This is a genomic window from Kribbella antibiotica (assembly GCF_004349055.1).
Lineage (GTDB): Bacteria > Actinomycetota > Actinomycetes > Propionibacteriales > Kribbellaceae > Kribbella > Kribbella antibiotica.
In genome coordinates this window covers 1-57,671 of the sequence record NZ_SMKX01000012.1, presented here as the reverse complement: position 1 = coordinate 57,671, position 57,671 = coordinate 1, and the positions used below count along the sequence as shown (strand labels likewise).

General features: G+C 66.0%; 40 protein-coding genes (1 of these 40 running past the window's edge). 26 read left to right on the top strand and 14 right to left on the bottom strand.

Going from position 1 to position 57,671, the window contains the following annotated elements:
- The 8 genes from E1263_RS06530 to E1263_RS06500 all read left to right on the top strand — a co-directional run.
- A protein-coding gene (locus E1263_RS06530) for an MFS transporter (RefSeq protein ID WP_337590271.1) crosses the window boundary here: on the top strand, window positions 1–924 show its 3' portion. It extends 495 nt beyond the left edge of the window; only the last 924 of its 1,419 coding nucleotides appear in the window; its start codon lies beyond the left edge, outside the window; the stop codon is at window positions 922–924.
- Between the two features lie 523 nt (window positions 925–1,447).
- On the top strand, window positions 1,448–2,416 hold the full coding sequence (locus E1263_RS06525; RefSeq protein ID WP_202868746.1) for a class I SAM-dependent methyltransferase: 969 nt from the start codon (window positions 1,448–1,450) through the stop codon (window positions 2,414–2,416).
- A gap of 356 nt (window positions 2,417–2,772) precedes the next feature.
- Window positions 2,773–2,904 carry a hypothetical protein gene (locus E1263_RS44030; protein WP_272949647.1) on the top strand — a complete coding sequence of 44 codons (132 nt, stop codon included), beginning with the start codon at window positions 2,773–2,775 and terminating at the stop codon, window positions 2,902–2,904.
- Window positions 2,905–3,304: 400 nt separating this feature from the next.
- Entirely contained in the window at window positions 3,305–5,386 is a 2,082-nt protein-coding gene (locus E1263_RS06520) for a chorismate-binding protein (protein WP_132166256.1), read from the top strand.
- Window positions 5,387–5,995: 609 nt separating this feature from the next.
- On the top strand, window positions 5,996–7,177 hold the full coding sequence (locus E1263_RS06515) for a GNAT family N-acetyltransferase (protein WP_202868745.1): 1,182 nt from the start codon (window positions 5,996–5,998) through the stop codon (window positions 7,175–7,177).
- Window positions 7,178–7,230: 53 nt separating this feature from the next.
- A complete protein-coding gene (locus E1263_RS06510) occupies window positions 7,231–8,619 on the top strand; it encodes an acyltransferase domain-containing protein (protein WP_132166255.1) in 1,389 nt (462 codons plus the stop codon).
- A complete protein-coding gene (locus E1263_RS06505) occupies window positions 8,616–15,233 on the top strand; it encodes an SDR family oxidoreductase (protein ID WP_132166254.1) in 6,618 nt (2,205 codons plus the stop codon). Before E1263_RS06510 ends, E1263_RS06505 begins: the two co-directional genes overlap by 4 nt.
- A gap of 25 nt (window positions 15,234–15,258) precedes the next feature.
- On the top strand, window positions 15,259–16,053 hold the full coding sequence (locus tag E1263_RS06500; protein ID WP_202868744.1) for an SDR family NAD(P)-dependent oxidoreductase: 795 nt from the start codon (window positions 15,259–15,261) through the stop codon (window positions 16,051–16,053).
- Between the two features lie 79 nt (window positions 16,054–16,132).
- On the opposite strand, the gene E1263_RS06495 is transcribed toward E1263_RS06500, so the two are convergent.
- Entirely contained in the window at window positions 16,133–17,335 is a 1,203-nt protein-coding gene (locus E1263_RS06495; protein ID WP_132166253.1) for a PucR family transcriptional regulator, read from the bottom strand.
- A gap of 170 nt (window positions 17,336–17,505) precedes the next feature.
- Between E1263_RS06495 and E1263_RS06490 the strand changes: the two genes are divergently transcribed.
- The 9 genes from E1263_RS06490 to E1263_RS43125 all read left to right on the top strand — a co-directional run bounded on the left by E1263_RS06490 (window position 17,506) and on the right by E1263_RS43125 (window position 31,645).
- Window positions 17,506–18,780, top strand: a complete 1,275-nt coding sequence (locus E1263_RS06490; protein ID WP_132166252.1) for a spinster family MFS transporter — start codon at window positions 17,506–17,508, stop codon at window positions 18,778–18,780.
- The gene (locus E1263_RS06485) at window positions 18,777–20,261 is read left to right on the top strand and encodes a flavin-containing monooxygenase (protein ID WP_132166251.1); all 1,485 of its coding nucleotides are present in this window, start codon (window positions 18,777–18,779) and stop codon (window positions 20,259–20,261) included. Before E1263_RS06490 ends, E1263_RS06485 begins: the two co-directional genes overlap by 4 nt.
- Window positions 20,258–21,430, top strand: coding sequence for a zinc-binding dehydrogenase (locus E1263_RS06480; protein WP_132166250.1), 1,173 nt, complete (start codon window positions 20,258–20,260; stop codon window positions 21,428–21,430). Before E1263_RS06485 ends, E1263_RS06480 begins: the two co-directional genes overlap by 4 nt.
- An 82-nt stretch (window positions 21,431–21,512) precedes the next feature.
- Complete coding sequence (locus E1263_RS06475) at window positions 21,513–22,976, top strand: APC family permease (protein WP_165956508.1); 1,464 nt, start codon at window positions 21,513–21,515, stop codon at window positions 22,974–22,976.
- 71 nt (window positions 22,977–23,047) lie between these two features.
- A complete protein-coding gene (locus tag E1263_RS06470) occupies window positions 23,048–24,088 on the top strand; it encodes an SIS domain-containing protein (protein ID WP_132166248.1) in 1,041 nt (346 codons plus the stop codon).
- Window positions 24,089–24,173: 85 nt separating this feature from the next.
- Window positions 24,174–25,559, top strand: a complete 1,386-nt coding sequence (locus tag E1263_RS06465; RefSeq protein WP_132166247.1) for an ACP S-malonyltransferase — start codon at window positions 24,174–24,176, stop codon at window positions 25,557–25,559.
- Window positions 25,556–31,171: an SDR family oxidoreductase gene (locus tag E1263_RS06460; protein WP_132166246.1), complete on the top strand. Its 5,616-nt coding sequence runs from the start codon at window positions 25,556–25,558 to the stop codon at window positions 31,169–31,171. Before E1263_RS06465 ends, E1263_RS06460 begins: the two co-directional genes overlap by 4 nt.
- Window positions 31,172–31,181: 10 nt before the next feature.
- Window positions 31,182–31,481: a hypothetical protein gene (locus E1263_RS43130; protein ID WP_202868743.1), complete on the top strand. Its 300-nt coding sequence runs from the start codon at window positions 31,182–31,184 to the stop codon at window positions 31,479–31,481.
- A complete protein-coding gene (locus E1263_RS43125) occupies window positions 31,481–31,645 on the top strand; it encodes a hypothetical protein (RefSeq protein ID WP_202868742.1) in 165 nt (54 codons plus the stop codon). Before E1263_RS43130 ends, E1263_RS43125 begins: the two co-directional genes overlap by 1 nt.
- A 46-nt stretch (window positions 31,646–31,691) precedes the next feature.
- Here the strand turns inward: E1263_RS43125 and E1263_RS06450 are convergent, their stop codons facing one another.
- The 4 genes from E1263_RS06450 to E1263_RS06435 form a co-directional block, all read right to left on the bottom strand.
- On the bottom strand, window positions 31,692–32,231 hold the full coding sequence (locus E1263_RS06450) for an ester cyclase (protein WP_132166245.1): 540 nt from the start codon (window positions 32,229–32,231) through the stop codon (window positions 31,692–31,694).
- 216 nt (window positions 32,232–32,447) lie between these two features.
- Entirely contained in the window at window positions 32,448–33,455 is a 1,008-nt protein-coding gene (gene dmpG / locus E1263_RS06445) for a 4-hydroxy-2-oxovalerate aldolase (protein WP_132166244.1), read from the bottom strand.
- On the bottom strand, window positions 33,452–34,399 hold the full coding sequence (locus E1263_RS06440) for an acetaldehyde dehydrogenase (acetylating) (RefSeq protein ID WP_132166243.1): 948 nt from the start codon (window positions 34,397–34,399) through the stop codon (window positions 33,452–33,454). The genes dmpG and E1263_RS06440 overlap by 4 nt, the downstream gene beginning before the upstream one ends.
- Window positions 34,396–35,196, bottom strand: coding sequence for a 2-keto-4-pentenoate hydratase (locus E1263_RS06435; protein WP_132166242.1), 801 nt, complete (start codon window positions 35,194–35,196; stop codon window positions 34,396–34,398). The genes E1263_RS06440 and E1263_RS06435 overlap by 4 nt, the downstream gene beginning before the upstream one ends.
- An 80-nt stretch (window positions 35,197–35,276) precedes the next feature.
- Between E1263_RS06435 and E1263_RS06430 the strand changes: the two genes are divergently transcribed.
- A complete protein-coding gene (locus E1263_RS06430; protein ID WP_132166241.1) occupies window positions 35,277–36,020 on the top strand; it encodes an IclR family transcriptional regulator in 744 nt (247 codons plus the stop codon).
- A gap of 6 nt (window positions 36,021–36,026) precedes the next feature.
- Here E1263_RS06430 and E1263_RS06425 read toward each other — a convergent pair whose 3' ends face one another.
- Together E1263_RS06425 and E1263_RS06420 are read right to left on the bottom strand one after the other, a co-directional pair.
- Window positions 36,027–36,938, bottom strand: coding sequence for a catechol 2,3-dioxygenase (locus E1263_RS06425; RefSeq protein ID WP_132166240.1), 912 nt, complete (start codon window positions 36,936–36,938; stop codon window positions 36,027–36,029).
- A gap of 14 nt (window positions 36,939–36,952) precedes the next feature.
- The gene (locus tag E1263_RS06420; RefSeq protein ID WP_202868741.1) at window positions 36,953–37,300 is read right to left on the bottom strand and encodes a 2Fe-2S iron-sulfur cluster-binding protein; all 348 of its coding nucleotides are present in this window, start codon (window positions 37,298–37,300) and stop codon (window positions 36,953–36,955) included.
- Between the two features lie 126 nt (window positions 37,301–37,426).
- On the opposite strand from E1263_RS06420, the gene E1263_RS06415 reads away from it, so the two are divergent.
- Window positions 37,427–38,257 (top strand): alpha/beta fold hydrolase, encoded by an 831-nt coding sequence (locus tag E1263_RS06415; RefSeq protein WP_132166239.1) that lies wholly within the window; start codon window positions 37,427–37,429, stop codon window positions 38,255–38,257.
- Between the two features lie 20 nt (window positions 38,258–38,277).
- Here E1263_RS06415 and E1263_RS06410 read toward each other — a convergent pair whose 3' ends face one another.
- Window positions 38,278–38,985, bottom strand: coding sequence for a FadR/GntR family transcriptional regulator (locus E1263_RS06410; RefSeq protein ID WP_132166238.1), 708 nt, complete (start codon window positions 38,983–38,985; stop codon window positions 38,278–38,280).
- A gap of 270 nt (window positions 38,986–39,255) precedes the next feature.
- Between E1263_RS06410 and E1263_RS06405 the strand changes: the two genes are divergently transcribed.
- From E1263_RS06405 to E1263_RS06395, 3 genes are all read left to right on the top strand, one after another.
- Complete coding sequence (locus E1263_RS06405) at window positions 39,256–39,705, top strand: MarR family winged helix-turn-helix transcriptional regulator (RefSeq protein ID WP_132166237.1); 450 nt, start codon at window positions 39,256–39,258, stop codon at window positions 39,703–39,705.
- The gene (locus E1263_RS06400; RefSeq protein WP_202868740.1) at window positions 39,702–40,703 is read left to right on the top strand and encodes a zinc-binding alcohol dehydrogenase family protein; all 1,002 of its coding nucleotides are present in this window, start codon (window positions 39,702–39,704) and stop codon (window positions 40,701–40,703) included. The genes E1263_RS06405 and E1263_RS06400 overlap by 4 nt, the downstream gene beginning before the upstream one ends.
- 146 nt (window positions 40,704–40,849) lie before the next feature.
- Entirely contained in the window at window positions 40,850–41,821 is a 972-nt protein-coding gene (locus tag E1263_RS06395) for an oxygenase MpaB family protein (protein WP_132166236.1), read from the top strand.
- Window positions 41,822–41,901: 80 nt separating this feature from the next.
- Here the strand turns inward: E1263_RS06395 and E1263_RS06390 are convergent, their stop codons facing one another.
- The 6 genes from E1263_RS06390 to E1263_RS06365 all read right to left on the bottom strand — a co-directional run bounded on the left by E1263_RS06390 (window position 41,902) and on the right by E1263_RS06365 (window position 54,453).
- Window positions 41,902–49,071, bottom strand: coding sequence for a type I polyketide synthase (locus tag E1263_RS06390; protein WP_132166235.1), 7,170 nt, complete (start codon window positions 49,069–49,071; stop codon window positions 41,902–41,904).
- A gap of 507 nt (window positions 49,072–49,578) precedes the next feature.
- Window positions 49,579–50,259 (bottom strand): HAD family hydrolase, encoded by a 681-nt coding sequence (locus E1263_RS06385; protein ID WP_132166234.1) that lies wholly within the window; start codon window positions 50,257–50,259, stop codon window positions 49,579–49,581.
- A complete protein-coding gene (locus E1263_RS06380; protein ID WP_132166233.1) occupies window positions 50,256–51,275 on the bottom strand; it encodes a polyprenyl synthetase family protein in 1,020 nt (339 codons plus the stop codon). Before E1263_RS06380 ends, E1263_RS06385 begins: the two co-directional genes overlap by 4 nt.
- A 14-nt stretch (window positions 51,276–51,289) precedes the next feature.
- Complete coding sequence (locus E1263_RS06375; protein WP_132166232.1) at window positions 51,290–52,993, bottom strand: GMC oxidoreductase; 1,704 nt, start codon at window positions 52,991–52,993, stop codon at window positions 51,290–51,292.
- 1 nt (window position 52,994) lies between these two features.
- The gene (locus tag E1263_RS06370) at window positions 52,995–53,381 is read right to left on the bottom strand and encodes an aldehyde dehydrogenase family protein (protein ID WP_132166231.1); all 387 of its coding nucleotides are present in this window, start codon (window positions 53,379–53,381) and stop codon (window positions 52,995–52,997) included.
- 85 nt (window positions 53,382–53,466) lie between these two features.
- Window positions 53,467–54,453 (bottom strand): 4-hydroxy-3-methylbut-2-enyl diphosphate reductase, encoded by a 987-nt coding sequence (locus tag E1263_RS06365; protein ID WP_132166230.1) that lies wholly within the window; start codon window positions 54,451–54,453, stop codon window positions 53,467–53,469.
- Between the two features lie 277 nt (window positions 54,454–54,730).
- Between E1263_RS06365 and dxs the strand changes: the two genes are divergently transcribed.
- The 4 genes from dxs to E1263_RS42585 all read left to right on the top strand — a co-directional run bounded on the left by dxs (window position 54,731) and on the right by E1263_RS42585 (window position 57,553).
- Window positions 54,731–56,623 carry a 1-deoxy-D-xylulose-5-phosphate synthase gene (dxs, locus tag E1263_RS06360; protein ID WP_132166229.1) on the top strand — a complete coding sequence of 631 codons (1,893 nt, stop codon included), beginning with the start codon at window positions 54,731–54,733 and terminating at the stop codon, window positions 56,621–56,623.
- A 66-nt stretch (window positions 56,624–56,689) separates the two neighbouring features.
- The gene (locus tag E1263_RS43530) at window positions 56,690–56,839 is read left to right on the top strand and encodes a hypothetical protein (protein WP_238161098.1); all 150 of its coding nucleotides are present in this window, start codon (window positions 56,690–56,692) and stop codon (window positions 56,837–56,839) included.
- A 184-nt stretch (window positions 56,840–57,023) separates the two neighbouring features.
- Window positions 57,024–57,218, top strand: coding sequence for a hypothetical protein (locus E1263_RS42590; protein WP_165956507.1), 195 nt, complete (start codon window positions 57,024–57,026; stop codon window positions 57,216–57,218).
- Window positions 57,219–57,283: 65 nt separating this feature from the next.
- Window positions 57,284–57,553 (top strand): hypothetical protein, encoded by a 270-nt coding sequence (locus tag E1263_RS42585; protein ID WP_165956506.1) that lies wholly within the window; start codon window positions 57,284–57,286, stop codon window positions 57,551–57,553.
- Window positions 57,554–57,671: the final 118 nt, after the last annotated feature.

Here is a 57,671-nt window from a genome sequence, read left to right as displayed (position 1 = left end):
CACCTCCTTGGATGGCGATGGGCCTTCTACCTGAACGTGCCGCTGGGGATCGCCGTCGGCCTGGCGGTGTTCTTCATCGGCGCCGAGCGCTCGTCGAGCCGGCGTCGCGCGGCCACCCAGTTGAGCGTGGCCAGCTCAGTCACCATTACCGCAGGGTTGCTGGCCTTGGTCTACACGATCGTCATCGTGCGCAGTGAGAGCTGGGTGTCACCGGTTGTACTTTCGAGCGCGAGTGTGGCGATCCTCCTGTTCGCCGCTTTCGTCTCCATCGAACGGAAGTCCGCGGCGCCACTGTTGCCACGACGGATGGCTGCGGATCGGTACTTGCTGGTCGCGGCGATCAGCAACTTCCTCGTGGGTGCGGTCCAACTGTCGGTTCTGTTCCTGCTCAGCTTGCAAGCGCAGGTCACGATGCATCTCGACGCCCTGCGTGCCGGACTGAGTTTTCTGCCCATGGGGGTGATCGCGATCGCCGCCGCAATTGCGGCGTCCAGGTTGGTTCATCGGATCGGCGCCCGCCCTGTCTACCTGACAGGTACCGCGCTCGGATTGGTCGGCCTGCTGATGTTCGCTTTCCAGCAAGAGAGCCCTTCGTACGTTTGGGCGTTGCTGGTTCCGTCGCTTCTGGTCGGGATCTCGTTGCCGACAGGGAACGTGGTGGCGAGCATCATGGGAACCAAACATGCGGAGCACACCGACGCCGGGGTGGTGTCCGGGATCCTCGCCGCGTGCTTGCAGATCGGTTCGGCACTGGGGTTGGCCGTGACCGCGACTATCGCTGCCGGTGGCTTACGCCGCGGCTACCTCGCGATCGCGACGTTTGCTGTACTGAGTCTGATCAATGCGGCCGTCGGGTTCAGGTTCCCTGGTGACGGCCTCGAACATAGGCGTCATGACTTGAGGTCCGGAAAAACAGGAATGTGACACTGGTGCCCCCTGACGCGCTCATGAGCATTTAATGCTTGGGAGCCGGGGCCTTTCGGCGGGTTCGCGCATGCTCTGCATATGGCTTGCATCACACCACTACGGTCTGTCCCCGAACCACCGACAATCTGTACCCCAAAGCCTCGATGCCATATTCTCGGGAGCATGGATCGACGAGCGCTCGGCCAGTTCCTCAGGGACGCTCGTGAGAAACGGCACCCGGATGACTTCGGATTCGATGCCACCGGCCGGCGCACGCCCGGCCTGCGGCGCCCGGAGGTCGCCGAGCTCGCCGGGATGCTGGCTCGCCGCTCGATACAGTGGCTGCTCTGTCCGACGCTCGGCAAACCCACCTTGTCCGCAATCTGCCGCTGGTCCCCGAGACAGACCAGCAGATGGTCCTGCTGCCAGCATCGAACGGCTCCAGTGCCGCCACGCCGCCCGCCGATCCATGCTCCCGAGTGGGACCTCGAGGCTTTGGGGGGTACAGGTTGTCGGTGGTTCGGGGGTGAATCGTGGTGGTGTGATCGACGCCACGACGCAGAGCATGCGCGAACCCACCGAAGGTCACCGCTGCTCAGGTAAAGGGGCGGACCGTCCTCTTTGGAATGGAGGCTCAAATGAGCACGGACGACACGAGTCGGGCGAAGCAGTGTCGAACAGGTCGCCGGACATTCATCTTGCGGCGAGGGTTGTAGGTATGCCCTATTTGTTCGATAACACGGCGGACCAGACGGTGGAGCGCTTTGCGGTGCTGGAGTCGCGCTATGACCTTTTTTCTCAGGGTCAACTGGGCCTGACCGGGCTTGGTCCGGGGTGGCGGTGCCTGGAGGTCGGTGGCGGTGGCGGTTCGTTGGCCTGTTGGATGGGTGAGCGCGTGGCCCCGGGCGGAGAGGTCACGGTTACGGACCTCGAGCCGCGATGGGCTGCGACCCGGCCGCGGCCGGCGACTGTGCGATTGCTCCGGCACGACATCGTTCGGGATCCCGCGCCGGGCGACGGCTTCGATCTTGTCCACGCCCGACTGGTGCTGCTGCACTTGCCCGAGCGATTGCACGTGCTCGACCGGTTGGTGAAGATGTTGAAGCCGGGTGGATGGCTGGTGCTGGAGGAGTTCGACAGTTCGTGGACTCCTGTTCTCGCCGCGAGTGACGAGGTGGCGTCCGCCCTTTTCGAGCGGGTGCACGCAACTGTGCTGAGGCTGTTGGAACAGGCTGGGGCCGAGCCGGTCTGGGGGCGCCAGGTTCTGGGGGCGATGATGCGGGCGGGGCTCGAGGAGGTGGCTGCGACGACGTACGCCGAGGCCTGGCAGGGAGGCGGTGAGGGGATTCAGTTCCATCGCGCCAATGTCGAGCAGGTGGCCGGACAACTAGCGGAAGCCGGGATCGGGCCACGGGAACTGGAGCAATTCTGGGCCCTGCTGGAGGATCCAGCGTTCGTCGTCAACTCGTACCCGCTGATCAGCGCAAGGGGCCGTCGTCCCCGGCAGTAATCTGTTCGATCCCTACGTGGTATGCGAGAACAGCAGTCGCGGACCTGAGCCGAATCGTTCTCCTCGGGTACCGCTGGATCCGGATCGCCATGGCTTCCTTCTCCGTCGGGATGATGGCCCTCCGCCACCCCACCCCGGCGCGCCATCAGTCTTCGCAGCCCGACGAATGGCCGAGGCGGAGAACGGGTGTGCACAAGTACCAGCGTGATGGCCAAATTGATACCTGGCGGAGCAAATGCCGTGGTCCTTCTGTGGTGCTCCGTAGTATTGGATGGATAATATTCTGCGGCGTAGGTCGCGGCGCCGCCTGTGTTATAGCTTATGTGGCATGCATTTGAAATGCGTCTACTGAGCGTATGGAGGTCAGTGAAGAAGATCGCGCGATTATCGAGGTCATTGAACGACTCGGTGAAGTGGATTCGAACGTATCTGCCCAGACCGTGAACTCCGGACGCTACGGCACTGCTGGAAATCCAGCGGTGACGTAAGGGTAGACGTTCTGTTTGGGTCTTTCGAGCCGCTACCCGGTCGACTGCGCAGTCGACCTTTGCCGAGCCGATCGGGTGGTCAGATACTCCGTGGCCGGCGATCTCCGAGGTGTTGACCGGGAGTGCGGCGCGGGCCGTGCGAGCAGGTGCGCGGCCGATCGAGGTGCGCACCAGTGATGGCACGCATGAGAGGGCTGTCGCCGTAGCTGTTGCGGCTACCCAGGCTGTGCTCTGACAACGCTCGCGACCCGCTGACCGCGGCATTCACGGCCCTGGCGCCGGTCCTGGGCGCAGATCTTGTACGAGTCCACGATGTCCGCTCCAACGTTGCTGCCGTGCGTCTCGGTGACACCGTCCTTCGCTGAAACATGGAACAAGCACCCAACCGAGACGGAGAGCCGTGCGTACGTTACTGGTCGACCACTACGACTCCTACACTTACAATCTCGCCGAGCTCATCTACACCGTCTACGGGGAACGCCCGGTGGTCGTGAGGAACGACGACCGCAGGGCGCTCGAAGGCGATCTGTCGTTCTTCGATGCTGTCGTTCTGTCGCCTGGCCCGGGTTCACCTCATGTCGCCGCGGACGTCGGCCTCAGCCCCCACGTGCTGCGGCAGGGTCTCCCGGTCCTAGGCGTCTGCCTCGGGCACCAGCTCATAGCCGTCGCGGCTGGCGCCGCGGTGCGCCGTTCGCCGGCGCCGCGGCACGGGTATATCGACGAGGTGGTCCACTACGGCGACGAGTTCTTCCGCGACATCCCGGAACGGTTTCGTGCAGTCCGGTACCACTCGCTGCACGTAACCGAGGTCCCAGACCGTGTCGCGGTGCTGGCTCACGGCGCGGACGGCACCGTGATGGCGCTCAAGGACACGATCGAGCCGTGGTGGGGCGTCCAGTTCCACCCTGAGTCGATCTGCAGCGAGTACGGCGCGCAGCTCTTGGAGAACTTCGGGGCGATCGCGCGACGCGGCGACCGGCGGCGGCGCGAACACGTATCGATCGAGGCGGCGTCGACAACCCCGGCAGCGGCGTGCCAGCCGGCGATCGTCTTGAGAGCGGTCACGGAGAGAGCCGAACTCGTCGTCGACGCAGAGGAAGCATTCGCCGAGCTCTTCCTGGAGAGCGACCATGCCTTCCTCCTCGACTCCGGCGGAGAGCCGGGCGAACTCAACCGGTTCAGCTATCTCGGCGCCGGCGCCCCTATCCCGAACGGCTCTGGGCGACCAAGCTTCGACGTCCTCGCTGAGTCACTCGCAGATCGGACGGTGCACCCGGTCGACCTACCTTTCGACTTCTGCGGCGGATACGTGGGCTTCACGGAATACGAGGACAACGACGTCGCGCCTCGGAAACGCCCGACGAGCACTTGGATGTCGGTGGACCGATTCGTGGCAATCGACCGGCTCGACAAACGTGTCTGGGCAGTCGCGCTGGTGCCGCAGGACGCCGACGACACCTCAGCGGTGCGCTGGGCACGCGACGTCCTTCGCGACCTCAGGGCCGTCGCGGCGAGATCGCAGCGCACCGCGCCGGTCGAACGGTGGGACGCACCCGCGGAGGACTTCCTCGGTATCTCGCGGTCGGACTACCTCGGCGCCATCGGGACCTGCATGGACCTACTCGAGGCGGGCGAGACCTACGAGGTCTGTCTGACGACGACGCTCAACGCCAGATTCGCCGGTCCATCCCAGGAGTACTACCGCAGGCTCCGGGCGCTCAACCCGGTGCCTTATGGCGCCTACATCAGGATCCCGGGAGTCGAGGTGTTCTCAGCCTCACCAGAGCAGTTCCTGCGGATCCGGACGGACGGGGTCGTCTCGGCCCGCCCAATGAAGGGCACAGTTCGACGACTCGACAATGACCCTGCGGATGCGGAGCAGGTGCAGCGCATGCGCACCGACGACAAGATCCTCGCAGAGAACCTCATGATCGCTGACCTCCTACGCAATGACCTCGCTGTCGTGTGCACGCCCGGCACGATCGATGTGCCGCGCCTGATGGAAATCGAGTCGTATGCCACGGTCCACCAGATGATCACCGAGGTCACCGGCAGGATCGATCCCCCCGCTGGGGCGACGGACGTCGTGCGAGCGTGTTTCCCGCCTGGATCCATGACTGGTGCACCGAAGGTCCGTACCATGTCGATCATCGAGGACTTGGAGAACGGCCCGCGTCGGGCCTACTCAGGTTGCCTCGGCTACTTCAGCCTGACCGGGGCCGCGACCCTGAGCGTCGTCATCCGTACCGCAGTCCTCGAGAGTGGCACGCTGTCGATCGGCGCGGGCGGCGCCATCGTCCTCGGTTCCGAGCCGGCGGCCGAGTACGACGAGATGATCCTCAAGAGCAAGACAGCTCTCGACGCTCTCTTACCCGAGTGGGTCGCGGGCAGAACACACGCAGCAGGTTCTCGCTCCACAGGGGAGAACCCGTCCGAGACCCCGCTCTCCTCTATCGGCGGCGAGCAGGTCGCACGTCCGTGATGCACTCCGGTGACTCCGCTCAGCGGCGACCTGCAGTTAAAGCGTCCGCTGCTGCACCTCGCTGACCTGGAGCGGCGTTGACGGCTGCGAGTTCGGCCGGCACCCCTCACAGTTCCGCTTGGGGCAGGTCGAGTGCGCGCTCGCCATGCAGGGAGAGGCGGTGGAACAGGGATCGAGCGTCCTGACCGGCGCGCCGTGCTGGAGCTGTGCCGCATGACCGATCAGGACAATGCCGGATCGGGGGGGGGCGTCCGGGCGGTGATAGACCGGACCGGTTCCGCTCTGGACATTGACGGTATCTATACCTGGGATCTGAAATCGGTTGGTTCCCGATCATGGTGATCGCGATTAACGTCTGTTGTACGGCAGTCCTCGTCTACGCATACCGGGTGCGAGTCGCGTGTCGCCGGCCCTTCTGCTCCGACTCGCGGCCCTGACGCTATTCCCCTGAAATCCGCTGGTGCTGGAGTGCTGTGCGCTTGTCGATCAGGGATCGGTGATGGCTCTACACCGTGATAGCCACCGTCGTCGTGCAGTCGCCAACCCGTGGCGCAAGCTAGAACCGGCAGGCGACAGACCTTCGATCCTCCGAACTAGGTGATGATCTGTATGACCGCCGTCACCCACCAGTCTGCTGTTCTCGCTACCCCGGTTCGTGGCCGGGCGGACCTCACTGCTTTCATCCGGTTCCCGTACACGGTCTATCGCGATCATCCGTTCTGGGTCGCTCCGCTGGAGCGCGAACAACGCGCCTTCCTGGACCCGCGCCGCAATCCGTTCTTCGACGTGGGCACGGTCCAGCTCTTCCTCGCGCGACGGGGGAGCGCGATTGTGGGCCGGATCGCCGCTGTCATCGACTCTCGATACACCGAGCGGCATGACCCTGCATGCGGGCAGTTCGGCCTCTTCGAATGCCTCGACGACAGCGAGGCCGCGGCTGCTCTCTTCGACGCGGTCGCCGGCTGGCTGGATGTACGGGGCCTGACGAAGATGCTCGGCCCGCTCAGTTTCTCCACCAATGACGAATGTGGATTGCTTGTCGACGGCTTCGACGGTCCGCCCAGCATTCTCATGCCGTACAACCCCGCGTACTACCCGAAACTCCTTGTCGAGTGCGGGTTCGGCAAGGCCAAGGACCTACTGTCCTGGCGGATTCCGATGCCCGCCGACGGCGAGCCAGTTGCCCGGATCCGCCAGTCGGCCGATCGCAGCCTCGCTGCCCCTGACGTCTGCGTCCGCGCGCTCGACCCGGCCCGCTACGACGCCGACATGGCCGCGGTCAAGGATATTTACAACGACGCATGGGCAGAGAACTACGCGGCGGTCCCGATGACCGATCGCGAGTTCACGCACGTCATCGGGGGCCTGAAGCCACTGATCAAGCCCGAGCTTCTCCAGTTCGTCGAGATCGATGGCGAACCCATCGCCTTCACTCTTTGGCTCCCCGACGCCAACCAGGCGCTCGGTGTCATCCACGGCAGGCTCACTCGCTTCGGCTTGCCCATCGGGTTGATCAAGCTCAGTAGAGCGTCTCGCCGGATCAACCGGACCCGCGCTATCACGAGCGGCATCAAGAAGGCACACCGCAGCCGTGGCCTCGCTGCAGCCTTGTTCGCTGAAACCCAACGGGCCGCGTTTCAGCTCGGCTACACCGAGACCGAAATGTCGTGGGTACTCGAGGACAACGAACCCGCCAATCGCACCGTCGAGGCCTGTGGAGGCGTCCTCTTCCGCACCCATCGCCTGTACGAACGAGCCATGACACCAGACCCCGGATCCGACCCGAGCTGATACATCCGGTCAACAACCAGGGTTGTAGCCGCACCAGTGGGGAGACGTCAAACATGTCGGTCATCAAGGAAGTTCAGGTAGGTCTCGTTCCAGGCCAGGGCTCTTATCAGCCGGATAAGCTGAGATCGCTTTGGCTGTCGGGGGATCCGATCGTCACCAAGGTTTTTGCGGAGATAGACGAAGTAGCCGCCACCTCTTGTGGCCACAAACTGACCTCGGTGATCTTCGCCGATAGTCCCCCTGCCCTCAAGGACATGGTGGCCGACCATGCTGACTTGCTCCAGCTGGCAATTTTTGGTCAATCGATCGCGGTGTTCCGGCTTTTGGAGCAGTCGGGCGTACGGTTGACGGTGTTGGTTGGTCACAGCTTCGGTGAGATCGCAGCGCTTGTCTGTGCCGGCGCTTTCAGCCTGGAGACTGGCGCAGGAATCGTCTGTCATCGTAGCGCCGCGCTTCGCAATGCCGGTGTTCCCGCCGGGCTGATGCTGGCGCTGGCGTGCAACCGCGAACGAGCTCAGGAGTTGCTCACGTTCCTCAAGCGGCCGATGATCACCCTGGCCGCGGACAACGGCCCTGAGCAGGTTGTGGTGTCGGGCCCGCGGGCGGATGTGGATTTGGTTGGCGACCTGGCACAAGCAGTGCGTATCGGAAGTGCCCCAGTTCGTTCTCCCTACCCTTTTCACAACCCGATGCTGGCGGCCGCCTCCCTGGACTTCACGGCCAGGATCGCCGGCTGTGCGTCGTCACCGCTCCAGCGACCCGTGTTCTCCGCGATCCTCGGCCGGTACTACCGCGACGAGGATGACCTGGCGAGGCTGCTGGGCCAGCACCTGGTCACTCCTGTTCGTTTCAGGCAAGCCGTAGAGCAGCTGCACGACGCCGGTGCGCGAGTCTTTGTCGAGATCGGCGGAGCGAAGGCGCTGACGACGCTGGTTCGGTCGAGTTATCCCGAGGTGATGTCGCTGTCACCACTGGCAGAGGCGGCGACTGACGCCAGTTTCGCCGCGACCATTCGCTACCTCCTAGGTGACACAGCCGATCCGCTGACAGCGGGTCCAGCCGGAACGAACCCCTTCACCGAGCCAAGCCTGCCCCCGGCCGCTGTCTCCATCGTGGGCGAGCACGCCCAGGCCGAGCCGCCAGAAGGCATCGGCAAACCTGCGCCCGCCGCAGTCGCCGGAGGACTTTCCCAAGACGATGTCCTTGCTTCCTTGCGAACCTTGTATGCAGAAGCGCTGGACTACCCAGAAGATGTGCTCACTGCCGATGCGCGGCTGGAGGCCGATCTCGGTGTCGACTCGATCAAGCAAGTGGAGTTGATGGCCAAGGTAGGCGAGCAGTTCAGGATCGACGTGGCGTCCGACCGCGTCGATTTGATGGCCCTTGACACCATCGGCAAGGTTGCCGAGTTCGTGCACGGCGGCGCAGGAAGCGCCCCGTGAACTCGCCGAATGGAAAGCTTTCGGGAAAGATCGCGGTTGTTACCGGGGGAGCGGGCAGCGTCGGCAGTGCGATAGTCCGGACGCTCGCAGGCCAGGGAGCGACGGTGTTCGTCAATTGTTTCCACTCTTACCATGCTGCGAAGGACATGGTGGCGAGCATGCGCGGCGACGGGATGGACGTGCATGTACTGCGCGGTTCAGTGGCTGTGCAGGAGCAGGTGCAGAGAATGTTCGATCGGGTGGCCGACGACCATGGGCGCTTGGACATCCTGGTGAACAACGCCGCAGCCGGCGCCTTCGGGGCATTGGAGGACGTCACTGCCGACGCGCTGCAGCGGTCGTTGGACGTTAACCTCAAAGGCGCGTTGTGGTGTGTCCAGGCAGCTCGTCCGCTGCTGGTGGCTTCAGGCGGTGGAGCTGTCGTGAACGTGTCCGCGATCGGGACGACCCGGGTGGCGGAAGGGTACTTGATGGTCGCCGTCGCGAAGGCGGGTCTGGAGGTCGCCACCAAGTACCTGGCCGTAGAACTCGGCAAGGACAACATCCGGGTAAATACTGCGTCGGCTGGTGTGATCGACAACGCGACCATCGACCTCTTTCCCGATCCCAGGAAACTACGCGATGCTGCGCTCGCGAACACTCCACTGGGAGGACTCGGGAAGCCACAGGATCTGGCAAACGTGGTCGCCCTGCTCGTCTCGCCGGAGTCGGCGTGGATCACTGGTCAGACACTACTGGCCGATGGTGGCGCCTCCCTGCCTGACGGGACCTATCGGCGTGCTGCGTCAAGTCGCCAGGCAGAGGCCGAAGAAGCGGTCACGGTGCTGGGCGAGGACGACCAGCAAGAGCACGGAGATCCCATCGCGATCGTCTCCATGGGACTTGCCGTACCAGGGGCCAGCACGCCCGACGAATTCTGGACGCTGCTCAACGAGGGCCGTGAACTCTTCGTACTGCCACCCGCCGATCGCTGGCACGCGGACGATGTGACCTCGGCGGACCCGGCCGCCGTCGACAAGACCTATCAGAGCAAGGCCGGGTTCATCACTGATTTCACCCCGGACTCGCGACTCGAGCAGGAGCCCTTGGCCGGCGATACGGGTGCTGATCCACTCACTTTGTGGTTACGGCACTGCCTTTACCAGGCGTTGGAGAAGACGGTGACGGCCACCGGCGATCGGACGGTGCTTTGCCTGGGCTATGCGGCCAATACCAGCCAGTTCCTCACGGACTCCTCGGCAACGGACGCACTGTTGCAGGCGCTCGACTTCGGTGAGCTCGGAGAGTTCGACGAGGCCGAGGCCGAACGTATCCGGAAGGTGGTAACGAGCGAGTTCGGGCACGATGGAGACGGCCGATCGCGTAGCTACTTGCCTCGCGCGCTGGTGGAAGAGGCGATGCGGGGCATTCTGCCCGCGGACACCAAGGTGCGGTTGGTGGATACCGCTTGCGCATCCGCGCTGTACGCACTGGATCTCGGCATCCGCGACCTTCGTTCAGGCCGCGCCGACATCGCGGTGTGTGGTGGGATGGAAGGATATACCGCCCCATCGGCCGTGCTGTTCAGCAAGCTCGGTGGGTTGTCGGCCACCGGTGCCGTGCGGTCTCTGGACAGCGCCGCGGACGGGGTGCTGTTCTCCGAAGCCGCCGGCGTGGTGGTACTCAAGCGACTGTCGAAAGCCTTGGCGGACGGCGATCAGATACACGGCGTGATCGCGGGCGTCGGCCTTTCCACAGATGGGCGAGGCAAAGCGATCTACGCACCTGCGGAAGAGGGACAACTACTCGCCCTTCGTCGCGCGTTCCAGGAGTCGGATGTGCGGCCTGATGATGTCGAACTCGTCGTAGCGCACGCTACTGGAACCAGAGCCGGAGACAAGACTGAGATCGCCGCCCTCAGGAAGGCCTACTCCACCGGCAAACGAGTCTGGGTGACCTCGAACAAATCCCTGATTGGACATCCTGGCTGGGCAGCCGGAGTCACCTCGATGATCCATCTCCTGCTGGCAATGGGCCACGGCACCATTCCGCCGCAATACCGTCTGCGCGAGGAGAATGCGGAATTCGACGCACAGGAGAAGTCGGATCTCGCGGTGCCGACCGAGCCGGTTTCGTGGCGACGACGTGCCGGCAAGGGCAGGGTGGGCGCTGTGTCGAGCATGGGATTCGGTGGGACGAACGCGCACATCGTGGTACAGGAGTATCTGCCACATGTCCGGTATGCCCCGAAACCGGCACGTGCTCCGGAAAGGCTCGCGATCGTGGGCTGGGCGGAATCCAGTGGCGTGCCCGAGGTGTCGGGTTGGCGCATTCCCGGCGCCGCCGCGAAGAGGATGGACCGGGCGCAACTCCTGATGTTGGACTGCGTGCTCAGGCTCGACGACCAGATACTGCGACTGTGCCAGGAGCAGCACGAGAAGGCGGGCGTCGTTGTCGGACACCACGGCCTCCTGCGCAACAACATTCTGAGCTCGGTTCGGTGCTATCAGGACAGAATATTGCGGTCCCTGCGAGAACACGATATCGACGCTGACAAGTTCTCGAAGCGGCTGACTGAATGGATCGACCCCCTGCACCCAGCACCCAACGAAGACACAATGCCGAGCGAGATGGCAAACGTTATCGCGTCGAGAGTCACCAACTACTTCAACCTCCGTGGGCTGAGCGTCGCGGTCGACGACGGCGCGAACTCTCTGGCGGAAGCGCTCGATGTTGCCGCGAGCTACCTCGTCTCTGCCGACTTGGACATCGCTCTCGTCGGCGCTGTCAATGGCAACCTGCTGCCTTCTTGGGTGAAGCGAGTGCAGGCAGCCCAGATAGACGACCAGACCGAGAGCGCGGTCGTGTTCGCGATCACCAGAGAGTCCTCTGCCCGCGAACAGGGGATTCCGGTGCTGGCTGTGCTCGAGCCGGGGGAACCGCTGCCGGCCGATGGGCCATGGGCACTGAACGCGCTCGCCTCTCCCCGGCCGGTCCAGGATCGCTGGGTCAACATACTGGAACCACAGCCCGCCGTGCAGGTCAGGCCGTTGCAGCAGTTGATCCCGCCGAACACGCTTGTACTCACCAATGACGTGGAACTTCTGGCCGGTCGGGGCCTGCCCACGGGCACAACCGTTCTGGATGCCGGCCGGGCTCGTCCGGGCCTTGAGACCGACCTCTCGACCGTCATTGGGCGAGCGGATATTCATCATGTGCGCATCATCGTGGACCAACTGGGTAACGACATCGACACTGTGCTGGCCGCACACGATGCGCTCTTCCTCGTCGCTCGTGCCTGCGCGACGAGGAGAGTCGCCGATCTCATTGTCGTGCTGCTCGGTGGTATGTCCCCGGACGGCGTTCCGGGGGCCCTGACCGGCCTGTTCACTGGCGCTCTCAAGTCACTGGAACTGGACCTGCCTTCAGTGCGGATGCTGGTCGTGGCACATGACGCGTCCGGCCTCGCCACTGCCTGGCCGGATGTCGAGGCTGAGTCGACGACCCATCACGGGCTCCCCGCCGTGTATTTCGCCGGCGGTACGCGGTTCGTCGAAGTGCTGCGCCCTACACCGCCAGAGCTTGCCGCCGTCCCGCTGCATCGCGATTCGGTCGTTCTCGCGGCGGGTGGCGGCTACGGCATCGGGGCAGAGATGCTCAAAGGGCTTGCCCGCACAGCGGGGCCTCGGATCTACATCTTGGGGTCGACCGAACTGCCAGATCCGGGCGGCCCTGCTCCGCTGGACCGCCACCAATACATCCTCAGACGTACGGCAGATCCCGATCGCGTGTCGCCGGGTGTCGCGGCAAGTGAGTTCGAGCAGTTTGGCCGGGTTGCCGCGATCCGCGCGACCCTGTCTGAACTGGGTCGTCATAGTGGATCGGAACGAGTTGCCTACCTGCGCTGCGACCTGCGTGACCGAGATCAGGTCCGGCAGGTTGTCTCGCAAGTACTGGGCGAGGCGGACGGAGTCGATCTGCTTCTCCACACCGCAGGAACCATGCGGTTTGTCGCACTGCAGAAGGACAGCCTCGACGGCTTCCGGGAGATTCGAGACGCGAAAGTCCGTGGCTACTTCAACCTGAAGAACGCTTTCGGAGACAACCAGCCTCATCGGTGGATCAACGTCGGATCGATCGGTGGGTTCACCGGACTGTCCGGAGGTTCGGCTTACAGCGCGGCCAATGACTTCCTCCGGACGGCCGCCGCGCATGCTGCTGGCCACGGAGGGCATGAGTCGACCATCGGCTTCGGAATATGGGGTGAAGCCGGCTTCGCGGCCGGGCCAATCATCCAAGAATTTGCTCAACGGGAAGGGTGGACACCTATCTCCACACGAGACGGTGTCGCGAAGTTCCTCACCGAGGTCTCGCAGCCGGAGCCAACGAATACGGTGATGACGAATCCGGATCCGCAACTTCCGGTAGGGAAGTCGCGGCAACTGAATGGCACCCTCAGGCGTCCGGCGACGTTCCTCATCGACGAAGCAGTAGTCAGCCGCGCCAGCCTGACCGCCTATCGCGACTTCGACCTCGACCGGGACAGCTACCTGAACAACCACCTGGTCTCCGGTCACCCCACGCTGCCCGCGACGCTGACGCTCGAGCTCGCCGCTGAGGCCGCCTGTCTGCTGGTACCTCAACTGCGTCCGGTCGGCTTCCGAGACGTCGTACTTCATCGCTTCATTCGGGTCTTCCGAGACAAAGGCTTGCAGCGAAAGAAGATCAAGGCCACCTTGCTGTCGCCGGAGGGCAGCGAGTCGAGTGTGCGGGTTTCGATCTGCCAAGACATCACAGCCCCCGATGGCCGGGTACTGATCGCCGATCAGGAACTCGCTGACCTGACAGTGCTGATGCGGGCGGAGCCGCTGGCGTCCATCAACCTTCGATTGCAGTCGGCGAATGATCAGATCCCGCTGCCCGGCCCGAGTCGATTCCAGGACTCCGCAGTTCAGCTGTCCGGAATCTTTGCCTCGATCGAGGCCGAAGGGTACGAGGCCGGCCAGACGCGGTCGCGGCTTCGCCTGGATGGCGTGGGCATCGCGCGGCTGCTGCCCGATCTCGTTCTGCCGTCGATCATGCTTGATGCTCTGCTCCAGACGGCGAGCCTGATGATGGTGGCAGACGGTCGGCAGCCGATCAGCGTGCCCAGCCGGATAGCCCGGCTCGATCTGTTCACAGACCGCAACGACGTGGCACTCGGACGGGACGGTGCAGGGGTGACAATGGTGGCCGATGCGCCGCTCCTCGATGTCAGCGCCGATCGGTTGCGCGGCAAGACCGCTATGGCGGTCACCGATGGCGGCGAGGTTCTGGTTCGTTTGGAGGCCTATGAGGCACAGGTAATCCAGTATGCCGATGTGGAGACCACACCTGGTACCTCAACTGGCGGAATGCGATCCGGGCAGGGCGGGTACTTGCGGGATCGTAGTCCACGCTCAACTGTGGAACTCTTCGACGAGTCCGTGTCCTCGGCGAAGCGGCTCTCGCGCTTGGAATCGCTGGGGGTGCCGGTGCCGTACTTCGTCGTACACGACGGAATCGCCGCTGACACTACCCGCATCGCCGGCCGGGACCTGGTGGCATTCTCCAGCTACAACTACCTGAGTCTGTCCGGTCATCGAGTCGTCGCGGACGCGGCCAAGTCTGCGGTCGACACCTATGGAACTTCGGTGTCTGCGAGCAGGCCGCTGGCAGACCGGCCACCACTGGTGCAATTCGAACGCGAACTAGCCGAGTTTCTGGGCGCAGAAGCGGCGGTAACGATCGCTGGTGGCTTCCTTTGCAACGTCGCGGTGATCGACACTGTCGTGGGCGAGCAAGACCTGATCGTTCATGACTCCCTCGCGCACATCAGCATCATGCAAGGCGCGAAGCTCTCCGGCGCGACCGTACGATCCTTCCCACACAACGACATGACTGCCCTGGACGGGCAGTTGACACGATTCCGCGAGCGGTACCGCCGGGTCCTCATCGTCGTGGAGGGCGTCTACAGCGTTGACGGCGATCTGGTAGATCTGCCCGCACTGATAGCAGTGAAGCGCAAACATGACGCGATGGTCATGATCGATGAAGCTCACAGCATGGGGGTCGTCGGACAGACCGGCCGTGGGGTAGCGGAACATTTCGGCATCGAGCGGTCCGAGGTGGAAATCTGGAGCGGTACCTTGTCCAAGGCATTCGCCAGTTTCGGTGGCTACGTCGCCGGCACTTCCGAAATGGCGCAGTTCCTGAAATGGAACGCGTTAGGTTTCCAGTTCAGCGCCTCGCTACCGGCAGGTGTTGCCGCCGCTGCGCTGGCCTCGCTCAGGATCCTGAAAGACGAGCCAGAGCGCGTGCACCGCCTTCAACGCAACGCCAAACTCTTCCTCGACTTGGCCAAATACGCGGGCCTGAACACCGGGCTGAGCAATAACTCGGCGGTGATTCCGTGCATTGTCGGTGACGAGGAGAAGACGATACTGCTGGCCGATCGTCTACAGAAACGGGGAATCGACGCCAACCCCATGGTCGCTCCAGCCACCACTCCCGGCCAGGAGCGCGTTCGGTTCTTCGTTTGCTCGACCCACACGGAGAAGCAGATCCGAACAGCGGTCGACGTGATCGCTGACGAGCTGGGAAAACTGTCCGGTTGATACTGGGGGAGTTGGGAGTTTCGCGGTGCCATATTCGTTCCAAGGCAAGAAAACTCTGCTGACCGGCGCGACTGGCGGGCTGGGAGGGGTGATCGCCAGACTGCTGCACCGGCGCGGCGCCGAGCTGATCCTTACCGGTCGCAACGCTGATGTGCTCAGGCCGCTGGCTGACGAGTTGTCTGCTCGCGCTGTCGTCGTGGACCTGGCCGATCCGGTGGAGGTGGACCGATTGATAGCGGAGTCCGGAGAGATCGACCTGCTGATCGGGAATGCGGCTCTGCCCGGTTCCGGCCTGCTGCCGGAGTACACGCTCGAGCAGGTCGATCGCCATCTCATGGTCAACCTGCGCGCGCCGATCATCCTCGCCAGGGCATTCAGCCAGGGAATGGTCACCCGGGGCAGCGGGCACATCGTTCTGATCGGTTCGCTGAGTGGTAAGTCGTCGTCGCCGGCGTCCGCACTGTACAGCGCGACGAAGTTCGGGCTGCGCGGTTTCGCCGGCGGGCTCCGGCAGGACCTGCATGGCACCGGGGTGGGCGTGTCCATCGTTCAGCCTGGGTTTGTCAGCGGTGTCGGCATGTTCGCAGACTCTGGAGCCCAGCTACCCCGCGGTATGCGCACCATCTCGCCGGACGCTGTGGCCGAGGCGGTGGCCAGCGCCATAGAGCACAACAGCGGTGAGGTCGACGTAGCGCCGCTCGAGGTGAAAGCGGTCGCCCTGCTCGGCAGCGTATTCCCTGAGCTTTCCGCACGCATCCTGCGCAGAATGGGTGGCGGGACTCTGGCCGCACTCGTCGAGGCACAGCGCGAGAAGCGATGAGTCTGCCTCCGTACCGGAGCCGCAGGGCCTCGCCTTGCGGCTGGTCGTCGGCACAACAACCTGAGAACGGCAAGCCTGGTCAGGTGTTGTGTCGTCTGTTGAGTAGCCACCAGGTTGTGACGAGGTCTTCGGTGCAACGGAGATCCAGTCCGGTCAGCTGATGGAAGCGGCTCACCCGGTAGCGGACGGTGTTCTCGTGGACGGCGAGTAGTTCGGCTGTGGCTGCCACCTGTTGATTGCATTCGAGGTAGACCCGGGTCGTTTCCTCGATTTCGCGGGTGGAGCGGCCGGCGCTGTCGAGCGCCTGCAGGTGCTTGGTTGCCAGGCTTGTGGCGGTGCGCTCGGCGGCGAGGATCAGCGGTCGTGGTCCGAGGTCGGACAGTCGTACGACGCCGGACAGGCCGAACCGCTGCGCGGTCTTGAGGGCGAGGACTGCCTCGTCGAATCCGTGCTGGAGTTCGTCCAGTGGGAGAGCGGGGCCGAGGGCAACCAAATGTCCGGTCAGGGATTCAGGGGCGCTGGGTGCGATGACGCCGAGGTTTTTCCCTAGCTCGGCGAACAGGAGCCGGTCGGCAGGGAGACGCAGGGTTGCGGCGATTGCGCGGCGAATCGCGTCGGCGTCGCCGGTCGAGGCAGCGCGGGCGGCGACCGGAGTGTGCAGAGCCTGGGGATCGAGCCCGAACAGCTGGGCGTCGCAGTGGATCTGGTCGGCCGGCAAGGCGCCGCTGAGGACACCCCCGGCGAATGCTGAACGGCGCTCGGCGTCGAAGCGCGCCCGTTCGAGTTCGAGGTCGTGCCGGATCCGGGCGAAGATCGAGGAGGCCTCGTTGGAGAACTCCCAGGTGCTGTCGTGGATCGCGAGGACCAGGTCGGAGGGCAGTGCGACCTCAGCGGCGACCTCGTCCAGCAGGTTCAGCATCTCTCGGGATCCCAACTGGTAGCCGATCGCCAGGATGTCGAGCGGGAGGCCTTGCGCGGCCCTTTCGAGCGCGAAATCGGTGAGCATCTCGCGCAGCGCGTCATCCGGCACCCGCAGTGAGGAGAGCTCGGAGATCAGGGTGTCCATGAAGCGCTGGGCAGTGATGCGGATCTCGTCGTCGGACAGGACGCCGTAGTCCGGAAGCTGATCGCGGACGAGTCCGAGGAACCGGTTCGCGAAGAAATCCCCGGACGCGCGCAGCCGCACCACGGCCTGATGCACGATCTCGCGGGTCGGCTCCGACAGCGCGGCCAGGTCCGGCATGCGGCGCCGTACCGGCCAGGAGTGGCCTTCGGTCTGCATCGCTTCCGCCTTCAGCTCGGCAAAGTTTGTAGAGGGCAACAAACTAGTCGCTCAAAGTCTAGTGCGAGCTCCGTAGCGTCGTGCTGGTCGCCTGCCCATACTCGAACGAAGGCTTGTTCACAAGGCTAATCCGGGCATTGTTCACTAGCGAGGAAGAGGAAAGAGTTCTCATGTCGCGATCTTCGGCCCGCTATGTGCTCGGCCTGCTCTTCATCGGGAACCTGCTCAACTTCTACGACCGGGCGCTGCCGGCGGTGCTGCTGGAGCCGATCAAGAAGGATTTCGGCCTCGACGACACCCAGGTCGGCATCCTGGCGTCGGCGTTCGTGCTCGTGGCAGCGATCGCGGGCATCCCGCTGGGGCGCCTGGCCGACCGGATCCCGCGCCGGCTCGTGGCCGGCTGGGGCTTGGTCGCGTGGAGTGCGTTCACGGCAGCAGGCGGATTGCTGACCAGCTTCTGGGGCTTCTTCGCCACCCGGATCGGCGTGGGCGTGGGCGAGTCCAGTTACGCACCGGCCACCGGATCGCTGCTCGCGGATCTTTACCCGAGCGAGCGCCGGTCCCGGGCCATGTCGTTGTTCATGCTCGGCTTCCCGCTCGGCACGCTGCTCGCCTTCCTGTCGGCCGGCGCCCTCGCTGTCGCGTTCGACAGTTGGCGCGTGCCGTTCCTGATCGCAGCGGTGCCGGGCTTCGTGGTGGCCAATCTCATCCTGGGCATCCGCGAACCTGCACGCGGCGCCGCGGATTTGAGCCCAGCTACGGCAGCGGGGGAGAAGGGTTCGGTTCGCTCGCTGGCGAAGGTCCGCTCGATGTACGGTCTGGTGCTTGCGTTCGCCGGCTACAACTTCGCGGCCTACGCCATCGGCACGTTCCTGACCCCCGTCTTGCAGCGGTACTACGGTCTTGGCCTGGTCAATGCGGGTCTCATCGGTGGCGTCGTCATCGGCGTCACCGGCTTGATCGGTCTGCTGGTCGGTGGGCGAGTGTTGGACCTGGCTGCGAAGAAGTCGCCGGCAGCGCGTGTCCTGGCAGCTGCCGTCGCACTGGCCGGTGCCGCCGTACTGTCTTTTGTCGGGCTCGCTGCCGGCCGGGACGCGGTCTGGCAACTGGTCCTTTTCCTGAGCCTGGGTTACCTGTTCGGCATCGTCTACCTGGCGGCGGCCGTGCCCGTAGTCTCCGATGTCATCAAGCCGGCGCAGCGTTCCGGCGCACTCGGCATGATGTTTGCCGTCGGCTACTTGTTTGGCGGTGCGGGCGGGCCGATCATCGTCGGCCTGCTGTCCGACTCCCTCGCGGCAGGTTCGACCGCCGCCGACGGGCTGCAGACAGCCATGATGTTCGCCGTTCCGCTGGCCTTCGGGGTCGCTGCGATCGGCATGCTCCTGGCGGCCCGCTTCGTCGTGGCCGACCGTGCATCGATGCTCGCTGCGAGTACCACCGCATGACGGCCATCCAGCACGCGCGGGTGTTGATCGTGGGCAGCGGGTTCTCGGGGATCGGACTGGGGCGTACTTTGCTGGCTTCGCAGTTCACGGACTTCGTCATCCTCGAACGCGAGTCCGCGGTCGGTGGGGTGTGGCAGTCGAACACCTATCCGGGCTGCACCTGCGATGTCCCGTCGCACCTTTACTCGTTCTCGTTCGCGCCGAACCCGCACTGGACGTCGACGTACTCTCCGCAGGCCGAGATCCGTGCCTACCTGGAGGGTTGCGTCAATGACTTCGGTCTGCATCCGCACCTGCGGACCGGCGTCGAGGTTCAGGACGCCCGGTGGGACGAGGACAGCCAACTCTGGCGGATTACTACTGATCAGGGGCCCTGGACTGCACAGGTTCTGGTCAGTGCAGTCGGGCCGCTGACCGAACCCAAACTTCCGGATGTTCCCGGAATCGATCGGTTCCAGGGCAAGGTCATGCATTCAGCGCGCTGGGATCACTGTCACGACTTGACCGGACAACGGGTCGCGTCCATCGGCACTGGTGCTTCCGCGATCCAGTACGTTCCGCAGATCGCGGACCAGGTGAAAGAGCTCTTCGTCTTCCAGCGCAGTGCGCCGTGGATCACGCCGCACGACAAACGGCTGACGACCGCCGCCGAGAGGGAGAAGTTCTGGGCCCGGCCCCTGCTCCAGAAGGTGGCGCGCTTCAAGGTGTACGTCTCCAAAGAGCTACTGGTGCTGGGTTTCGCCAAACAGCCGAAGCTGATGGAGATTCTCCAGACGGTGGTTCGCAAGCATCTGGACAAGCAGGTAGTCGATCCGGCCTTACGTCGTACGCTCACACCGGACTTTGTCCTTGGCTGCAAGCGCATCGTCCCGTCCAACGAGTGGTACCCGACGCTGCAGAAGCCGAACGTCGAGCTGGTGCCGCATGCCTTGCAGGAGATCCGCGAGCACAGTGTGGTCGGTGCGGACGGTGTCGAGCGGCCAGTCGACGTGATCATCTTCGGCACCGGCTTCCATGTGACCGACATCCCTTTCGCCGACAAGGTCCGTGGGCTCGGGGGTCAGTTGCTGACTGACCACTGGGCAGGCTCACCGCGTGCCTACCTCGGCGTCTCCGTGCCCAGGTTCCCGAACTTCTTCCTGCTTCTCGGCCCGAACTCGGGCCTTGGGCACAGCTCGATGGTCTACATGATCGAAGCGCAGGTCCGGCACGTGCGGGACGCCATCCGCGCTCTCGACCTCGCGGGCGCGACCTCCATCGAGGTCGACCAGCAGGTCCACGATGCCTACAACGCCGAGCTCGATCGCAAGCTGGCGAAGACGGTCTGGGCGGTCGGCGGCTGCCGAACCTTCTATCAGGACGCGAACGGCCGCAACGCGACGATCTACCCGGACTGGACCTTCCGCTTCCGCCGTCAAGCGGTTCGCTGGAAGCCTGGCGCCTACCGTCTCACCACCGCCGCAGAATCTGCCCGCCGATGAGGGCGGCGAGTCTGACGCGCGGCGTCATCGAAGTAGTCGACTGGCCGGCGCTCCGTCCCGGCGCCGGCCAGTTGCTCGTCGAGGTCAAGCGCTGTGGCATCTGCGGTTCTGATGTGCACGCTCGCCGGCACGCGGATCAGATGGCTGATGTGCTCGAGGTGTGTGGGTACTCCGGCTATGCGCGTTCTGAGCAGAGCGTCGTACCAGGGCACGAGATCTATGGCGAGGTCGTGGACCACGGGCCGTGGACCACGGGCCGGTTCCGGACCGGAACACCGGTCGTGGCGATCCCGCTGGTACGGCGCGGTCGTCAGGTCGACGGGATCGGGTTGTCCGCGAACGCGCCGGGCGGATTCGCCGAGTACGTCGTGGTCCAGGAGTCGCTGACTCTCGCCGTACCGAATGGTCTTGCTCCTGATCTTGCTGTGTTGACCGAGCCGCTGGCGGTTGCCTGGCATGCGGTCAACCGGAGCGAAGTGACGCGCAAGGATGTCGCGGTTGTCCTCGGCTGTGGCCCGGTGGGGCTTGCGGTGATTGCCGCGCTCAAAGCTCGTGGTATCGGGACCATCGTCGCGAGCGACTACTCGGCCGCCCGGCGAGCGCTGGCCAGAGGCTGTGGCGCTGACGTCGTGGTCGATCCGGCCTCTGAATCCCCGTGGGATGCGATGACCGGCCATGGTTTCAAGACCACGTTGCCCGATCAGTACAACGCGGGCATCGACGCGCTCGAAAGCCTGGCCCGGCTGCCGGTCCCGTGGTCGGCAACCTGGCGATTGCTGGACAAGCTGGGGTTGACGCGGCCGAAACGTCCGGTGGTCTTCGAGTGCGTCGGCCTTCCCGGAATGCTCGACGGAATTCTGGCCGGCGTACCGCTGCATTCGCGGATTGTCGTGGTCGGCGTGTGCATGGATGCCGACACCATCTGGCCGTCGCTCGCGGTGAACAAGGAACTGGACCTCCGCTTCGTCGTCGGTTACACGCCCCTCGAGTTCCGGGACTCTCTGCATTTGCTTGCCGAGGGCAAGGTGGATCTCTCCGGAATCGTCACCGGCCACGTCGGACTCGCAGGCATCGCCGACGCGTTCGCCGTACTGGAGAAGGCCGAGACACACGCCAAGATCCTCATCGATCCTTCCAATCAACACCTGGAAGGGCTCGATGAGAGCTGACCTTGCTCACTCGCTGCCTGCAGCCTGCAGCTACTCCAGAAATGTTCGTTGGTGGGGGGATCCATGTCCAGCGGAGGACAATATGGCGATTCCTGCTCATGGCGTGCAGGCTTCGGTCCGCATCACGGGTGATGCGGATCTGAAGCACGACGCAATTGGGCTGCCCGGAGCGCTGGTGCAGTCCATCGCACAGATCTCGCCGATGTCGGGCATCTTCTACACGATCGCGTTCACGACCACGTACGCGGGCGCGGCGGCGCCGCTGACGTATCTTGCGGCGTGCCTGGTCTGCCTGACCGTTGCCGTTCCGCTGCACGACTTGGCCCGGCATCTGCCGTCGGCCGGTGGGGTCTATACCTACATCTCGGCTGGAATCGGTCCCCAGACAGGGTTCCTGACCGGCTGGGTGTACGCGCTGATGATGACCGTCGCTCCCGCCGCGCTGGCGTCCTTCGCCGGCGCGATCATCCACGATGAGCTCGCCGGCAAGTACGGCATAGGTATCCCGTGGTGGACATACTCTGCGGTGATCCTGGCGGTCTGCTTCGCGTGTGCCTACCGGGGGATCTCGATCTCGAGCAGGTTTCTGGTGGTGATGACGTGTTTCGAGGTGCTCGTCGGACTGGGCCTGGCGGTCACCGGACTGGTCAATCCCGGGCCAGGTGGCCTGAACATCGATGGCTTCAACCCGGCCGGCGTCACGAACGGTTCGGGGTTCCTGCTGGCCGTCGTCTTGTCGATGTTCGCCTTCACCGGCTTCGAGAGCGCGGCTGTCGTCGGGGACGAGTCCAGAGATCCGTGCCGGATCATCCCGCGGGCGATCTTCGGCTCCCTGGCCTTGATCGGCGCGTTCTACGTGGTGACAGCCTGGGGGCTCCAGATCGGTTGGGGAACCGATCACCTGGAGGAACTAGCCATCTCCCCGATCGCGCCGGCGTTCGTCCTGGCCGACCGGCTCTGGAACGGCGCCTCGATCGTGGTCCTGATCGCCCTGGCCAACTCCGGCCTGGCCGTCTGCATCGCCTGTACGACGAGCGCGACGCGCACCGTCTTCGGCATCGCCCGCACGGGCGCGCTGCCGGCCTGGCTCGCCAGGGTTCACCCCGGTCACCGGACCCCGGTAGCGGCAGTGCTCCTGCAGTCAGGAGTCGCTCTCGGTACCTGCTTGGCGGTGGGGATTCCGCTCGGCCCGTACAACTTGTTCCACCTGCTCGGCGCCGCCGGCACCTTCGTTTACATCCCGATCCTCATCCTGATGAATATCGCGGCCTTCCGGTTCTTCCGCCGCCGATTCCCGGCTGAGTTCAGTGCGTGCGCGCACGTGGTCGCACCGGTGATCTCGACGGCCGCTCTGCTGCTCATCGCGGGGTGCAGCCTGTATCCGCTGCCCGACTTCCCGATCCGGATCGCGCCGGTGCTGGCGATGGCCTTTGCCGGAGCCGGCGTGATCGTCCTCTTCGTCCGCAACCTTCAGCCCGGCAAGACCGGCTGGATGGCGAAGGCCGGACAGCTTCCGGATGTCGAGTGGACGAAAGGGAAGCCGTGAACTCCCAACCGCGCCAGCAGGCGGCCGTGGTCCTGTCCTTGTCGTCGACCTTGTGAAATGAGTGCCCTCCCATGCCTGCTCAGTTAACGCCGTTCGAACAGGACGTGCTCGCCCAACCAGCCGCACTGTCCGATCTACTCAGCACCGGATTCGTCGCTGGTATCGATGATCTGGTCAGCCACCGGTGGGGCCGGGTAATCCTCACCGGCATGGGCAGCAGCCATTTCGCCGGGATCCCGACCTGGCACGCTCTCACCCGAAGCGGCATACCGTGCTGGCTGGTCGATGCGGGGACGCTCCTTGAGACTCCGGACCTCGTCACCCCGAACACCCTCGTCATCGCTACCTCGCAATCCGGGGCCAGCGGCGAGGTGGTCGAGGTGATGAGCCGGCTACGGGACGAGTGGGCGGATCTGATCCGCATCCTTGGCATTACTGCGGACGAGAACAGCCCGCTCGCGGAGATCGCCGACCTCACTGTGCCGTTGCACAGCGGTCCGGAGACGACGGCCAGCACGAAAAGCTACCTCAATACGCTCGCCGTGCATCACCGACTGGTGGGTGGCTTCCAGAAGACTCCCGGCGAGCTGCTGGACGGCGAACTGGCAACGGCGACGAAGTGGGTTGCAGACGCGGTGGGGCAGCGGCTGGCGGCGGATATCGGGTCACGCATGCTCGGGACCTGGGCTCCGCGTCTGATCACAGTCGGGAGACGTGACGCAGCCGCCACCGCGCTCTATGCCGCACTGATCATGAAAGAGGCAGCGAAGGTCCCCGCCGAGGGGTTCGTCGGTGGGCAGTTCCGCCACGGACCGATCGAGCTTGCGGGTTGGGGGATGACGGCGATGCTCTACGGCGCGGATTCCTACGCGGACTACGTCAGCTTGAGACGGCTGGCCGACGACCTGATCGCGGTCGGCACCTCGGTGATCCTGGCCGGAGACCTGGAGGTGGAGGGAGGACGAAACCTGCCGACCTCACGGGCGAACGACCTGGCATCGCTGATGAGCGGTGCAGTCGTCGCGCAGCATCTCGCGATCGAGGTCGCGCACGCCAACGGTGTCGTGCCGGGCGCGTTCGTCGTCGGCAACAAGGTGACCACGACGCTGTGATCATCCACCCAGGTATCTGTGCCAGTGGTCCGGTCCCCGCCCATCTACCGGAGCAACACTCCCCGCCCAGCTATCGGAGTAAGAGATGAATCGTTCTGACGGTCGGCCAGTTTTTGTCTTTCCTGGTCAAGGTGGCTATTCCCCGGGGGTCTTCGCCCTCAGCAAGGACAGTTGCGCGTCGATCCTTCCGACGTTGGCGCGGGTCGACGCGGCGGCCGGAGCATCGACGGTCACCGAGCTGCTCACTTCCCGGGCTGCCCCGGCGCTGGCGGACCTGATGGTCGATGATCCGGCGGCTCTGCACCTGGCGATCTTCGCAGCGGGAGTCGCGGCGGCCGAATTGTGGGTGGACGAGTTCGGTGTTCACCCGGGGCTCCTGATGGGACACAGCTTCGGTGAGTTCGCTGCGTTGACCGTGGCCGGGGCCTTGACCCTGGAGACCGGAGTCGCCTTGGTCACCGCTCGCGATGCCGCGTTGTTGGCAGGGTGGCGGGATCGCGGCGAACTGGGTGGCATGGTCGCCCTGATGGCCGGCCCGGATCGGGTCGGCAAGCTCGCAGCGGCCGTCGATCGAGACTTGGCTGTTGCCGTCGTGAACGGCGTTGAGCAGGTTGTTGTCTCCGGGCGTGCCGCCGCGCTCGATCGCCTCACTGGGGTCGCGGCGGTGCTGGACATCAGCACGACGAGATTGCAGGTCCCGTACCCGTTCCACAACCGGGTGCTTGCCGACGCCGCCGAACGGTTCGCAGTCAGTGTGGCAGCGGCAGAGATACGCACACCGCGGCACCTTGTCTACTCGCCGTTGCTGGGTGGCTATGTGGAGACCGCGGACGATGCCCGCGAGGTCCTGACCAGACATCTGGTGCACCGGATCGACTTTGTCGCAGCACTTCTCGCGGTGCGAGGAGACGGACACACCGCCTTCGTCGAATGTGGTGCGCGGTCGGTGTGCACGGGCCTGATCGAGGCAACGCTGGTCGGCGTGAACGCCGTGGCCCCGCTGCGTCGCCGAGTTGGAGCCGACGACCTCAGGAACGAGCTCCAACGCCTCGATGGTCGGCCTTCCACCGCGGAGCCGTCGTCGGCGGGGACGACAGCGGGGTTCGAGGAACCGGTGGCCGCGGCCGACGCTGCGCCGATGCCGATGCCGATGCCGACTACGCCTACACCGGCTGTCCAGACAATCGAGAGCGATGGGGCTGCGCTGTCGGTGGACGAGCTGGTGCCGGCCTTGCGCGCTTTGTACGCCGATGCTGTCGGCTATCCGGTCGACGTGTTCGAGCCGGGGATCGAGCTGGAAGCCGAGCTCGGGATCGACTCGTTGCGGCAGACCGCGATCCTGGAGAAGGTCCGGGAGATCTACGGTCTGCCCGAGATCGAGAAGCTGCGGATTACCGACTACGTGACCATCGAGGCCGTCGCCCAACTGGTCGTCGAACTCGTCGACGGCCAGTTGGTGACCGCCGGATGAGCGGCATGAGAAGCGATTTCGCGGGCAAGATCTGCCTGGTCACCGGTGGTTCCAAGGGACAGGGCCGGGCCATCTCCCGCGAGCTGGCCGGACGCGGCGCCCACGTGATTGTGAACTGGTTCCACGATCGGGAGTCGGCCGACGAGACGGTCGCACTCATCCGCGCTGCTGGAGGCTCGGCCGAGCACCTCCGCGCCAGCGTCGCCAAGGCGGAATCGGTGACCGAGATGTTCGCCGAGATCGGCCGGCGGCACGGGCGGCTCGACATTCTGGTCAACAACGCGGCGCGGGGGGTGTTCGAGCCGGCCGAAGTGCTGACCGAACACGATTGGCAGCGGGCGCTGGATACCAACCTGCACGGGCCGCGGCGCTGCGCCCGGGCCGCGTTGCCGTTGATGCGTGAGCGCGGTGGCTCGATCGTGAACCTCGGTTCGATCGGGACCAGCGTTGCCATCGACAACTACAGCTGCGTCGCGGTGTGTAAAGGGGCCCTGGAGGCACTCACCCGCTATCTGGCCGTCGAGTTCGCGCCGTACGGCATCCGAGTGAACATGGCGTCCGCGAGCATGCTGGTCAGCCAGACCCTGGAGTTGTTCCCACGCAGCGAGGAGGTACTGGCGGCCGTCATCGCGGGTACACCGCTCGGACGGCTCGGGAGGGTCGAGGAGCACGCCCGGCTGGTCGCGTTCCTGGCGTCGGACGAAGCATCGTGGATGACTGGAGAAAATGTCGTCAACGACGGCGGCCTCCGGCTCGGATCCGCGCTGGCCCGGGCGGGAGGCACGTGGGGCGACTCCGGCGGGGCGCCCGCAGGCCCGCAGAGCTCGAACGGACTCTCCGCAACGAACGGCCTCGTGGCCGCCGGTCCCGACGTCGCCAACGGGTCGGTCGAGGTTGCCGTCTCGCCAGTCCGGACCGCTCCGCGGCCAGGCGCGGCGGACGATGACTGCGTCGCTGTGGTCGGGATGGGTCTCGACGTGCCAGGGGCGGAGTCTCCCGACGAGTTCTGGAAGCTGCTCCGGACCGGTGAGCCTGCCTTCTCGAGCCCTGCCGGCCGATATCCGGCCGAGACCTTTTTCGCCACCGAACCGGGAGATCGCGACCGGACCTACACTGCCGTGTCCGGGTTCGTCCCAGCCGGTGAACAGGACCGGGCGGTGCCGACCGCTAGCCTCTCGGCGTCATGGCTACGCCGGGCGATCCGCCAGGCACTTCCTCCGTCGTACGACGAGGAGGTACGGGCGGCATGCTTCATCGGCGCTTGCAGCGACGGGGATCAGCATTTCGAGCAGGCCATGGCGATCGAGGGATTCGCCCGTCGGCTGGCCGGCAAATGGGAACCGGACGCTCCCGACCTGATGGACCGGCTCCGCGCCGTACTGCACGACCACTACTCTCTCGCCACGGGACATCCCGTGGATCATCTACCCAACGGTGTGGTCGGGACCGCCATCGCGGGGCTGCTGCCGCCCGAGACGCCGTACACCGTTGTTGACACCGCTTGTTCGTCCTCTTTGTACGCCATCGATCTCGGCGCCGCCGCGGTCCTCGACGGACGCGCCGACCTGGCGCTGTGCGGCGGGTACTTCATGGTCGGACCACGGTTCAACGTGCTGTTCGGCAAGCTCAACGGCCTGAGCCGGACCGGTAAGGTCAGCGCGTTCGGGCCGGCCGCCGACGGGACACTGTTCTCGGACGGTGCCGCGATCGTGGCGCTGCGCCGGCTTTCTGATGCCCAGCGGGCAGGCGATCCGGTGCTCGGGGTGCTGGCAGGGTTCGGTGCCGCTGCCGACGGCCGGGGCAAAGCCATCGCCGCTCCTAACCTCCGTGGCCAGCAGCTCGCGCTGAACCGGTCCAGCCAGGCCGCGGGGATCGACCAGCGCGAGGTCGTCTGGGTCGTCGGCCACGGCACCGGCACGGTCGCCGGTGATGCGGTGGAACTGGCTGCATTGGACCAAGCCGCGCCCGACCGTCCAGTGCTGTGTACGTCGAACAAGACGCTGGTCGGTCACACCGGCTGGGCCGCCGGCGCCACCTCGGTTATCCATGGGCTGCTCGGACTGCGCCACAACCTGATCCCTGGGCAACGGCAGACTCCCCGCACGACCACCGGCCGGGTTACGGTGCCGTCGGAGGACACCGCGCTGGTCCGGCCAGCCGGCCGCCCTCGCACGGTCGGGGTCTCCGGATTCGGCTTCGGCGGGACGAACGGTCATCAACTGATCCAGGATCCGCCTGCCGCAGGCACCGCCGCCCCACGATCCCGACCGGCTCCACACAACGAACGCATCGTTCTCGTCGCTTGGACAGCCCATCTCCCAGGTGGAGAGCCGACGTCGACGATCGCCGACCGACTGGCCAGAAGGGTGGACCCGGCTCCGACTGCCGCATTCCCGACGCCCTATCCAGCACCGCCGTTCACAGTCACCCGGATGCCCCCGGCAGTGGCTGCAGCGGTTGACCGAACGCAGCTGATGGCGCTGGAAGTTGCGGACAAGTTCATCGCCGAGCACGGGCAGTTGTGGGCAGAGCGCGAAGAGCGCACAGGGGTGATCGGGGCGCACTACGGGCCGACGCAATCATGGTTCGAGACGACTTTGCGCTGCTACGCCGACGACCTGGCAACGGTCAATCCGGGTTCATTGGACGCGACCGCCTTCACCGCAGCCGTGGCGGCCGTTACGGCAGACGTCCGGGCGACCGTCGTACCGACCGGTCCTGACAGCCAGCCCGGACTGATGGGCAACGTGACCGCATCCCGAATCGCTAACCGGCTCAATCTGAACGGGCCTGTGGTCCTGGCGGACGGCGGCCCGGCTTCGGCGCTGCACGCGGTCGCGATCGCAGAGCAGTACCTGCTCGACGGAGCACTCGATCTCGCATTGGTGCTTGCATCCAACGGCAACAGCAGTGACGAACTCCGGACCCTGCTGGACTCGAAGGTCCCCCTCGGCGAAGGCGCCTTCCTACTGGCTCTCGCCCGGGAGACCGACGCCCTCGCCGCCGGTTGGCCGGTTCTCGCGGCGCTGTCGGCGGGGCAGACCGAGCCTGGATCGAGGGCCGAAGGACACGATCGCGACTACCTGGGGGCCAGCGGCGCAATCGACCTCCTGACCGCTGTCCTGTCCGGCCGGACGCGGGTGAGCGGCGAATTCCCCGCACCGGTAATCACAGTCACGACCCCGGACGCGCAGCGATCCAACCAGCGGTACGTGGCGGCTCTGGTCGAGGAGGTGGAGCCGGCGCAGCTGCGGACACTGCCCGAGCCTGGACCGGATTGGCTCATTTTGGTGGGTCCCGGCTGCGAGGATCAGATTCCGGCCGATGTGGCGAACAGCGGCGCGGTGATCCGGACCCTCGACGTGTCGGTGCCGATCGAGGAGCAGTTTCCATCCGCCGGGAGCGGGTCCGGCGAATTCCAGCATCTGCGTATGCTCGGGTCGACGCAGGGAACGCCATGGCCGCACTACCCGCTCGACGACCTGTTGCACGGCCACGAGGCGCTGTTCCTCGCGGTCAAATCCAACCTCGACCGGATCAGTGCCGGTGGATCCATCGGAGTCCATCTCAGCGACGAACTCCGCAGCGGCGTGCCGCACCCAGCCACAGGTCTGTTCACCGGAATCGTCAAGAGCCTGGCCTGGGACCTGAAGGACACAGCACTTGCGGTCGTGATCGCCGAGCCGGACGGCGCCTGGAGCCGGCTGCACCGCGAGATCGACTGCTATGCGGGCGATCCGACAACTGTGCACCAAGCAGGCAATCGGCTGCGGACCAAACTGGTGCCTGCGGCAACCGATCACAAGCTCGTCCCGCTGCGACCCGGTGCGGTTGTTGTCGCCACTGGTGGTGCTCGCGGAATCACGGCCGCCTGTCTGGCCGAGCTGGCCGAGCTGGCCGAGCGGCAGTCGGTTCGCCTGTGGTTGCTGGGATCTTCACAACTCCAGGAAGTGTCTCCGGAGCTGCTCGCGGCCGACGACGCCGACCTTCCCCGGCTGCGCAGCGAGTTTCTGCGCCGGGAGCGTGGCACCGCGAGCATCCCGGAGCTCAGCGGCCGGTTCGACCGGCTCGTCAACGCCCGGGAGTCGCAACTGACCCTGCAGCGGCTTCGCGCAAGCTGTGGTGACGACGCAGTGCACTACCTGTCTTGCGACCTGACCGACGCAGACGACGTGCGCCGGGCCGCGGACCAGATCCGTGCAGTCGACCCCGAGATCGACCTTGTCCTGCACGGCGCCGGGCTGCACGGTGGCGGCGACATCTCCCGACTGACCCTGGCTGCGCTGCGGCGTATCCGTGACGTCAAGGTCCGTGGCTACCATCACCTCAAAGCAGCCTTCCCGGACGCACAGGCCTGGTGCAACTTCGGGTCGGTGGCCGGGCTGGTCGGTCTGCCAGGCGAGACCGACTACGCCCCGGGCAACGACTACCTGCACGGAGCGGCACTCCTCAGCTCGCTGCATCACGGCGCTGTCGAACAGACGATGGTCTGGCCGATCTGGTCGGAGGTCGGAATGGGCGGCTCGGACCTGATGCAGAGCAACAACGAGCGCGCCGGGATCATGGCCCCACTCAACCCGGCCGAGGGAGTCGAGCACTTCGCCGCGGAACTGGCCGTTGGTCTCCGGACCGAGCCGGTCGTGGCATTCCTGCACCCACAGGAAACCCGTACGTTCAGCGACCAGTTCCCCGATTTCGTCCATCCCCGGGCGGCCCGTGCACCGTGGATTCTGGCGACTCCTCACCACCTCGCCAGTACCGAGGCCCGTTGGGTCCTAGACCTCACCAAGCAGGCGGCCGGCTACTTGGCCGACCACCTGATCAATGGCAAACCCACGATGCACGGCACCGGACTCGCCACGATCGCCGCGGAAGCAGCCACGGTGCTCGTGCCCGGACGTACGGTCAAGGCCCTCACCGACCTGCGCTTCAAGGCCTTCGTCGCTCCGAAACCCAAATCCGGCAGCCCCTATAAGGTGCGCGCCACAGTTCTCGGTGCGGCGGACGGCGTCGTACGGGTCAAGGTGGCAATCACGAGCGACGCGGTCGATCGAAACGGCCGGATCCTGCGTGCCGACCGGGAACACTTCGACTGTGTCGTTGAACTCGGAGAGCTTGCGCCGCTCCCGGTGGCAGTCCCGCGCCCAGTAGGAAAGGCATGCGACGATCCCTACTACCGGACCGACAGCGTCGTCCAACTGACCGGCGTCTACCGAGCCACCACCGGCTGTATCGAGGGCCCCTCAGGATCCAGCGCACGGTGGCAGCCGGCGGCGGCTGACAGTCCGTCGGCCCGGTCGATGCTGGAGAACCCGCCGGTGCCGTCCGTCCTCCTCGACGCCCTCGCCCGAACCAGGATGCTGCAAAAGGACAAGGACGGTGTCAACCTGATCGTTGTTCCTCGTGGCATCGAGCGTGTCGAGTTCTTCGTCAACGGAGGCGACGCAGTCGTCTCCCGCGCTCACCCGGACGGCATCCTGCTGAACCACCACCGCGAAGCGAACCTCGACGAAGCCACCACCAGCGACGGTAAGGTCCTGATCCGAATCACCGGCTGCGACGTCTACAGCATCGGCGAAACCCCAACGCCACCGAGCGCGACCGTCTACTAGCACCTAGGCAGTGCGCCAGCCGCATATAGGGCAGGCCCGTTCAATGGTCTGCGGTGCCTCCCAGCCGGAAGCGACGGGGAAGCTGGCGGCTGGCGCAGGTGAGGTGGGGCGCGGCGGCGCCAAGGCATTGGACCAGCCTCGCAGTACGAGCCGACTCCTCGCCGCGAGCTTCACCGATTTCGTCGGCATCCACTCGGTACTCGGCACGTTCGTCGCAGGGCTGTGCCTGCCGCGTGGCGAGCCGATCGAACAGATCCGGCAACGGCTGGAACCGGTGGTCGGATTGCACTGGCCAACGCACGTGGCCTGATGGAGCTGGTGCTGCTGAATATCGGCTTGTCTGCCGGGCTCATCACCGCCGAGCTGTACACCATCCTCGCGCTCATGACTGTCGTCGCGACCCCGCTACAGCGAATGTTCGAACGCAACGCCTGGAAGAACGGAATCGTCTTCGGCCCCAATGGGTCCCAGTAGTACTGACGGAAATTTCCAACGGACATTCCCCTGACATGTGCGCCTGCTAGAGGTCTGGCGGGGCGGTGTTCTGCAGGCGCGGGTCGGGGGCGTTACCACTCATCTTCAGCAGGCCGAGGAAGGCACGGACGAGCTTCAGCAGGTCTCGTGGGTTCTTCTTGTTCAGGCCGCTGAGGAGTTGGCTGAGGATGCTCAGCTGATCGAAGTAGATCCGCTCGGTGACCAGGTTGTTCTGCTCGTCGAAGATGAAGTACGCCGTCATTCGAGTCCGGTGCCGGCCGCCCGTCGGCGGAATCTCGCCGAGCGGGCCGAGATGCGTACCGATCAACCAGAACTCGACGATCACCGCGTCATGGCTGTGCCGGAACGCGATGATCTCGTGGTCCTGGTCGGGAAAGGCAACCCGGGTGTCGTGGTAGTACGACCGCACCGGCCCGTCACCGTCGTGCACTGTCATCTGCGCGATCAGCTCGTAGTGGGGATGCGGGAACGTCGCGAGCACATCGTCCCAGTCCTGCCGGACCTCGTCGTGGAAATGATCGAGCACGACCTTCTGCCGAGCCTGAAGCACTTCCCGGGGCGGCATTTCGAAGGGGAAACCGCCGGCCATCAATCATCTCCACTCATCGTGTGGTCGCCGTGATGCAACTTGGAGCCCGATCAGTTCACGCGACTCCTGATGCTAGGTCAGCAACGCATCAACCGGTGTGTGCCCGCAATAGAGCAGCGGAGTGCTTGGCCGGCAGTGACGAGCTGATCAACCAGGACAGCCGGTACGCCGGCCGGCTACCAGTACAGACCACTAGGAAGGCGTCGCTGCCAGATCGAGGGCGATGTCGGTCAGCAGATCTTCCTGACCGCCCACCAGCCGTCGGCGGCCGGCCTCGACCAGGATCGCGCGGACCTCGGTCCCGGTCCGCTCGGCAGCAGCCTCCGCGTGCCGCAAGAACGAGCCGTACACCCCGGCAAACCCCAACGTGAGCGTCTCACGATCGACCCGAACCGGCCGGTCCTGCAACGGACGGACCAACTCCTCAGCCGCGTCCTGCAATGCGAACAGATCCGTCCCCTGCTCCCAGCCCCGCAACGTCGCAACAGCAACGAACGGCTCGATCGGACAGTTGCCGGCCCCCGCGCCAAGCCCGGCCAGCGACGCGTCCACCCGCGTGGCGCCTTCCTCCACAGCGATCACCGAGTTCGCGACGGCCAGCGACAGGTTCTCGTGCGCATGGATCCCGATCTCGACCCCATCATCGAGCACCTCCCGGTACGCCCGCACCCGATCGCGCACGTCGTCCATCAGCAGCCGCCCACCCGAGTCAGTGACGTAGACACAATGAGCCCCGTACGACGCCATCAGCGCAGCCTGGCCGGCCAGCTCCGACGGCCCGGCGAGATGGCTCATCATCAAGAACCCGGACACGTCCATCCCGAGCTCTCGTGCCGCGGCGATGTGCTGGGCGCTGATGTCGGCCTCCGTGCAATGCGTTGCGATCCGGACCGACCGCACCCCGAGTTCGTGGGCACGCCGCAAGTCATCGACCGTCCCGATACCTGGCAACAACAATGTGGTCAGCCGTGCCGACGTCACAGCACCCGCAGCGGCTTCGATCCACTCCCAGTCGGTATGACTCCCCGGCCCGTACACCAGCGACCCACCGCCCAGACCATCACCATGCGACACCTCGATCGCGTCCACACCGGCCCGATCGAGCGCCCACGCGATCTCGGCCACCTTGGCCGGGGTGATCCGGTGCCGCAAGGCGTGCATCCCATCCCGCAATGTGACGTCCTGCAGGAAAATCCTCATGCCGAAACCTTCCGCGCCTGAGTGGATCCGGCCAGCGCCTCGGCCATCCGGAGCGCGGCGCTGGTCATGATGTCGAGGTTCCCGGCGTACGCCGGCAGGTAGTGCGCGGCGCCCTCGACCTCGAGCAGCACCGACACCTGATGGGTGACGGGTTCGCCGGTGAGCGTCGCGTAGTCCCGGCCGTCGACGGCGATGAGCTGGACCTGTTGCTTCAGCCGATAGCCCGGCACATAGGCCGCGACCCGCTCGACCATCTCGGCAACAGCCGTCCGGATGGCCTCCTGGGCAACGGGATCCGGCGCGTTCACCAGCGCCAGCACTGTGTCCCGCATGATCAGCGGCGGTTCCGCTGGGTTCAGTACGATGATCGCCTTGCCCCGGCCGGCGCCACCGACCTCGACGATGGCCCGCGAGGTCGTCTCGGTGAACTCGTCGATGTTCGCCCGGGTCCCCGGACCGGCCGACCGCGACGCGATCGAGGCCACGATCTCGGCGTACGGGACCGGGACGACGGCTGCTAGAGCCGCCACGATCGGGATCGTCGCCTGGCCACCGCAGGTCACCATGTTCACGTTGCCCGCTGCCAGGTGGTCGTCGAGGTTCACGGCCGGTACCACCATCGGCCCGATCGCCGCCGGCGTCAGATCGATCAGCCTCTTCCCGTACGGCGCCAGGGCGGCCGCGTTGGCGTGATGGGCCGGCGCCGAAGTCGCGTCGAAGACGATCGCGATCTCGGCGAAGCCCGGCATCGCGATCAGCCCGTCGACACCTTCTGCCGTAGTCGGCACTCCGAGGCGAGCGGCCCGGGCCAGTCCATCGGAGTTCGGATCGATCCCCACCATTGCAGCCAGTTCGAGCGTCTCCGACAGCCGAAGCACCTTGATCATCAGATCGGTGCCGATATTGCCCGAGCCGATCACCGCAACCTTCGTCCGCCCGGTCATTCGGGGGCCAGCACGAAAGACGCCTGGACCGAGCCGAGGCCGCTGATCGTTGCCGTCACGGAGTCCCCAGCGCCGATCGGTACCACTGGACCGAGCGCGCCGCTGAGCACCACCTCACCGGCCCTCAGCGGAGCACCCATCGCCAACGCGATCATGGCCAGCCAAGCCAGCGCCGCCAGCGGATCGCCGAGAGACGCCGCACCTGTACCGGTGGAGACGACGGCACCGTTGAGGCTCATCGACATAGTGGCCACGCGTGGGACGAATCCGTCCAGTCCGGCTCTGTCCCGGCCGAGCACGTACAGAGCCGCGGAAGCGTTGTCGGCGATCGTGTCGGCGTAGGTGATGTCCCAGCCCGCGATCCGGCTGTCCACGATCTCCAGCGCCGCGACAGCGTAGTCGACCGCGCCCGCAACCAAGTCCGCGTCGAACGGCCCGACGGCCAGATCCGCCTTCAGGACAAAGGCTATCTCCGCCTCCACCCGAGGCTCCAGCAGCCGATTCACCGGCAGTTCGGCCGCGTCGGCATACGCCATGTCACTCAGCAGTACGCCGAAGTCCGGCTGATCGACACCCAACTGGCGCTGGACCGCCTCCGAGGTCAACCCGATCTTGCGACCGAGGAGGGTCGCGCCCCCGTTGACCCTAGCTGTGATCCCTTTCTGCTGGACCGCGTAGGCCGCCGTGATGTCGGCGCCGATCAGCTCGCGCACCGGCGCGCAGCCGACACCGGTGCCGGCCGCAGCGGCGAGACGGGCCACGGCTTCGTCGAGGGTACTGGCGGTAGGAGACGTCATGCTTGAATGGTTGCGCGGAACCCGCCCAGCGTCGCAGCCAATAGTTCCGCTCAGTGGAACTATCATGCGATCATCGGCCCATGACCGCTCCGAACACCCTGCTCGGCAAGGTGATGCTCGTCCTGCACGCGTTCGGCGCGGATGACGAGCAGGTGGGCTTCGCGGAGCTGCAGCAGCGGACCGACCTGCCGAAGGCGACCCTGCACCGGCTGCTCGGCGACCTGGCTGACGCGCGGTTGATCGATCGCGACCCGGGTGGCTATCGGCTCGGGGGTCACCTGTTCGAGCTGGGCATGCGCGCGTCGGTCGAGCGCAAGCTCATCGAGGTCGCGACCCCGTTCCTCGAGGATCTCTACGAGCGCACCCATGAAACCGTCCATCTCGGGATCCGCGACGGCCACGAGGTCGTGTACGTCGCCAAGCTCGCCGGCCACCAGCAGGCCGCCTCACCGTCCCGCCTCGGTGGGCGGCTGCCGTTGCACGCCACGGCGATCGGCAAGGTCCTCCTCGCACACGCCCCGCCAGAGGTACAAAACGAGATCCTGTCCGGCAAGCTGGAGCGCCGGGCAGCCCGTACCCTCGTCACCCCGGGCGCGCTGACAAGGCAGTTGGTGCAGGTGGTCGAGACCGGGGTCGCCTACGAGTTCGAGGAATCACAGGTGGGTCTGGTCTGCGTGGCCGGCCCGATCAGGTCTCACGGCAGCCGTGTGGTCGCAGCGGTCAGCGTCGCGGGTCCGGTCACCAGGTTCCATCCCCAGACCCACGCTGCGTCAGTACGGGCTGCCGCTGCCGGCATCAGTGAAGCGCTGAAGTCGCGCCAGTAGCCATCCTCAGGTGACCACATCGAGGAACGCTTGGTCGATCTCGCGGTGGGTGTAGTTGATCCCGCGGGCGGCCTGGTCCATCGTCCAGGTGATCGGCCGGAAGTCGGCGCCGGTGCGGTAGCCGCCGGAGAAGACCTCGTTGCGGTTACCGGACGGGTCGAAGAAGTAGATCGTGCCACCCCGGGTGATGCCATGCCGAGCCGGACCGAGGTCGATCGGCACGTCGTCCATCGACATCACATCGCCGGCCCGCAGCAGCGCACTCCAGTCGTCGATCTCGTAGGCGAAGTGGTGCAGCTTACCGTTCGGGCCCTTGACGAACGCGACGTCGTGCGGCTGGTCGCCGCAGAACATCCAGGAGCCGACCAGATCCGACTCTTCGTCACCGGCGACCAGCCGCTCGGCCGGGCGGAACGCCAGTACGTCGGTGAAGAATCGCTCCAGCAGCGCCGGGTCCTCGGTCGTGATCAGCGCGTGGTTGATCCGCGGTACGCCGATGCCGCGCAGGTCCCGCGGCCACGGGTCGGGGTTCAGTTTGCCGACCTTGGTACCGAGGTAGTCGATCTCCGAGTACAGCTCCAGCACGTGGTCGGACGGCAGCGTGATTCGCAGTCCGTCGCCCACCCCGGCGTTGTCTCCCTTGGACATCCGCTCGCTGCCGGCACCGAACGCGCGCACCCGGTTCTCGATCGCGTCCAACGCACCCTCGCCGGCGACCTTGTAGCCGAACTTGACCAGGCCGACGCCGCCTTCCTCCAGGACGACCGAGTGATGGTCGTCCTCGTCCCATGACTTGAGGTAGACCTTGCCGTCCTCCTCGTGCACGGCGTCCATGCCGAGCGTGTCCTGATAGTGCTGCCGTGCCTGCGCCAGGTCCGTGACCCGGACGTGCACGTATCCCAACCTGATGACCGACATGGTCACCGTCCTTCCTACTCGTGGGTGGTGGTGCGGGAGACCGGATTGCTGGTCAGCACCGCACGCAACGGTTCGGCGCCGAGGTCGACCACGACATCCGTGACCGGCACCGCCCGGCAGGGCAGGCAGCGGCCGGCGGCCAGTTCGGTAGTACCGAGCACAGATTCGGCAACTGGTTGCAGGTAGCGCACCCTGCCGTTGACCAACTGCGCCTTGCAGACGCCACAGCCGCCTCGGCGGCATTTGTACCGACTGCGCCAGCCCTGTCGGCGAAGTGCGTCCACAACGGATTCACCGGGTTGCGCCACCACCTGAAGCCCCTGCGGCAGCACGGTGATGTGGGGCATCATTCCTGCTTTCACGAACAAGATTCTCTGCGGGCTGACTCTGAGCGATCCCCGCTATTGCAAGGAGTGTAGGCACTTCATGCTCGCTAGTTCAAGGCTCAACTTCTAGAATGTTCCCTATTCTTATGCAAGTATCGGCGGATGAACCAGAGCAACCCGGAGATCGGCCGGACCCTCGACGTCGACGGCCTCGCGACCAACTACCACGACCACGGCGAAGGTCCGCCCGTCCTGCTGATCCACGGTTCCGGCCCGGGGGTGTCTGCGTGGGCGAACTGGCGCACGGTGCTTCCCGCCCTGTCGCGGCACCACCGGGTGATCGCGCCGGACATCCGCGGATTCGGCTACACCGCGCGGCCACCGCAGACGCCGTACGGACCTGAGCTGTGGCTGGATCACCTGCTCGGCTTCCTGGACGCGCTGGAGTTGCCGAAGGTCTCGATTGTCGGCAACAGCTTCGGCGGCGCGCTGGCCCTGCGGCTGGCAGCCAAGGCCCCCGAGCGCGTCGACCGGCTCGTCTTGATGGGCAGCGTCGGTGTCCCCTTCGAGATCACTCCTGGCCTGGAGGCCGTGTGGGGCTTCGAGCCTTCACTGCCCGCGATGCGGGAGCTCCTGCGGGTCTTCACCTACGACCACTCGAAGGTGGACGACGGACTCGCGCAGCTCCGGCTGGACGCGGCCACCCGGCCCGGCGTACAGGAGGCTTATGCCTCGATGTTCCCGGCGCCGCGGCAGAGCGGGGTCGACGCGCTGGCGCTGGACGACAGCGTGATCGCCGGCCTGCCGCACGAGACCCTGATCCTGCACGGCCTGGACGACCAGGTCATTCCGCTGGCCGGTTCAGTGCGGCTACTGGAGCTGATCGAGCGCTCGCAGCTGCACGTGTTCGGGCAGTGCGGGCACTGGGTGCAGATCGAGCACGGTCCGCGCTTCGTGTCTCTGGTGGAGGGTTTCTTGCTCGAAGCGCATTGAGTGCACTTCCACGAGCAGCCTCAGGCGCTACGGCCGGGCGAGCGCGACGGCTCGGAGATCCGGACCAGGTCGGCCCGGTGGTCGATCAGGACCTCCGCGAGCGCCGCGTGGTCCCGGGCGGTGATCGCCTTCGCGAGCCGGGCGTGCACCTCGACGTTCTGCTCGATCACCTGCTCGGCCTGGTCGCCCGCGAACTCCGCCCGAACCAGCGTGCCGCGCAGCAAGGTGACGATCGACTCGTACATACCGGCGAGCACCGGCACCCGGGCGACCCGCGCGATCGCGCTGTGGAACCGCATGTTCGCCTCGAGGTAGTCGCGGGCGACCCCCCGGGCGTCGCGTAGCTCTTCCAGCGCCCAGGCCAGGTCGCGCGCGTCCTGCGGCGTGGCTCGTTCCGCGGCCGTCTGCGCGAACCCGTCCTCCAGCATCGAGCGCGCCTCGAACAGGTCGACGGCGTCCACGGACAGCCCACGGAACCACAGGTCGATAACGCCGAGCCGCACCTGCGGCGGAGGCTGAGAGATGAAGACCCCACCCTGCGCGCCAGGTTTGACTTGGACGACATCGCGCTCCCGCAGGATCCGCAGCGCCTCGTTCATCGCGTTGGCGCTGACCCCGAACCGGTCGATCAGCTCGGTCCGCAACGCGAACCGCGCGCCCGACTCGAGCCGGCGCTCCAGGATCTCCTGTTCGAGATCGGCCGCGATCCGTTCCGGGATGGACGACATGCCCGCAGTCTCCCACAGCGCCGCACCTGGAAGTCCGTGCGCCCTCCAGGGAAGCTACGGCCACCTCGGCACGCCGTGTCAGAACTGAACAACTCCAGCTTGGCTGCCTCGGTCACTGTCCGAGCTCTCGCGGAGGCCCGCGCTGGGAGTGGATAGAGGCAGAGCAGCGTGCGCCGGCTGCAGCCTCTAGCGGGCCGCAGCGGGAATCAGCGAGAGACAGTGTTTTAGCGTCTCTGGAATATACTTCGCGGGAACCTTGTTTGATCCACCATGACCGATCCACACGCAGTCCTCAACAACCTGGTCCGGCTCGAGACGGAGCTCTGGAACGAGCTGGACGCTCGACTTCGCACAACGCATGGTCTTCCAATGGCGATGTACGAGCCGATCCGGCTGATAGCCGGCGCAAGCCTCGTCCGCGTGCATGACATCGCCGAGGGCCTCGGCCTCACCGCCGGCGGCGCCAGCAAGCTGGTCGACCGCCTCGTCGAGGCCGGTTATGTCGAGCGCAGTACGAACCCGCACGACCGCCGCTCGTCCGTCCTCGAACCGACAGACCTCGCCAGGGAAGGACTACGAGTCGCCCGCCGCACAGTCAGCGAGGCTCTCGAGAGTCTTGTGACAAAACCGCTCACATCTGCAGAGCTGGAAACGCTGTCCTTGTTGCTGGATCGCCTACGCACTCACCTGCGCAACACCCAGTCGTTGGTGAACCGATGATGCCGCCGACGATGCGAGCAGTCGTCCTGGACGGTCCCGGGCCGGCGGAGGCCCTCCAAGTGCGCGAGCTGCCGCGGCCTGTACCCAAACCCGGTCAAGTGCTGGTCCGGGTCGAGGCCTTCGGACTGAACCGGTCGGAGCTGCACACCCGCCTTGGACTCGCCGATGGAGTGACCTTCCCACGAGTGCCGGGCATCGAGGCCACCGGAACCGTCGCCGAATGTCCCGGTGGCGAGTTCCCCGTCGGCCAGAAAGTCGTCGCCATGATGGGCGGGATGGGTCGAACCTTCGACGGCGGCTATGCCGAGTACACCTGCGTTCCTGCCAGCCAGGTCATCGCGTTCACGAGCGACCTCCCCTGGCATGTGCTCGGCGCCATCCCCGAAATGCTGCAGACCGCATACGGCTGCTTGACAGTGGGGCTGGACGCTCAACCCGGTCAGACGATTCTCATTCGGGGCGGTACGTCGTCAATCGGATTGGCGACCGCTGTCCTGGCAAAGCGACGTGGGCTGTCCGTCGTGTCGACCACCCGGCGCCTCGACCGTACCGACAAGCTCACCACACTGGGCGTGGACCACGTTGTGCTCGACACCGGAGCCGTCGCCGAGCAGGTACGCAAGATCGTTCCCGGTGGAGTCGACGTAGCGCTGGAGCTGGTCGGCGCACCCACGCTCGCCGACACGCTGGCCTCAGTACGATCCCAGGGCGTGGCTTGCTTTGCCGGGATGCTCTCGAACGAATGGATAATCCCCGACTTTTACCCCATCGGATACCTGCCGCACGGTGTCCGGCTGTCGGCCTACGGAGGCGACGCCAGCGACCTGCCACCTCAAGTACTCCAAGAGTTCCTCGACGCAGTCGCCGTAGGGAACGCGACTGTACCCATCGGTGGGGTGTACACCCTCGACGAGATAGCTGACGCCCATCGCGCCATGGAATCCGGCCACGCGTTCGGCAAAATCGTCGTCACCACGAAGCCCGTCACACAACCATGAACGACGGGATGACGCCTGCATCAGCGTAACCGCGATCCGCACCTCGCTGGCAACCTCTGACCGATCCTGCCGACATTCGCCACTGTTGCTTGACTCAGCCCATCGGTGGTCGCTTTACTCGCCTAGGCGCAGTGAGCGCGCCACCGATGCCCCAGCCGGTAGGGATCGTCGATCCCGAGCCCGGCACCAGGCGCCAGGGCCGCGGCCCGAGGCGGGGTCGCATCCCGGTACCCACGGAGTCAGTCGTGCGTTGTCCCCGTTCCCTATCACTCCTCAAGCCTGCGGTCGCCGTTCCAGCGGCGCAGCGAGGCCGAACAAGTCACCATCAGAGCGAGCGACTGGTTGAGGACTCGGCGGTCATCCGCCGGGTCGCGCGTGAGGGACTGCTGATCGCGGGTGGTGGACGAGCTACCGTGCTGCAGATCTCACATCCCCAGATCGCCCAGGGCACAGCCGACTTCAGCAACTTCGCTGGTCGGCCACTCAACCGCCTTCACGCCACGGTGACCTATCTCTACGGAGTCCTCTTCGGCACCCGCGAAGAAGCCCGAAAGGTGAGCGATGCGGTCGTCGCGATGCACCGCAGAGTCTCGGGCCGTGGCTATTCTGCCAACGACCCCGAACTGCAGGTCTGGGTCGCCGCCACGCTGTACGACACCGCAATGGTCTTGTACGAGCCGGTCTTCGGCCAGTTGTCGGATGCGGACGCCGACGCTTGCTACCAGCAATACAGCGTTCTCGCCACAGCCATCGGTTGCCCCGAGCACGCATGGCCGGCTTCACGCGCCGAGTTCTCCGACTACTGGCAGGAAATGATTTCGACGCTGCCCATCGGTGACACCTCACGCGAGCTAGCCCGCGCACTCCTCTCTCCTGCCGACCTTCCGCTGATCCTGCGTCCCACTGTGCCGCCATACCGGTTCATCACCATCGGGTTGTTGCCCGACGCAATCAGACAGCGTCTGGGCTACTCGTGGACGCCACGGCAGGACCGGCTGCTCCACCACGGCCTCCGCCTCACCTCAGCCATCTACCCACACCTGCCACTAACCCTGAGAGAAGCACCCAAAACCCACTTCCTCAACTCACTCCGACGACGAACACCGCAGCCGGAATGAATTCGGGGCAGTCCCAGCTTCTCTTACCGACACCCCGATTGGCGAGGTCCGCCGAGCTGAAGGAGCTGATCTTCTGCGGGTCAGAGGTTCGCCGGCCGACTTGTTTCGAGCTGTGTGGTGATCCAGTCGCCGGCGGCTTCGGCGGTGGTGTTGGCGTGGTCTCCGATCATGGAGAGGTGGTCGCCCGGCACCAGGCGAGTCGTGTGGGGAAACGGCCAATGGACCCGCACGGTGGAGGCTGACTCGGCTTGGAGGCAGAGCGTTGGTGTCGAGATGGGTTCGGATGCCCAGCCGAGGCTGAGTCCGAGGTAGTGCCCCATGGCGCTGAGGCTGATGTCGGTGATCGGAGACTGCGCGCTCTGGTCGGCCCAGTGGCGAGCCATGAGCGCGGAGAAGACCCCCTTGCCGAGGGATGATCGCGTGGCCTCGACGGGGTCCAGGAGGACGACTGCCCTAGGAGGTTCGCTGACGAGCTCGAGGCGGCGTGCAACCTCGTGGGCGATGACGGCACCCGAGGAGTATCCGAGGAGGACGAGCGGGCGTCCGTCGGCGTGCTTCGAGATGGCTTCAGCGACTGCGGCAACCAGTGCCTCTCGGGTCGGCAGCAACTGCTCGCCAGCGTGGTAGCCCGGTAGCTTGACGCCGGAGAGATCTGGGCAGGCGAGGAGTTGCTTGGCGAATTCCTGAAACTGAGCCGGGTCTGCTGGAGCGACCAGGGACGGAACACAAACCACGCGGGGACCGGTTCGCCCGCGGGTCAGGGTGATGATCGCGGGTCTTTCCTGCACTTGCGGTGGTGCGTCGGATGCCAGGCGTGTTTGCGCCGCGCCGCGGGCCAGGTCGAATGCCTTGCCGTCATCGTCGGATTCACATGCCTCGCGGAAGGCCTCGGTGAGCGTGCCGGTCCTGGGTGTGGGCGTGGGTGGCTCCGTGGTGGTGCTGAGCCTGGTGTCCAGCTCGTTCGCCAGAGCTGTCGGGGTGGGATGGTCGAAGATCGCTGTGGTGGGCAGTCGTAGGCCGGTGGCCACGTTGATTCTGTTGCGGAGCTCCACCGAGGCCAACGAGTCGAATCCGGATTCGCGGAAGGGGCGGTCGGGATCGACCGCGTCCGAGCTGGTGTGTCCTAGGACCCAGGCGGCATTTACCCGGACGAGGTCCAGGAGCAGGTGATGCCGGCCGGCAGCTGGCAGCGAGGCCAACTGCTGCGTCAACGAGATCGAGGTTCCGCCGGCGGAGACGTTCCTGGCGCGCCGTGACGGTTGGCGGATCAGTGCCTGGAGCAGCGTTGGCACATCGCCGGCCTTGGCTCGCTCGGCGAGTACCGTCATGTCCAGGTGAGTGGCTGCGATGATCGGCTCATCGATCGTCCGGGCCGCGTCGAACAGCGCCAGACCGTCGGCGGTGGGCAGCGGCCGGAGTCCGTCGCGGCTGAGCCGCGACACGTCGGTGCCGCCGAGGTGGCCGGTCATCCCACTGGCCTGCGCCCAGAAGCCCCAGGCCAGCGACTGGGCTGGAAGGCCGTGTCCTCTGCGGTGCTGAGCCAGCGCATCCATGAAGACGTTGGCGGCCGCGTAGTTGGCCTGACCCGGCCCGCCGAGCTGGCCCGACATCGAGGAATACAGCACGAACTCGGCGAGGTCCACGTCACGGGTGAGTTCGTGAAGGTTGATAGCCGCGTCGACCTTGGGCCGCATCACCGCGTCGACCCGGTCCGGGGTCAGGGAGGCGATGACTCCGTCGTCCAGCACCCCGGCGGTGTGGATCACGGAGGTCAGTGGGTGGCTGCCGGGAATTGCGGTCAGCAACTCCTGCAGGGCATGGCGGTCGGCTGTGTCGCAGGCCGCGATGGTGACGGTGGCGCCGAGTGCGGAGAGTTCCCGCTGGAGGTCGGCCGCGCCGGGTGCGTGTGCTCCGCGCCGGCTGGTGAGCAGCAGGTGGCGTGCGCCGCGGGCGGTGACGAGGTGGCGGGCCAGGGCCGAGCCGAGAGTTCCGATACCACCTGTGATGAGGATCGTTCCGTCCGGATCGAACGGCCGTGGAATGGTGAGGACGTTCTTGCCGATGTGCCGGGCCTGGCTGAAGTGGCGGAAAGCCTCGGGTGCGCGGCGGATGTCCCAGGTGTTGACCGGTAGCGGTCGCAGCGTGCCCGACTCCAATAGGCCCACCAGTGCTGCGAGCATGGTCGCGATGTGGTCCGGGCCGGCTTCTCCGGTGTCGAACGCCTGGTAGCGGACACAGATGTGATCGGCTGCGACCTTCTCGGGGTCCCGGATGTCGGTCTTGCCCATTTCCAGGAAGCGCCCGCCCGGCCGGAGCAAGCGCAGCGACGCATCGACGAAGTCGCCGGCCAGGCAGTCCAGTACCACGTCCAGGCCTTCGCCCTGCGTTGTGGCGCGGAAGGCTTCCTCGAAGTCGAGGTCGCGGGAGGAGGCGATGTGGGCGTCGTCGAGGCCGAGCTCGCGCAGGGCCTCCCACTTACCGGGGCTGGCGGTGCCGAACACCTCGGCGCCCAGATGCCGGGCGATCTGCACGGCAGCGTTCCCGACGCCGCCGGTGGCAGCGTGAACCAGGACCCGGTCACCTGTCTTGACGTCGGCGAGTTCCGCCAGGGCGTAGTAGGCGGTGACGAACGCGGCAGGAAAGGAGGCTGCTTCCGGGAACGCCCAGCCGCCGGGCATGCCGACCAGCATCCGATGGTCGGTCGTCGCAGCCGAGCCGAAGGTGGTGCTGCCGGTGAACAAGCCGGTCACGCGATCGCCTGGGGCGAACCTCGTGACTCCCTCGCCGACCTCGGCCACCACGCCCGCGCCCTCCAGCCCGATGCTTCCCCAGAAGTCGAACGCGACGGGGACGAGGCCCAGAGCCTTGACCACGTCACGGAAGTTCATCCCCGCGGCCCGCATGGTGACGCGAACCTGTCCGGGCCCCGGCGGGAGGCCGGCCTCGGGCGACTCCACCAGGGCGAGGTTGTCCAGTGTCCCGGTCTCACCGGTGTCCAGTCGCCATGACGCTGTGGGGGGCACAGCCAAGGATCGGGTCGAGGCGACGGGCAGGAGCCTGGGCAGGTAGGCGGTGCCTGCGCGCAGGGCGAGCTGTGGCTGCCCTGAGGCGATGGCCGTCGGCAATGCGGCAGCGGATCCGTCCGCGTCGTCGATGTCCACGAGCACGAACCGGTCGGGGCTTTCTGTCTGGGCCGATCTGATCAATCCCCACACCGCTGAGTGGGCGGGGTCCAAGATGTCGTCGCCGTCGGAGATCGCCACAGCGCCACGGGTCACGATCAGCAGCCGGGACTGGGTGAATCGCGGGTCGGCGAGCCAAGATTGCGTCAGCGTCAGAGCCCGGTGGGTCGCGGCGCGAACCTCCCCGGCGCAGAGGGCGGAGGCCGGTTCGGCCGACAGACACACGGCCACGACATCGTGGCCCTGCGGGCTAGGCAGTCCGGCGAAGTCCGGAGAGGCGTCCACGGTGACACCGGCCGCGATCAGGGCCCGGATGAGAGCCTCATCGGCGCCGACGAGGGCCCACCGCTGGCCGGGTGCCGCTGCCGGGATCGGCATCATGGGCGTCCAGCTGAGTCGGAAGAGCGAATCCTTGCCGCCTGCCGGAGCGGATCGGCGGAGCCCGTCGGCGGAGATCGGGCGAAGCAGCAATTCCTCGGCCGTGGCCACCGTGGCTCCAGTCGAGTCCGCAACGGTCAACGTCACGGTATCGGGGCTGGAGGATTCCAGCCGAACGCGCAACGCTGCTGCACCGACGGCCTGCACTCGCACACCTCGCCAGAGGAATGGCAGCTTGATCTGGGTCGACGGAGCCGTACCGCGGGCCCCTGCCAGATCAGCGGCGAGCATTCCGTGCAGGGCGGCGTCCAGGAGCGCCGGATGGACGGCGTAACCGTCCGCTTGAGCCTGCAGGTCCGCGCTCAGGCCGACCTCGGCGAATGTCTCCCGACCGCGCTGCCACACCGCCGTCAGGTTCTGGAAGGACGGCCCGTACTCATAACCCCGCTCGGCGAGCCGTGGATAGAAGTCACCGATATCGACGGCGACGGCTCCTGGCGGCGGCCACGTTTCGAAATCTGCATCCCTCGGGGTGAGGGTGGCGACGGTGGACACGGTCCCGGAAGCATGCCGGGTCCATGCTGTCACGGTGCCGGTGCCCTTGGCGCGGGAGTGGATGGTCAATGCGCGGCGTCCGTCCTCGCCTGGCTCGCCCACGACGACCTGGATCATGACCTCGTCGCGTTCCTGGAGCACCAGGGGAGTTTCAAGGACGAGTTCGTCGATCTGATCGCTGCCGAGCCGGTCGGCTGCCTGCAGCGCCAGTTCGAGGAGCGCTGTGCCCGGGACCAGAACGGTGCCCAGCACGGCGTGGTCGGCCAGCCAGGGGTGTGTACGGAGCGACAGCCGCCCTGTCAGCAGGAGACCGTCGGATTCCGCGAGGTGGATCTGCGCGCCGAGCAGCGGGTGATCGTCACGCTCCAGACCGGCCGACGCCACGTCGGCCGTCTGCCCGGTCGCCTCGAGCCAGAACCGTTCGTGCTGGAAAGCGTAGGTCGGCAAGTCCACCGGGCGGCCGCCGCGCAACGCCGTACCCCAGTCGACCGTGACACCGTGGGCGTGGGCGTGGGCCAGCGCGCGACGGAATCCGTCCAAGCCGCCTTCAGCCCGGCGCAACGTCGTCAGGACGGCCGCGCTCCGGCCGGTGGCCTCGACCGTCTCCAGCATTCCGGTGCCGAGCACCGGGTGCGGGCTGACCTCCAGCAGCACTCCGTGCCCGTCCTCGAGTACGGTACGCAGGGCCTGCTCGAACCGGACGGTCTCCCGCAGGTTCCGATACCAGTAGTCGGCGTCCAGGTCCGCAGTGAGGACACGGTCGCCTGTCACCGTGGAGTAGAACGGGATGGCGGGCCGTCGTGGTTCGATCGCCGACAGATCGGCGAGGAGCCGCTCGCGAATGTCCTGCACATGCGAGGAGTGCGAGGCGTAGTCCACTGCCACGCGGCGCGACCACACGCCCTCGGTCGCACAGCCTGCCAGCAGTTCCTCCAAGGCGTCGTCGTCTCCCGACACCACCACGCTCCCGGGTCCGTTGATCACGGCGAGGGAGAGCCTGCCGCCCCACGGAGCGATCCGTTGGGACGCCTCCTCTGCGGACAGGGCCAGCGAGATCATGCCGCCGCGCCCCGACAGCGCCAGGATCGCCTTGCTCCTCAGCGCCACAACCATCGCGGCATCCTCCAACGACAGGGCTCCCGCCACGCATGCGGCGGCGATCTCTCCCTGGCTGTGGCCGATCACCGCGTCCGGTCGCACCCCGTGGTCCTGCCACAGGTCCGCTAGAGACACCAGCATCGCGAACAACACCGGCTGGACGACGTCCACCCGGTCCAGCCCGGGAGCCCCAGCGCCGCCGCGCAGGACCTCCGACAACGACCAGTCGACATGTGGGGCCAGCGCGTCGGCGCACTCCTGCATGCGCCGGGCGAACGCAGGCGATTCATTCAGCAGATCCAGCGCCATGTCCGCCCACTGCGACCCCTGGCCAGGAAAGACGAACACTGTTTTGGCCTCGGGGATCGCCTTCGCGTGGACCACCTGGGGCGCGGGTGTCGACTCGGCCAAAAACGCCAGACCGCCGAGCAGATCGTCACGGTCACTGCCCAGGACGACACCACGGTGAGCGAACCGGGTACGGGCGGTCAGCGAGAATCCGATGTCCCTCGGATCCGCCTCAGGACGAACACGCAGATGCTCGAGCAGCCTGTGTGCCTGGTCCCGCAAAGACTGGGGTGTGCGGGCCGACAGCACCCACGGCACCAGGCCGTGATCTCCGCTGTCCTCCGACGGCACCGACGTGTGCACGGCAGGCGGTGCCTGTTCGACGATCACGTGGGCGTTGGTACCGCTGATCCCGTAGGCCAGCACGCCCGCACGCCGCGGCCGGTCCGTTTGTGGCCACTCGGCCGCCTCGGTGAGCAGCACCAGGTTCCCTGCGGACCAGTCGACATGCGGAGACGGCTCGCCGATGTGCAGGGACCTGGGCATCACCCCGTGGCGGATCGCCATCACCATCTTGATGACCCCCGCGACCCCCGCGGCCGCCTGGGCGTGACCGATGTTGGACTTCAACGACCCCACATGGACCGGCGACCGCGCGGGACGGTCCTGACCGTAGGTCGCCAGCAGGGCCGTGGCCTCGATCGGGTCACCGACTTTCGTGCCGGTGCCGTGCGCCTCCACGACATCGATGTCACGGGAGGTGAGTCCGCAGGAGGCGAGGCCCTGGCGGATCACCAGTTCCTGAGAGGCACCGTTAGGCGCCGCGAACACCCTGCTCGCACCGTCCTGGTTGACCGCCGAACCTCGCAGTACCGCCAGAACCGGGTAACCGAGCCGTTGAGCATCTGACAACCTGGCCAGCAGCAGCATCCCCGCGCCCTCACCCGGGCCGAACCCGTCGGCGGACGCCGAGAAGCTCTTGCTGCGGCCGTCCCGGGCCAACCCGCGCTGACGACTGAAATCGACGAGATAACCCGGTTCAGCGATCACCGTGACACCGCCGGCCAGAGCCAGCGAGCACTCCCCGGCCCGCAGCGACGAAGCGGCCAGGTGCAGCGCGGTCAACGATGACGAGCACGCCGTGTCCAGCGAGATAGACGGCCCCAGCAGGCCAAGAAAGTACGAGACTCGACCAGAGATCGCCGCGAGCATGCCGCCGGCCAGGCTGCTCGCCTCCGCGCCGGTGCCCTCGCCCGAACGCGGCCCGTAGTTCTGATCGAATGACCCCACGAACACACCTGTCGCCGAGGACTTCAAGGATGCCGGATCCACCCCCGCCCGCTCGATGGCCTCCCAAGCCGTCTGGAGGACCAGTCGCTGCTGCGGATGCATCCCCCGCGCCTCGCGAGGGCTGACCCCGAAGAAGTCCGCGTCGAAGCCCGCGGCCTCCTCGAGGAACCCGCCCTCACGCAGATACAGCGTGCCTGGATTATCCGGATCGGGGTGATAGAGCCCTTCAAGATCCCAGCCACGATCAGTGGGCAGGCCCCCGATCACATCGCGTTCGGCGAGCACCAGATCCCACAGATCCTCCGGCGACCGCACTCCGCCGGGCAGATGGCATGCCATACCCACGATCGCGACCGGCTCGGCCGCCCCGCCGCCCATCCCGATATCAGCCTCGGCAGGCAGCTCACGATCTCGCCCCTCCAGCGCTTCCCGAACGACCTGCCCCTGCGATCTACTCACATCGACCAACTCCCGGACTAACACAGCTCGCGAAGCACATGGACGTTGTGCACGATCTGCCGACGAACGGTTTAGATGGGAACCCCTACCGCCCAACCCCTCGACGACGATGTCCCTGGCTCGATCGACCCCAGGCAGAAGCCCCGGCGAGCCCCGAGCAACACCTTGCCCATCAACTGGACTCCTCAGGGTTCCGTAACCCGACAGGCCCCTGCCCCCACAGCCCTCCCTGATAGGTGGGCTGGCCCCGAGATACGAACGAAACAGGCCATCGCTGGGCGGTATGCGTAAACGAGGGCTGCGCTACGACAGACGCTAGTTGCGATCACCATGATCGGGAACAAGTCAATTTCATATCCTAGGCATCGATGCCTTGCATACTTGGCCCCGCTCTTTCATCGGCTCGGTGAGTTCGGGTGTGCGGGCGTTGGAGTCGGCGCCCCCAGACATGCCACATCCTGTGGCCGCCATTGCCCATGGGCACGCGCTCGGCGTGCGACTCCGGTCTCACGACCCGAGCCTGTCTTCCAGGTTGAGGCGGCTCCGGGCGTTGAAGGTGGCGATGAGGTCGGGGAGTTCGCTGAGGCTGTCGATGTGCATTGTGGGTTCGTCGCCGTCCAGGATTTGCTGGACAAGGTTCCACGGGCCGCGACGGATCAGCGCGGTGTGCAAGCCGACAGTGGCGGCCGGGTGGATGTCGTTGTCAAGTCGGTCCCCCACGTAGATGATTTCGTCGGGCTGGAACGGGGCGCACTCGACGAGACGCTCGAAGAACCCCGGATCAGGTTTCGCCACTCCCCACTGTTCGGAGGTGGCGATCAGGTCGCAGGGCAGGTCCAGCGAACGCAGGATGCCGAGCGATTTGGCTGTCTGGTTCCCGGCGATGCCCGTCCAGACGCCGGCGGCGCACAATGTGACCAGGGTGGGTCGCACATCGGGGTAGAGGTCTTGTTCGGTGAACCGCTCCAGGTCGTCCTCGGCCGCGCGGCGGGCGCGTGCCGCTGCCAGGTCGGTACCCGGTATGAGCAGGCCCAGCGCGTCGTGCTCTTCCAATCCGCGGCTGAGGGCCACCCCGACGGCGGCGGCGAAGGTGTGGGCAGGGACGCCGAGCCAGTTGGCCCACTGACGGTATTCGCGCTCGCAGTTGACCACGCACTCGGCGATATCGAGAACGACCGCTCGGATCACTGGGCCGCCTCTTGCTGGGGCAAGCCGCTCAGCGTCGCGTCCAAGCCCTTCTTGCGCCAGGAATCGATCATCTGTTGTGTCCAGTTGGCGACACGGCGCGCCAGTTCGGCGTCGCCGCTGGACTCCAATGCCCTGTCCAGGTGACCTTGGGCTAGTCGGAAGTGATCGGACGCCATGTCCACTGTGGCCACCAAGCCCGACTCCCAGTCGTGGCGGCCGAACGCCTGCAGAGTCTGCAGGCTCAGCGGGTCGCCGGGTTGGTGGCCCTTGCCCGCCGACTCGATGAGCAAGGTGAGGGCCATGGTGAAGTTCCCGAGCTCGACATCGAAGTCCGCAGTTTTCGACCTCGCCTGCCCTGATTTCCCCAGCCAGGCTTCGATGTCCTCGACATCATCGGCCAGCTGGAAACCTGCTCCGAATTCGCGGATGGCGCAGCGCAGGTCTCGGTCGTCCACCGGGTGCGGCGCACTGGACAGGCATCCCACGATGAGTCCGAGTTCGAGCATCGCGGAGGTCTTGCCGTCGTTGATGGCCTCCTGGGTTGCCCTGGCCTTGATCCGGCCACGCTCGTGTGACTCTCGTAGCTGCGCCACGTTGACCTGGCGGAAAGCCTTGATGAATGCGTCCGCCAGCTCGAAGGAGTCCGCGTGGGCGATCGCCAGCGCCCTCGTGGAGGCGAGATTTCCGATCAGGAGCGCTTGTTCGAACCCGACCGACTTCCAGAGCGTGGGCACACCACGACGTACGGTGCCCTTGTCCATGATGTCGTCGTGGATCAAGGTCGAGGTGTGGAGCAGTTCCAGCGCGACACAACGCCGAATCAGGCGATCCGAGAGTTGACCTGCCGTGACAGCGGCCAGGCGAGACCGTATTTGCCGGCCCGCGGCCAGCGCGCTCGCGTGGCTGGCCAGCCCGTACGGCGCAAGGATTCGGCTGTACTCGCCGTCGAGCTCCGCCGTCAGCTGCGACGCGAATGCCGCGAGATCAGAACTGTTCGTCGTGGCTTGCTGCATCATGCCTCCATTGCTTGTCAGATCGGGGTGATCGGCAGCTTGAGAACGCCAGCGGCGTGATCGGGAACGGCCGCGTTGTTCGGGGCGATGGGCTGTAGCCGTTCGTAGCCACGCTCTAGGGCCGGCCGGGGATCAGGATCGCCGTTGTTCGGCCAGAACGACATCGCTCGTTCGGCTTGCGCCGTGATGCTGAGGGACGGGTTGGCGCCGAGATTGGCCGAGATGGTGGAGCCGTCGGCGACGTGGAGGCCAGGGTGACCGTAGAGGCGTTGGTAGGCGTCCACGACGCCGGTTGCGGGTGAGTCCCCGATCGGGCAGCCGCCGAGGAAGTGGCCGGTACTGGGGATGTTGAACAGGTCGAACACCGCACCTTTCGGGATGCCGCCCATCTTGTCGGCGATACGACGGCTCACCTCGTGGGCGACCGGGATCCATACCGGGGGTTTCGCGTCGGGTCCCGGCCTGGTGGTCAGCTTCCTGCCGAGGAGACCGCGCTTGGTATAGGCGATGAGCGAGTTGTCATCCGTCTGCATCGCGATCAAGCCCAGTGTCTGCTGGGACCAGCCGCGCGGGTTGTGGATCTTCCCCAAGGTGCGCCAGTTGGCCAGCATGACCCGCAGCCCGGACAGGAGTCGTCGACGGCCTTCTTCCGGGTCGACGAGGACGGTGGTGGTGAGTGAGAGGAAGTTGCTGCCCTTACCGCCCAAGCGGCCCAGCTCGATGTGGGTTACGTCGTCGGGATGGAAGGACGACGTGATGGCGACGCCACGGCTGTAGTCCGCGTCGATGTGCAGGGACCTCGGGTACAGCACAACTGCGGAGTTCGTCCGCGTCAGCTTTCCCAGCGTGGCCGAGATGTTCGGGAGCCGGCCGGAGTCTTTGAGCTTATGCAGCAGCTTCTGGGTGCCCAGAGCCGCTGCCGAGAAAATCACCTGTTCTGCGGTGTAGGAACGTTTCATTCTGCGGAGCTTGCCGCCGGTACGGACCGTGTCGATGCGGTAGCCGCCGCTGGGCAGCGGGGTCACTGCGTTGACGGTGGTTAGGGGCTGAACGATAGCGCCGGCTTGCTCGGCGAGGTACAGATAGTTCTTGACGGTCGTGTTCTTCGCGTTGTGCCGGCAGCCGACGATGCATTCACCGCAGCTCCTGCAGGTGTTGCGGGCTGGTCCGGCGCCACCGAAGTACGGGTCGGGCGTTAGCGTGCCCGCGGGCCGGCCGGGGTCACCGAAGTACACGCCGACCGGTGTCCGTCTGAAGGTGGCGCCACGGCCCATGTCACTCGCGACCTCCTGGAGTAGGTCGTCGGCCACGGTGTTCTCGGGAACCTCGACCACGCCGAGCATCCGTTCGGCCTGGTCGTAGTAGGGGGCGAGTTCGGCCTTCCAATCTGTGATGTGCGCCCACTGCTTGTCCAGGAAGAACGCGTCGAGCGGGCGGTAGAGAGTGTTGGCGTAGACGAGTGATCCGCCACCGACTCCGGCGCCGGACAGCACGAAGGTGTTCTTCAGCAGCGTCATGCGCAGGATGCCGTAGCAGCCGAGGCCGGGTGCGAACAGATAGCGCCGCAACCGCCAGGACGTTTTCGCGAAGTCGCCGTCTGCGAACCGCCGCCCGGCTTCGAGAACCCCGACCCGGTAGCCCTTCTCCGTCAGGCGCAGTGCGGAGACGCTGCCACCGAAGCCGGAACCGATCACGAGGACGTCGTAGTCGAAGTCGGTCATGTCAGCGCTCTTGACCGCGCGCGGTCCGCAACGCCCGCGGGCGAAGGCCCGCGAACTTGCCGGTTGTGCCGTACAGCAACTGGACGGCCTTCAGCAGTTTGGGGGAGATCCGTTCGTCCGTCGGGTAGAAGTGCAGGTCCTTGTTCGGAAAGGACCGTGCGATTACGACGGCGTGGTCACTCAGCCACCCTTGCATCCGGCGTAAGACCAAGGCGCGACCGTTGAACCCCATCGCGTTCCAGGCCGACTGAGCCGCCCGTCCCTGCCTTGCCAGGTCGGCCACCGCCGCAGCATCGAGGATCGAGGCCACGCCGATCCGTTCACCGGTTGCCGGGTTCACGACCACCAACTGGTTGGCAACCGGCGGACTCGCGCTGGTGGCCGTCATGACAATCGCTTCTCCGATCCAGCTCGGCGGAGATTGGGGCCAGACGAGTTTGCCTTATGCCAACGCCGAAACGTTGCGCGTACGGTCACCTCGCTTCCCCCTCGAAAGCCGCGCCCGTTGGCGTCGGCGGGCTGTCTCTGCCCGTGCGCAGTTCGGGCGGGAGGGAGAAACGGAGGGTCTCCTGAGTGACGGAGACTTCTTCGACTTCTGGGTATCCGCGATCGGCCAACGCGCGCAGCAATCCGGACACGGCGGACTCAGGCGCAGAGGCGCCTGCGGTCACCCCTACGACCTGGACGCCTTCGAACCAGTCGTCGCGGACTTGGTCCGCGTCATCGACGAGGTAGGCAGTGTGTGCTCCGGCGCGCAGTGCGACCTCGACGAGGCGCATCGAGTTCGATGAGTTCGTGGAGCCCACGACGAGGAGGAGGTCGCATCGGGCCGCGATTGCGCGTACCGCCTCCTGGCGATTCTGACTGGCATAGCAGATGTCGTCGCTCGGCGGGTTCGTTAGATGCGGAAAGCGTTCACGCAGTGCCTCGGCGACCGCGACCACCTCGTCGACGGCGAGTGTGGTCTGGGATAGCCAGATCAGCTTGTCTGGATCCTCCGCTTGCAAGTTCGCAGCTTCCTGCGGGGTAGCAACGGTCTGGATACTCCCTGGCGCTTCGCCTCTGGTGCCCTCCACCTCCTCATGCCCGCTATGGCCGATCAACGCGATCTCATAGCCCTCCTGCGCGAAGCGGACGACCTCCCGGTGGACTTTCGCCACCAGCGGACACGTCGCATCGATGACGAGCAGACCTCGTTCCGCGGCTTGCTTATACACGCTTGGTGATGCTCCATGGGCAGAAATGACGACCACGGAGCCCTCTGGAACCTCATCCAACTCCTGGACGAACACCGCCCCGTAGCCAGTGAGTTCGCGGACCACATGGACGTTGTGCACTATCTGCCGACGGACATAGACGGGTGGTCCGTGCCGCTTGAGCACCTCGTTAACAGTGTCCACAGCTCGATCGACCCCTGCGCAGAAGCCTCGGGGAGCCGCGAGTAGCACCTTGCCCATCATCCGGCGATCGCATCCTCACGTAGCGCTTCCCACCTGGGACATAGCCCCATTGCCTACCCGGTGTGCGTAGGCACGAATTCGCTGTCAGAGACAATAATCGCGACCACTGTGATCGGGAACCAACCGATTTCAGATACCAGGTATCGATACCATGCATACCCGCGGCGAAAGCTTTTCAGCTGCAACCGGCAAGAAGCTGGGCTCCCCTATTGCCAATCCGGTGAATGCGTTGGAGCCTGAAATGCTCGGACTCGGGCAGTGATCGGGAGGATTTCAGGTGGGCATCCTGGATTTGATCAAAACACCGAATGATCTTCGCCACCTGACCGATTTTCAGCTGCGTGAGCTGGCCTCGGAGATCCGCGACGTGCTCGTCGAGACGGTGTCGCGGACCGGTGGTCACCTGGGTCCGAACTTGGGCATGGTGGAGATCACGCTGGCGATGCACCGGGGGTTCTCCTCGCCGCGGGACCGGTTGGTCTACGACACCGGGCACCAGACCTACGTCCACAAACTGCTCACCGGCCGTGCTGCGACGTTCGACACGCTCCGTCAGGAAGGCGGCCTCTCGGGATACCCGAGCCAGGCCGAGTCCGAACACGACGTGGTCGAGAACAGCCACGCCTCGACCTCGCTCTCGTACGCCGACGGCCTCGCCAAGGCGTACCGGCTGCGCGGCGAGGACCGGCATGTCGTCGCGCTGATCGGTGACGGCGGCCTGACCGGCGGGATGGCCTGGGAGGCGCTCAACAACATCGCCGCGGCCGATGACCTCAAGCTCGTCATCATCGTCAACGACAACGGCCGCTCGTACAGCCCGACCGTCGGCGGCCTGGCCACGCACCTGACCAGTCTGCGCACCAATCCGCGGTACGAGAAGATCCTCGACCTGATCAAGAAGAACCTCGGCCGCGTGCCGTACGTCGGCCCCCCGATGTACGAGGTGCTGCACGGGGTGAAGAAGGGCCTGAAGGACATGCTCGCCCCGCAGGGCATGTTCGAGGACCTCGGCCTCAAGTACGTCGGCCCGGTGGACGGTCACGACCGGCAGGCGATGGAGGACGCGCTCGCCAAGGCGAAGGCGTTCGGCGGCCCGGTGATCGTGCACGCGGTCACCCAGAAGGGCTTCGGGTACGCCGCCGCCGAGCAGGACGAGGAAGACAACTTCCATCAGGTCCGGCCGAAGAGCAAGCCGCGCGGCTGGACCGACGTGTTCGCCGAGGAGATCATCGAGATCGGCCACCGCCGGCCCGATGTCGTCGCGATCACCGCCGCGATGCTGCACCCGACCGGCCTGGCCCCGTTCGCCAAGGAGTTCCCCGACCGGATCTTCGACGTCGGCATCGCCGAGCAGCACGCGGTGACGAGTGCCGCGGGCCTGGCGATGGGTGGTCTGCACCCGGTCGTCGGCCTCTACGCGACCTTCCTCAACCGTGCCTTCGATCAGCTGCTGCTCGACGTCGCGCTGCACAAGTGCGGCGTCACCTTCGTGCTCGACCGGGCCGGCGTCACGGGTGACGACGGCGCGAGCCACAACGGCATGTGGGACATGTCGATCCTCCAGGTTGTACCGGGCCTGCGGCTGGCGGCGCCGCGGGACGGCACCCGCCTGCGTGAGCTGCTGAACGAGGCGGTCGAGGTCGACGACGCCCCGACCGTACTGCGGTACGCGAAGGGCGAGGTGCTCGCCGATATCGACGCGATCGACCGCGTCGGCGGCTGCGACGTCCTGGTCCGTACCGGCACCGACGTGCTCATCATCGGCATCGGCTCGATGGCCGCCACCGCCGTCGACGTCGCGAAGCGGCTCGAGGCGCAGGGTTTCGGCGTCACCGTGGTCGACCCGCGCTGGGTCAAGCCGGTCGACCCGAAGCTGATCGAGCTGGCGGCCAGGCACAAGTTCGTCGTGACGATCGAGGACAACGGCCGGGCCGGCGGGTGCGGCGCGGCGATCTCGCAGACGCTGCGCGACGCGGGTGTCACGACGCCGGTGCGCGACTTCGGCATCCCGCAGGAGTTCCTCGGGCACGCCAAGCGCGACAAGATCCTGCAGGAGATCGGCTTGACCGGCCAGGGGCTGGCCCGGGACGTGATAGAGATGATCGCCAAGCAAGGGGACGCGGTCACCAGTGAGTCAGACACCGCGAGCGGCAGGCCAGGCTGGGCCTGACGGCCACCCGGTCGTCGAGGTGTTCGTACCGGCTACACGGCGGGCGCGATACGCGAGTGCCGCAAGGTGATCGAGGAGAACCTGGCGCCGGCCGACGAGAACGGCTCGTCGTCGACCGGGGTCTTCTCGAATCACGACGGCGTCCGCCGCGCGACCCGCTACGGCCTGCCTCGCGATCCAGGGGGATCATGGCAGGACGGCAGGCCTGGCTGCTGAGCAACGGCACCGAGCCGACGGCTGATGTCGAGCAGGGGCGCGCCAAACTCCACCGGCGTGGGGCTTCCTGTGTCTTCAGGTCGGCACGGTGGGGATGTTCAGATGAGCAGTTCGTCGCTCAAGTCAACCAACTGGCGAAGCTCGGAGTCATGCAGGTGATCTATCTGTTGACGAGGGGAACGCTGTGCCGGTATTCGGCAGAACGGGATTGGTGTTCGTGCTGCTCGGTGGAGCGCTGCTGGCCACGGTAGGTCCGGCGCAGGCTGTGCCGCCCGAGAGGTCGGTTGCCCAAGGCAAGAATTGGGTGGTCGAGCCGGTGGCCGATGGCTACCGGGTTACGCTCAGGCTCGCCGCGCCGCTGCCGACGCGCTGCCGCTGATCGCGGTGGACGGCGTACCGATCGGGATGGCGAAACGGTCGCCGGACCGGCGTAGCATCTGGCTGGTGACGCCGAATTCTTCGGTGTCCAAGGCGAAAGATGTCCAGCTGGTTTGGTCGGGGTCAGGCGATCAGAGCCGGGACAAGGGCAAGGAAGGTCAGCGCCCGACTGGTGGCGTGAGTACCAACGAGGACCGGCTGAAGGCGCCGCTGGGCGCGCCGCCGGCGGTCGATCCCGGTGCTACGGGAAAGTATCCGGTCGAGACTGCGGAGTACAACCTGGGCGACGAGGCTGTCCTTCTGGCACGACTGCGGCCAGCAACGGTGAGATATTGAGCCACCGGCCGGGCCTGGACGTGCGGGGGGTTGGACCGGCGACCGCCAGTTGACACCGGCCCCGATCCCTTACTGGCCCCGGGGCCAGCCCATCAAATGGGGTCGGGCGGGGTGTCGG

Coding starts and splice junctions, on each gene's coding strand:
- E1263_RS44030 (WP_272949647.1), top strand. CDS start 2,773: ATGGAGGTCAGTGAAGAAGATCGCGCGATTATCGAGGTCATTGAACGA.
- E1263_RS06415 (WP_132166239.1), top strand. CDS start 37,427: ATGAACCAGAGCAACCCGGAGATCGGCCGGACCCTCGACGTCGACGGC.
- E1263_RS06370 (WP_132166231.1), bottom strand. CDS start 53,381: ATGACGGCCACCAGCGCGAGTCCGCCGGTTGCCAACCAGTTGGTGGTC.
- E1263_RS06375 (WP_132166232.1), bottom strand. CDS start 52,993: ATGACCGACTTCGACTACGACGTCCTCGTGATCGGTTCCGGCTTCGGT.
- E1263_RS06440 (WP_132166243.1), bottom strand. CDS start 34,399: ATGACCGGGCGGACGAAGGTTGCGGTGATCGGCTCGGGCAATATCGGC.
- E1263_RS06470 (WP_132166248.1), top strand. CDS start 23,048: ATGCCTGCTCAGTTAACGCCGTTCGAACAGGACGTGCTCGCCCAACCA.
- E1263_RS06450 (WP_132166245.1), bottom strand. CDS start 32,231: ATGCCGCCCCGGGAAGTGCTTCAGGCTCGGCAGAAGGTCGTGCTCGAT.
- E1263_RS43125 (WP_202868742.1), top strand. CDS start 31,481: ATGGAGCTGGTGCTGCTGAATATCGGCTTGTCTGCCGGGCTCATCACC.
- E1263_RS06400 (WP_202868740.1), top strand. CDS start 39,702: ATGATGCCGCCGACGATGCGAGCAGTCGTCCTGGACGGTCCCGGGCCG.
- E1263_RS06490 (WP_132166252.1), top strand. CDS start 17,506: ATGTCGCGATCTTCGGCCCGCTATGTGCTCGGCCTGCTCTTCATCGGG.
- dmpG (WP_132166244.1), bottom strand. CDS start 33,455: ATGAGGATTTTCCTGCAGGACGTCACATTGCGGGATGGGATGCACGCC.
- E1263_RS06460 (WP_132166246.1), top strand. CDS start 25,556: ATGAGCGGCATGAGAAGCGATTTCGCGGGCAAGATCTGCCTGGTCACC.
- E1263_RS06365 (WP_132166230.1), bottom strand. CDS start 54,453: ATGATGGGCAAGGTGCTACTCGCGGCTCCCCGAGGCTTCTGCGCAGGG.
- E1263_RS06410 (WP_132166238.1), bottom strand. CDS start 38,985: ATGTCGTCCATCCCGGAACGGATCGCGGCCGATCTCGAACAGGAGATC.
- E1263_RS06495 (WP_132166253.1), bottom strand. CDS start 17,335: ATGCAGACCGAAGGCCACTCCTGGCCGGTACGGCGCCGCATGCCGGAC.
- E1263_RS06480 (WP_132166250.1), top strand. CDS start 20,258: ATGAGGGCGGCGAGTCTGACGCGCGGCGTCATCGAAGTAGTCGACTGG.
- E1263_RS06515 (WP_202868745.1), top strand. CDS start 5,996: ATGACCGCCGTCACCCACCAGTCTGCTGTTCTCGCTACCCCGGTTCGT.
- E1263_RS06405 (WP_132166237.1), top strand. CDS start 39,256: ATGACCGATCCACACGCAGTCCTCAACAACCTGGTCCGGCTCGAGACG.
- E1263_RS06510 (WP_132166255.1), top strand. CDS start 7,231: ATGTCGGTCATCAAGGAAGTTCAGGTAGGTCTCGTTCCAGGCCAGGGC.
- E1263_RS06380 (WP_132166233.1), bottom strand. CDS start 51,275: ATGATGCAGCAAGCCACGACGAACAGTTCTGATCTCGCGGCATTCGCG.
- E1263_RS06485 (WP_132166251.1), top strand. CDS start 18,777: ATGACGGCCATCCAGCACGCGCGGGTGTTGATCGTGGGCAGCGGGTTC.
- E1263_RS06425 (WP_132166240.1), bottom strand. CDS start 36,938: ATGTCGGTCATCAGGTTGGGATACGTGCACGTCCGGGTCACGGACCTG.
- E1263_RS06395 (WP_132166236.1), top strand. CDS start 40,850: ATGCCCCAGCCGGTAGGGATCGTCGATCCCGAGCCCGGCACCAGGCGC.
- E1263_RS06475 (WP_165956508.1), top strand. CDS start 21,513: ATGGCGATTCCTGCTCATGGCGTGCAGGCTTCGGTCCGCATCACGGGT.
- E1263_RS06430 (WP_132166241.1), top strand. CDS start 35,277: ATGACCGCTCCGAACACCCTGCTCGGCAAGGTGATGCTCGTCCTGCAC.
- E1263_RS06465 (WP_132166247.1), top strand. CDS start 24,174: ATGAATCGTTCTGACGGTCGGCCAGTTTTTGTCTTTCCTGGTCAAGGT.
- E1263_RS06435 (WP_132166242.1), bottom strand. CDS start 35,196: ATGACGTCTCCTACCGCCAGTACCCTCGACGAAGCCGTGGCCCGTCTC.